We start from the raw sequence: 57,671 nt of genomic DNA, 5'->3' as shown, positions 1-57,671 counted from the left end.
TATCTTTCAGCTTTTTCTAAGCAAAACGACGGCGTAATAGAGGTTGAATTGCTAGCAATATTAGAGCATCAAATCCTAATAAAACTAGAATAACACTGCCAAAACTAAAGCCAATCCAGGGAGTATTCATCACAATACTATTAATTGCCCAATCTCCATGACCGTAAATATAGCGAATTGGTTCGATCGCATAGGTAAGAGGATTTAGACTAGCAATTACCTGCAACCATCCAGCCATAAAGCTTAGAGGAGCAAGAGCCGTACTAGCAAACAACAAAGGTAAGTTAGTCACAAAAATCACCGCAAGTAGTTCAATATGACCTGGTAGGGCAAAAGCCAATCCCAAACTCAAGGCTGTCACTCCCAAAACAATTAGAAATACGATTAAAGCGATCGCACTCAAGCCAACAATTCCTGGCAAACCCGCACCTAAGATCGCACTGGCAAAGATAATTACTGCGGTTTGAATAAAACTCAAGGCAATAATATAAATTGTTGATGCTGCCACAATAGAATAGCGAGAAGACAAGGGCGCGACTAACAAACGATTGAGAAAACCAAATTCGCGATCAAACATGACAGGTAAGCCTGCATTTAATGCTCCCGAAAAAGCGGTAAACACAATCACTCCTGGGGCGAGAAATTTAGCGTAACTCAAGTCACTACCAAATAAACCCGCAGGTGCTTTGCTAAATAATGCACCAAACAAAACCAACCACATAAACGGCTGAATAATTCCCGCAATCAAAGTCGAAGGACGGCGTTGCAGTTGAATAAATAGACGTTGAGTTAGAGCTAATGTTTCCTGAATAAAATCCCCCAAAGAATTACTCGACTCATTATTTTGTCCGCCAACAGCAGGATTGGGTGCTAGGGCTGACTTGATATTTCTGCTAGAAATTGATTGGCTCATAATTATTTATGGTGTAAGAAAGAAAAAATAAAGGAAAAAACCTCAAGGCTAATGACTGGATAATCTTGTTGAATAACTAATAATAATCTTTACTTCATCTGCTGTTTTTTCTCTTTTTTGAGATCTCTAGAGCTAGATGCTGCTATTTGCGCGTCCATAATGGTTTTACCCGTAGCAGCCAGATAGACATCATCAAGACTGGGGCGAGACTGCGCCAAGCTAAAAGTAGGTAAACTGACTTCGGAGAGAGACTGTTCAATTTTGCTCAAAGAGTTTTGACCAGATGTGACAATTAAGTTTAAAGAATTACCTTGTACTGTATTGACAATGACATTTTCCACAAAAGGCAGAGACTCAAGAATATATTTGGCTTTTTCAGCTTCCTCGTAGGGAGTAAATTCGCGAATGCGGAGGGTAATGCGATCGCCTCCTAGCTTATCTTTAAGTTCTGATGGCGTACCTTCAGCAATGACTACACCTTGGTCGATAATAGCCAAGCGATCGGCTAGAGCGTCAATTTCTTCTAGATAGTGGCTGGTAATTAATACTGTTGTTCCTGCCTCCCTGAGGGCTTGTAAAAACTCCCACACTACCATGCGACTTTCGATATCTAGGCCGACTGTCGGCTCGTCTAATACCAAAACTTCTGGCTGGTGTAATAACCCTGCTGCCAAATCTAATCGCTTGCGAATACCTCCTGAGTAAGTGCCTGTTTTCTTGTCGGCATAGTCTTGTAAACCCAGAACTTCAATTAATTGGTTAGTGCGATCGCCAATTGATTTTTTAGGTAAATGGTATAGTGCTGCTTGCAGCTTTAATAATTCCCTTCCCGTCAATACCTTATCTATAGCTACTTCTTGAGCTACATAACCCAGCCTTTGCCTGACAGCTTTGGGAGATGCGATCGCCGATATTCCCCCTACCTCTATTTTGCCGCGATCGGGCTTAGCTAGAGTACACAAACATCTAATGGTTGTTGTTTTTCCTGCACCGTTAGGACCTAGTAAACCGAAGATTTCTCCTGGTTCAACAGTAAAAGATATATCTTTCACTGCTGGGACATCCCCATAACTTTTCCGTAAGTTTTTGATTAAAACGGCAGCAGCCATATTCTTTATCTAAAATTTATGATTCTATATATTTTATTGTAGTAGTTTAGCCCAAGTTATAGATGTTAATTGTTTGCTAAATCAGATCTAAGTTATGGCAGATTCGACTGCGGATTCGCTAGTTAATTCCGTCGGTTTAACCCGTCTGAGATACTCATCCACTACATTGTTGCTTTCGCCTATCATTTTAATTTGTCCTTGTTCGAGCCAAATAGCTTTATGACAGTTTTTACGAATCAATTCCATCGAATGGGAAACTAGCAATACGGTAACGCGATCCTGCCAAAATTCTTCCATTCTTTGACTGCACTTATTTTTAAAAGTAACATCTCCCACGGAGAGTACTTCATCTAGGATCAAGATATCTGGTTTAGTATCTGTAGCGATCGCAAATCCCAAACGAGCAGTCATTCCTGAAGATAACCCCTTCACTGGAACAAGAGCATAATCTTCTAATTCAGCAAATTTTAGGATTAGTTTAGCCTTAGCCTTCATTTCTTCCTGAGAATAGCCCAACATCACTCCGTATAAAATAATATTATCTTTTACAGCTAACTCATGGTCAAAACCCGCACTAAGTTCGATCAAAGGTGCAACTTTGCCCCTAACTCTAACCGTACCAGAAGTAGGGGTGAGGATACCCGAAATCAGCTTGAGGAGGGTAGATTTACCCGAACCATTCGCTCCAATAATGCCAATTTTTTCACCCTTTTCAATAGTCAGGTCGATATTATCTAAAACAATTTTTTTAGCTGGATGACGATATTTGCCTTCTAAAAAAGAGAGGATAGTTCTTTTAAGGTCGTAAGAAAATTCTTCTTGTGTTCTACGCCAAAGAGAAACCCCATCTAATCTAATCGATTCTTCCATCATTTTATATATTATGTTTAAATGTTCCCAGTCAAAAGATGACTTTAAAAGTTATAGCCTATTCCTAAAAGACATTGTCCTAAAGGATACACCTTCGGATATACCCTTGTCATAAAGTATACCTCTGCGCATATGGTATATCGCTCCGTGACCGAAGGGAATCCTAAAAGTACCGCTTGGCATATAGTTTAGGGCATAAGCTTAGAGCTTTTTTAGAGCAAATCCATAAATTGAGAACGCCAACTAGAAAATGCGACTATGCCAATAGTCAAGACGATCGCACCACTAATCAGACTATGACCAATTAATATTAAGTCAGGTAGATTGCCCGAAAGAGTGATCTGGCGAATACTTTCAATAATCGGCAAAATAGGATTTAAAACTAAAAATCTACTAACAGTATCGGGAACAATATCTGGGGGATAAAAAATAGGAGAACCCATCCATAATATAAAAGTTACTAGTTCGTAAAAATAAGAAAGATCGCGAAAAAATACATATAATGCACTCATTAACATTCCTACTCCAGCACAAACTAGAATTAAACCGAAGATCGGTAATATTAAAGCAGCAACATTAATAACATTTTTAGAAATAATTAGAGTTACTATAGCCAGTAAAGGAAAAGCTCCCATTAATAATTGAAAAACATTTGCCCCTATAGTCGACAAAGGAAAAATAAATAATGGCAGACGGATTTTATTTACTATTCCACCATTTTCCACCACGCTAGGTAAGGCTTGGGCTGTAGAAGAAGAAAAGAAATTAATTACTACCAGACCTGTAAAAGCTGCCAAGATATAATTTAAAGCAGAATTATCATAATATTGCGCAAAAGCAGCACCGAAAATTGCTGTATATAAACCAGTCATTGCCATTGGATTTAATAATGACCAGTAAATACCCAAAAGAGAACCTCGATATCTTCTTTTAAGGTTGCGTCGAATCAAAACAGCCAATAGTTCTCGATACCAAGACCATTCCCTCTGTTTTTCTTGATTAGAAACAGTTGTAACCATGTAGTACTTTTATGTATTTTTCAAATCAGGATCTATTGTAATCAAAAGTAGCCCAAAAATTGGTAATAACTAGTTTGACCACTAAGGTTTTAAACCGATAATAGTGCGATGGCGAGGATCGCTGGCAACAGTAGTTTGATAATCAAAACCTGCTTCTTGTAGGGCTGATTCTACATCAAATGTATAGTAATCATCACTCCAAGGTTCGGTACTTTTCATCAAAGTAAATAATACTGGTGGCAAACCTTGAATTACAGGAGACGCAGGGTTATTATCCACCACTCCAATGACACCCCCTGGTTTGAGAATACGCAAAACTTCTCGAAAAATTGCTTCGGTTGCTTGATGGGGTAACTCATGAATCAAAAATTGCAGGGTGACTAGATCCAGAGAATTATCGGCTAAATTAGTAGATTCTCCTAAACCATGCAACCATTGAAATATTTCTTGCTGAGTATCAGTAGTCTTAGCTACTGCCAACATATAAGGAGATAAATCTAAACCAATCGTATTAATCGGGCTATTTTGTTTATTGCTAAAGTAGCGATGCAGTTCGAGGGTAGAAATTCCCACAGAACATCCCAAATCTAGAATATTAGTTATTGTGGCGGGGCAGTATTCTTCTAAAACTTGATAAAAACTATGGCGCAGTCTTTGTTGTGCCTCTTGCCAAGTGAGATCTTCATCTTTCCAGACTCGTAACCCCATAGAATAGGTAGCTGAAGCTGCTTCAAATGCTGCTTGCCAACAAAGGTTGCCCTCGTTATAAGCGTGAAAGGATACTTGATAATAGTCTGGATAAACTAAATCGGTATTAGTTAAAGACTCTAGTAAATCTTTTGCACCAGATTGTTCTAGTTCTTGATAATTTTTGCGCCAAGGAATACCATTTTTCTCTGCCGTTTGAATTAATACTTGTCGCGCTTGCCGTTGCATAATGCTATAGATCGGCTTGGTTTTAATCAGTAGATTGACAAAGCGAGAAAGTAAATCTTCTCCAGCCCAATCTGGTTTTAGTTTATCAGTCGAAAGTGTCACAGTTGTTTGTTATGGATATATCTAGAAGCATTATATTAGCTCTGGGTTATTTGTTAGGGGATAATCATTATCTAGGGTAGTATTTTTGAATATTATGTTTCTGCATATTATGGATCGTCGTATAAAAACAAAGCTAATTTTGCTAGCATCAATAGCCATGATTGGTTTAACTGGTTGTGGAACATGGTCATCAAGAGATTCTACTTCCGATCCTGTTGGGGATTCTCAGGGCAACACAACCCCAGATTCGATCGCGATAAATGGCTTGGAAAACAAAATTAGTTCGGGGGAAAAAACACTCTTCGACGAAGATCCTAATACTCAAAAACAGATGGCTGCTGATGCTTATGCTGATGGAGATTACGATCGCGCGGTGTCTCAGTGGCAAAGTAGCCTCAAACTACAACGCAACGATCCTGAAACTTTGATTTATGCTAACAATGCTCGTATTGGTAATAATCCATCCTATAGCATTGGCGTACCCGTTCCTATCGATGCAGAAATCAATGTAGCCAAAGAAATATTAAGGGGTGCTGCTCAAGCGCAACAGCAAATTAATAGTAGTGGTGGCATCAAAGGCAAGCCCATTAAATTAATAGTAGCCAATGATAGTAACAACCCCGATGTAGCTAAAAAATTAGCCCAGAATTTTAGTGAAAATCCTGAAATCCTGGGTATCGTCGGTCATTTTTCGAGCAATGTAACCTTAGAAGCAGCACAGGTATATCAAAATAAGGGCTTGGTGGTAATCTCCCCTACTAGTAGTTCTACCGCTATCTCTAATGTTGGCAGCTATGTATTTCGTACCGTATCGAGCGATTGTTTTGCAGGGAATGCTTTGGCAGAGTATTTGCTCGACCAAATTAAGGTCAAAGAAGTTGCGGTTTTATATAATTCTGCTAGTAGCTATAGTACTTCTCTGCGAGATGTCTTTAAAAGTAGTTTAGAAAATAAAAACGGTAGGGTAGTTGCCGAGTTTAATTTTAGCCAGCCCAATTTTGATATTGTTGATATTTTGACTCAAATCAAACAAAAGGGTGCAAAAGCAATAGCTATGTTCCCCAATTCATCGGGAATGAACGCTTTAGAAACTTTGGATAAAACCTTTTTGGTTGCTTTAATCAATCAAGGAGAATTACCGTTGCTGGGTGGAGACAGTTTTTATAAACCCCGTACCCTACAACTAGGCAGACAAAACGTCGTAGATATGATTATTGCCGTACCCTGGCATACCAAAAATAATAATTCCCAATTTTCTACTATGGCAAACAAACTTTGGGGAGGAGGAGTCAACTGGCGTACTGTGTTAGCCTACGATGCGACTATGGCTCTGGGGGAAGCAATGAAAAAAGAGCCTACTCGTTCGGGTATTCAGCAAACTCTGATCTCTCCAGAATTTTCAGCCGAAGGAGCAGAAAAAAAGATCGAATTTCTACCTACAGGCGATCGCGCGGCGGAAGTAGAATTAGTTAAAGTGGTAGCTAGTGATAATTCTAGCTTTGGTTACGATTTTGTGACAGTTGCTTCTCCAACTTCTGATTCGGCTGTTGATGCTTGCCAATAGTTTTAAGATTAGAAGTAATAATTCCTTGAATATTTATCAACAAGTGTTAAATGTAGCAATTTCGCAGTACGGAAAATTTGTATAATACTTCAGTTTCTTCTCACTGAAAAAAGTATGAATTTTAGTATGAATTTTAAGCTGCAATTTTCTTTACTTTTATGTTCAATTGTTGGTTTTATTGACAACCCCTTAACTGCTAAATCTGCTTTGGCGCAAGTAACCACTGATGGCACCACAGGAACGACAGTTAATGCTGATGGCAACAACTTTGAAATAAATAACGGAACTACCAACGGCAACAATTTATTTCACAGTTTTCAGGATTTTTCTGTTCCAGGGGGAGGGGAAGCTTTTTTCAATAATGCTTCTGAGATAAGTAATATTTTATCTAGAGTTACGGGAGGAAACATATCCAACATCCAAGGTGCAATTAGAGCTAATAATAGTGCCAATTTATTTTTAATCAATCCTGCGGGTATTGTATTCGGGCAGAATGCTAGTTTAGATATCGGCGGTTCGTTTTATGGCAGTACCGCAGATAGTATCTTATTTGAAGACGGAGAATTTAGCGCGGTAAATAATTTAGACGCACCTATTCTGACTATTAATGCGCCCATTGGCTTAAATCTTAGAAATAATCCCAATCCCATTACCAATCAATCCTTCTTTACAAACAACGATGGCGATTTTGTCGGCTTGGAAGTATCCTCAGGACAAACTATCGGTTTGATTGGAGGCGATGTCAACTTTGAAGCAGGCGAAGCCACAGCACCAGGAGGGTTAATTGCTGTAGGCGGATTGCTCGATGCGGGTACTATATCTATCGAACCAAATGGTAATTTGAGCTTTCCTGAAAATGTAGCTAGAGCCAATGTATCCTTGAGCAACAATGGAATTATTGATGTTAGAGGAACGGGTGGAGGAGATATTTCGATCCATGCCAATAATGTAGAAATGCTGGGGGGAGACTTTGGTGGTAGTGTCCTTCAAGCAGGAATCACGACGGACTCGATTTCTACTGAGGCTCAAGCAGGAGATATTGCGATCGATGCTCGGTCTTTAACCATGACTGGTGGCTCGCAAATTCAAAACTTTGTTGCGGGTGCAAACGAAGACATTCCAGGCGGTCAGGGAAATGCAGGAAACGTGGTAATAGAAATTGAAGGAGATATTGCGATCGCTGGAAGCAATCAAGATGGCAATCTAAGAAGCGCAATTTTTAGCGATGTAGAGTCTGGCGCAACGGGAAATGGAGGAAATATTATTATTAGTGCCAATTCTCTGTCATTAAACGAAGGATCGTTTTTGACTAGTACTACTTCTGGCGTAGGCAATGCAGGAAATATTGCAATTAATGTTGATGGCAATACGGAACTAATCGATAGCAATATTTTTAGTCAAGTAGCTGCTGATGCAGTAGGGGAAGGGGGAACAATTACTGTCAATACAACCAATCTCTCTTTGCTAGATGGTTCACAAATTACAGCAGGAGTATTTGGTACGGGTAATGCAGGTACAGTTACCATCAATGCAGCGGATAATATTACTTTTCAAGGTATAGGTAGTGATGGGCTTGCTAGCGGAATTGTTAATAATGTTGCAGCAAGTGGTATAGGAAATGCTGGGAACATTGACGTTACTACCGCCAATCTCAATTTAGTTGACGGCGGAACTATTCGCAGTAACGTATTGGGACAAGGGAATGGCGGACAGATTAAGATTAATGCTAGCAACGCTATTAATGTTTCTGGTTTTACGGAATTTGATGAAGCTACAACCAGATTTAGTTCGATTGAAAGTAGTACCTTTAGTACCGCAGAGGAAACAAATAATGCAGGTAATATTGACATCACCGCAGGTTCATTATCTTTATCAAATCAAGCCTCTTTAAGTAGTGGCACGTCAGGTAATGGTAGTGCGGGTAGCATTTTGCTAAATATCAATGGAATTACTGAACTAATCGATAGCAATATTTTTAGCCAAGTAGCTCCTGGTGGAGTGGGAGAAGGGGGAACAATTACTGTTAATACAACCAATCTCTCTTTGCTTGAGGGTTCGCAAATCTCATCGGGAGTATTTGGGACTGGTAATGCGGGGATAGTTACCATCAATGCAGCCGATACAATTACTTTTCAGGGTATCAATGAAAATGGATTTCCTAGCGGAATTGTTAACAATGTTGCAGCAAGTGGTATAGGAAATGCTGGGAACATTGACGTTACTACCGCCAATCTCAATTTAGTTAATGGCGGAACAATCGGCAGCAGCGTTATAGGAGAGGGGAACGGAGGTAATATTGTACTCGATATCGGTGGCAATACGGAATTAACAGATAGCAATATTTCTAGCCAAGTAGGTGAGACTGGAACTGGATCGGCTGGAACAATTACCCTTAATACAACCAATCTTTCTTTGCTAGAGGGTTCGCAAATCTCAGCGGGAGTTTTTGGTACGGGTAATGCAGGTACAGTTACCATCAATGCAGCAAATAATATTACTTTTCAAGGTATCAATGAAAATGGATTTGCTAGCGGAATTGTTAACGATGTTGCAGCAAGTGGTATTGGAAATGCTGGGAACATTGACGTTACTACCGCCAATCTCAATTTAGTTGACGGCGGAACTATTCGCAGTAACGTATTGGGACAAGGGAATGGCGGACAGATTAAGATTAATGCTAGCAACGCTATTAATGTTTCTGGTTTTACGGAATTTAATGAAGCTATAACCAGATTTAGTTCGATTGAAAGTAGTACCTTTAGTACCGCAGAGGGAATAAATAATGCAGGAAATATTGACATCACCGCAGGTTCATTATCTTTATCCAATCAAGCATTTTTGAGTAGTGGCACATTAGGCAATGGTAATGCGGGTAGCATTTTGCTAAATGTCAATGGGATTACTGAACTAATCGATAGCAATATTTTTAGTCAAGTAGCTGCTGATGCAGTAGGGGAAGGGGGAACAATTACCCTTAATACAACCAACCTCTCTTTGCTAGAGGGTTCGCAAATTACAGCAGGAGTTTTTGGTAGGGGTAATGCAGGTACAGTTACCATTAATGCAGCAAATAATATTACTTTTCAAGGTATCGATGAAAATGGATTTGCTAGTGGCATTCTTAATAATGTTGCAGCAAGTGGTATAGGAAATGCTGGGAACATTGATGTTACTACCGCCAATCTCAATTTAGTTGATGGAGGAACTATTCTCAGTAACGTATTGGGACAAGGGAATGGCGGACAGATTGCGATTAATGCTAGCAACGCCGTTAATGTTTCGGGATTTACTGTATTCAACGAACAAATTACCAGACTCAGTGAAATCTCAAATAGTACAGCAAATGGTTCAATTGGTGATGCAGGTAATATTGAAATTAGAGCAGCTTCATTATCTTTATCTAATCAAACAGAACTAGACAATAGTATTTTTGGCGAGGGTAATGCAGGCAATATTGTACTCAATATTAGTGGCAATACTGAATTAACCGATAGCAATATTTTTAGTCAAGTAGGTGCTGGTGGAGAGGGAGATGGAGGAACAATTACCCTTAATACAACCAATCTGTCTTTGCTTGAGGGTTCACAAATCTCAGCGGGAGTTTTTGGTACAGGAGATGGGGGAAGTGTCACAATTAACGCTTCAGATACAATTACTTTTCAAGGTATTGATAGCGATGGATTCGCTAGTGGAATTCTCAATAACGTTGCAGCTAGTGGTGTAGGAAATGGAGGTGATATTGAAATTACAACTACTAATCTCAATCTGATCGATGGAGGCAGTATTGCCAGTGATATTTTTGGTTCGGGTAGTGGAGGAGCGATCGCAATTACTGCTAATAATGCGATTAATGTGTCAGGCTTTACTATATTCGACGAACAAACTACCAGAGTAAGTGGGATCACTAGTTCTGTGGGGACAGGAGCAAACGGTAGTGGTGGAAACATCAACATAACAACACCCAATCTGGGTATAGTTGATGGTGCGAGAATTGCTGCTGGTAGTGAAGGATCTGGAGATAGTGGAGATTTAACTTTTAATATAGGCGATCGCTTGACTCTGAGAGAAAATAGCACTATTTCTGTAGAAGCTACTCAAGAAAATGCCAACGGGGGAGATATAACTATTAATGCACCGTCTGGTTTTGTAGTTGCATTCCCCAGTGAAAATGATGGTGATGGTAACGATATTTCCGCTTTTTCTAATGGAGGGGCGGGAGGAAATATTACCATTGAAGCCTTGGGAGTTTTAGGCTTAGAAGAAAGAGATATTGGTGCGGGTAATAATACTAATGATATTGATGCCAGTGGCGATATTGACGACGGCAATGTTGAAATTATTACTCCCAATGCAGATGCTATTGAAGGTTCGACTGAACTATCTGGCATTCCCATTGAATCTGGAGAAACAATCGCTCAGACTTGTTCGACGAATAGAGGTATTGCTAATAGTAATCTGGTAATTGTGGGTAAAGGTGGTGTTGCCAATTCGGCTTCTGATACTTTGACTTCACAAATAATTAGTATTGACGGTCAAACTACAGAAGTTAAATCTCCCAGTCAAGAACAGTTGCAACCCATATCAACTAGTCAGGGTAATATTATTCCCGCCCAAGGAGTAGAAATAACGGAAGACGGAGAGATTATTTTGACTGCATACAAAACTACTCAAAATGCTCGGACTCCTCATATATCGGTTAATTGTAATCAATCCTAATCAGGATATTTTAGGTTAGGTCGTCGATCTAGCCTAGAAACAGCTTGTAGGATGGATTTGAGCTTTCATCCCAATAGCGATAGCCCAAAGAATTGAGAAATGTTTGCCATTCGGACATCTCATTACTAGGTACTTGCATCCCTACTGCAATGCGCCCGTAGTCCGCACCATTATTGCGATAGTGGAATAAACTAATATTCCAGTTGGGACTCATACAGCTAAGAAACTTAATTAATGCCCCTGGACGTTCGGGAAATTCAAAGCGATATAATAATTCATTATGGGCTAAAGGCGATCGCCCTCCCACCATATGACGCAAGTGCATCTTAGCAAGTTCGTCATCGGTTAGATCGATTGTTTGAAATCCTTGGGCTTCAAAATTGCTTTTGATTTCTACTGCATCGGCGCGATTTTGGATCTGTACCCCGACAAAGATATAGGCTTTATTATCGTCAGAAATACGATAGTTAAATTCAGTGAGGTTGCGTTTATTAATGCACTCGCAAAACTTACGAAAACTACCTCTTTCTTCAGGAATAGTGACGGCAAAGATCGCTTCTCTTCTTTCCCCAAATTCTGCCCTTTCCGAAACAAAACGGAGGCGATCGAAATTCATATTTGCCCCACAGGCGATCGCAACTAGAGTTTCATCTTTGATATTTTCTTTTTCCACATAGGCTTTTGCTCCTGCGATCGCTAACGCCCCCGCTGGTTCTAAAATGGAACGAGTATCTTCAAATACATCCTTAATCGCAGCGCAGGTATCGTCTGTATCGACCAAAATAATCTCATCTACATAATCCTGACAGAGACGAAAGGTTTCTGCCCCTACTTCTCTTACCGCTACTCCATCGGCAAATAAACCCACCCTGGGCAAACATACCCGATAGCCAGCCCTGAGAGATTGAGACATAGCATCGGCATCTACGGGTTCTACCCCAATAATCTTGATTTCTGGGCGTAATCGCTTAATATATGCTGAAATTCCTCCAATTAAGCCTCCTCCTCCAATTGCCACGAAAATAGCGTGGATTGGCTTTTGGTATTGTCTTAAAATCTCCATGCCAATCGTACCTTGTCCTGCAATCACATCAGGATCATCAAAAGGATGGATAAAAGTTAAACCTTTTTCAGTACATATTTCTTTAGCATGGGCGCAAGCATCGTCATAGGTATCCCCGTATAAAACGACATTTCCCCCTCTTGCTTTTACGGCATCGATCTTGACTTGAGGTGTCGTTACGGGCATCACAATAATTGCCGTAGTACCTAATTCTTTTGCTGCTAGTGCTACTCCTTGGGCGTGATTTCCTGCGGAAGCTGCAATTACCCCTTGCTGTAGAATATCCTGGGGTAATTGTGCCATTTTGTTATATGCACCCCGTAGTTTAAAAGAGAACACCGACTGCATATCTTCGCGTTTTAGTAGCAGCTTGTTTTGCAGTCTAGTAGAAAGATTGGGTGCATATTCTAGAGGCGATTCTTGCGCCACATCATAAACACGGGCGTTGAGAATCCTCTCTAAGTAATCGGATTTCATTGGCAGGATGCTATTTAAGGGTAGTTCTAAATTCTATCAAATTATGTCTAAGCCTCAGTTTACAGAAAAAGAAATAGACGATTTACACCAGGCTTATCAAGATGCAGTTTACGAGGTTTACTATAACCAGAAAATAATACGGTTATCTATAGATTGCCATAATCGAGAATTAGATTTTATTTTAGAAGAATATAATTGCACTACCTGGGCTTTAATTACGGCATATAATCCCTATTCTCAATCTTTATCAGCAGCAGAAAATAAACAGCGCGATCAAAGTTTGATTGAATTATTGAGATGGCAAAGTTTAGCTTTTTTGGATGCAGTGGGTAAAGATCGAGATGGTGTTTGGCTGCCAGAAAAAAGTGTTTTTATATTGGGTATCGAGGAGGATAAAGCGATCGCAATTGGTCATAGATTTCAGCAAAATGCGATCGTTTTTGGAGAATTAAGCAAGCCACCTCAGCTTATTTGGCTTTAATCAATCGCTGAATTAATAAAGATCGTTAATCTTTGGTTTCGTGAATGTTTATCAAACCATCAGGAGGAGATATTTCGATCTTGTTATTAGAAATATCGACAATGGGTACTATTTCTCTCACAAAGGGAATAAATATTGTTAAGGGCTTGTTTGATTTTGGTCGATATTTTTTGCGCTTGCTACGACGACTTATTTGAGAAAGATCGGTGTCTTGTTTAACTTCTAATTCTGGTTGTTTGTGTAATTGAATCTCTAATAAATCGTTGCCCGCTGAATATAAATCAATTACTACACCGAGGTTTTCTTGGGTTTCTTGGTGATAAACTTCTAAACCAACTAAATCTGAGACATGATATTCATCATTTTTTAGTTTAGGGCGATCGCTTTTATCAACCAAAAGTTCGTAATCACGAAATTCCTCCGCCGTCTCGCGACTTTCCACTCCTTCGAGTTTAATTACATAGAGGTTTTTACCTGCTATATATCTTCCTCCCCTTAACTGCACTTCTTTTACCTGGGAAGTCTTGGGATCTCGCACCCATCGTTTACCAGCTTGAATAAATCGTTCGGGAAAGTCGGAATCTGGATATACTCGCAATTCTCCTTTTAAACCTTGGGGAGAGGTAATTGTCCCCACTTCTAGCCATTCTATTTCTTCACTACTCATTACTTGTTACTCATGTATGGGCGAACAGCCGTTCGTCTCTAATTTATTACTTATACAGTAAGGGTTTGATAAACTTTCTTCGCTACTTTAGCCAACCGTTTCATGGCTTCAGCGATTTCTGCTTCCGTTGCAGTAAGGCTAATTCTAAGACATTGTTGTTTATGTTGCCAATCTTCTTTTAAACCAGGAAAGAAGGTACTTCCAGGTACAGCAATTACCCCTACTTGCTTCAATTCTTGATAAAATTCCCAGTCTGTCATGGGCAAATCTTTGAGCCACAACCACCCGAAAATCGCGCCTTCTCCTTGGTGGAGATACCAAGGAATATCTTTGGGCATTGCTGCGTCTAAAGTGTCTTCCAATACTTTTATTTTGCGTTGATAGTGAGGGCGAATAACATTCACGGCAATATCTGCTAGTTTACCAGATGCGATCGCTCTTGCTGCGATCGCCTGTCCGTATCTAGAGGAATGAATGCAAGCATTGGTTTGAAATGATTCTAATATTTCAATTAATTTGCGATCGCCAATGGCAATACCTATTCTTTCCCCTGGTAATCCTGCTTTGGATAAACTCATGCAGTGAATGATATTATCGCCAAACTGGGGATTCATATCGGTGAAGTTTAGCGCGGGGAAAGGCGGCGCATAGGCGGAATCAACTAATACGGGGACATCATGACTAGCAGCTAAATTTGCTATTTTATTGACTTCATCATCGCTAATTACGTTTCCCGTAGGATTACAAGGGCGAGAAAAGATTACACAGCCTGTTTGTTGATTGATTTGTAATTGACTAAAATCAGGGCGATATTTAAAGCGATGCTTATCCTCATTTAGATCTAAAGTAGGCTTATAAGCAACCAAAGCTTCTGGAGTCAGACTAACTCCGCCGTAGCCAGTATAATCGGGAGAAAGGGGCAATACTACCTGTCTCAACTCTCCCGATGGGGTATAACCACCAAAAGCATTGGCAGCATAGAGATATAGTGCCTGAGAGCCTCCTGTAATCAAAATATTGCGATCGCTTAACTCCAAGTCATAACGGGTATTAAAATCTTTAATTACCGCCTCTATCAAGGGCGTATAACCTTGAGAAGAGCCATAACGACAGACAACTTCGCCATATTCATCGCTATCGAGTAATTCTTGAGTACAATTACGCCATAATTGTTCTACTTCGGGTAAAATCACGGGATTTCCCGCACTGAGATTGATAAATTCTTTCCCTCCACTATTTCTCAAGGTTTCTATAATGTCTTTCATAATTGCTCTAACTCCCGTTAGCTGAGACATTTGCAAACCAAATTGAGATAAAGCAGGATTCATAACTAGCTACCCGAAATAGATCGATAAAAAGAACTGTATCGCTCATTCTAACTTGAGGTGGAATGATTCAAGGTGGCTATTTCTTCATAGATAATATAAATTTTGTAATTAATCTAAAAACCAATCGTAATTTATACTAGGTAGATAAAATGAAGACAGTCGTTATTACTGGAGCAAATAGTGGCTTGGGATATGCTTGCGCCCAAGAAATTTCCCGAGATGAGAATTGGTATATTATTCTGGCTTGTCGTAATCTAGATAAAGCCAACCAAGCAGTAATTACGATTAAAGAAGCGACGAAATGCGATCGCATTGAAGCAATGGAGTTGGATTTAGCCGATCTCGCTTCTATAAGAACTTTTGCCACTGAATTATCCCATCGCGATTTACCTCCTTTGAATGCCGTAATTTGCAATGCAGGAGTGCAGTTTATTCAAAGACAAACCTATACTAAAAATGGTTTTGATACTACCTTTGGCGTGAATCATCTAGGGCATTTTTTATTAATCAATCTACTTTTATCTCAACTAGCTAAACCTGGGAGAATTGTTCTGGTTAGTAGTGATACCCATGATTCTAGTAAGACAACAGGAATGCCTAAACCTTATTTTCGCGATCCACAATTAATGGCATACCCTCAAAAAGATCCTGCGCTCAAAAATAAAAACATAGGCGAAATTGGACGAATTGCTTATACTACCTCTAAGCTCTGTAATATTCTCTGTGCCTACGAATTAGATCGCCGTCTTCAACAGCAAGAAATACCGTCAATTACTGTTAATGTATTTAATCCAGGTTTAATGCCAAGATTAAGTGACAGGTGGGTAAATCAATGGTATGCTATATGTACCAATAGTTACGACATACTACATGATTTAAGATGACATTCAGTTTAGATAGTGCTTGCTTCTATTACAGGGTAAGTACTAGTAACCAAAGTGAGAGGGCATCTACGTTATCTCATTATCAATCAAGAGCTAGAAAGATAGGCTTTAAGGATGAACAAATTTTTTATGATATTGGTAGTGGTACTACGGCAGAAAGGAGTAGCTACAAAAAAGTAAAAGAGATGGCTATCAAAGGTCAAATTAATGCCATCTTCTTACCTAACGACCTCTCAAGGCTAACTCGTAATTTGGTGGAGTTCCAAGTGATTAAGGCACTACTATTAGAGACAGGGGTTAAGCTATATAACCTATCCTTTGATGAGTATAAATTTGAGAGTCCAGAGGAAGGCTTACAAGGTAATTTACAGATTAGCTTTTATCAATATGAAGCGGAAAGGAATAAGAGAAGGGCTATTGATGGAGCTAAGTATATTAGAGAGAATCACATACCTCAAAGAGCAATCTTTCCTTATGAAAAGGATGGTAATAAGCTAGTACCCAATCATGACTTTTACATGGATACTAAAACCTCATTCTGGCAGATAGCCAATGATATTGTAGATACTTATATTGTGACTCATTCTCATAGAGGTACTATTCATCAAATGTTAGAGAAATATGGTACTACAGATACTAAGGTAAGACACTTAAAATACCCTACTGAAGCATCGGGTATAAGGAGATTTTTGAGGAGGCAGGAAATCAGAGGTAATCTACATTACAAAGTTACTGACGAGATTATCTATGGTACACATGACCCTTTGGTCTTCGGTAGTAGGTTAATTACCCTAGATAAGCTGCTTAATAGACCCGTAAAAGGTTGGAATCCTAATAAGAAGAGACGTAATCTTTGGAAAAATATTATGTTTTGTGGTGAATGCAAGTCAGAGATGAGAGTCCAGTCAAACTGTGGTAAGTATCGTTATGTTCTATGCTCTAATGCTAATCCAAAAGCAGCTAAGGTAATTACTCGTAGGAAACTACGGCAAGAAATATGTCGTTGTTCACAGGTTGGATATTCTGGATTAACGCCTGATGACCTGGAGTTCCAGACTATAGAAGCCCTGACCAGGAGAGCAAGGGTTATTGCTAATAAAGTATATGACGACCCTGTTATCGTTACTCCTAAAGAAGTTCCTGATTTGCAGAGGCAGATTGAGACATTAAAGAATACTGCTATGACAGTACCAGGATTAGAGGGTGTTATTAGAGAAAAGGAACAGGAATTACAGAAGTTGCTCTATCTGGATAATACTAAGGATATTTTGGAGACTCAAGCACAGAGAGAAAAACTAGCTGAATTTGGTCAAACAATGGAATTTTGGCAGCGCGCTAGTTTTGACCAAAAGTTAAGGTTATTTGCTGAGTTCATCTCTAGGATTGATATCAGAGATGGTGTTCCTACCTTTACCTTTAAGGTGTGACAAGATATTGACATTCCCATTGAGATAGGATACAAAAAATAAACATCAAACTATCGAGATGACTGAAGTACCTATCCATAGAACCCTTACGTTAGAAGAAATACAGGAAGCTTATCAGAAATACCAAGAACTACTTAAGTCAAATACCAGTAAGGCATCCTTTGAGGTACTGACGAAGAAATATCCAGTCAGTAGTAGAACGTTAAGAAGATACTGGAACACTGTAGTAAAAGGATTAATGATAGATGGCAAGCTTGAGAAAAAGTACAGGAATTACTCCTTAAGGCATTCTTTCATCACTAGGTTAGTTAGAAGTGGGGAGGACATAGCAACCATTGCCAGGATTAGCGGTAATTCAACAGAGACTATTGTTAACTTCTATTTATCAGCAAAGAAAAACGGGTTTGATATTCCAGAGTTATAAATCCTTAGTCTTCTCAATTAACTGAGGATAAGCTAGCGCACATCTAATTAAATATTGGCTAACACTTAATCCATAGCTATCTGCCAGTCTTCTTATCCTCACTTCTTCATCCCTTGTCGGTCTAGCACACAATCTAGGCTTGTTACTCGGCATTTTCAAAACTCAGTAGCACCACCCAAATAGTATCTTTGAAATTATCTATTGACAAGGTGACACCCCTAAGCTATAATGATAATATAAGCAAATCACAACTCTTCAAGACATTTGCATACATAGCTCTCCCTCAATAACCCTTCACTATTGAGAAAATGCAAACTAAATTAATTCCAGACCCCAAACAAGTAGCTGTTAAATATGGCGTTAAGCCTGAACAAGTAACTCACTACAAGGTCTTTCGCCACGTGTTTCTAGTCAAAATCCAAGGTCTTGGTTGTAGATTTGTGTCTTTCAAGATGGCAATGAAATCTGCACCTATGCCAAAAATAAAACCTGCTAAACCAGTACTCCGAGCTAATAAATTTCAAGCGGGTTTGGTATATAGAATTCTAAGAACTCATAAGAATCCCACCTCTAGCTATATGGGTCAAAGGCTTATAAGAGTTCTAGGTGAAGATATTGCTACTGGTGAAAAAGACTGGTTCTCTACTTGGAAAACAGATAATGCTCAAGTAGGAGAGCTATGGAGGCAATCATCAGACCCTCAAGCATTAGTCAGACTATCTCGTGACAAGGACTTACAGGAACAAGTATTAGCTATGGGGATTAAGTAAACCAGTAAGAATTTACATCACTATTTATGGATGTTCCAAATAATTGAAATTAATTGTTGACATTAGCACTACATAGTGACATAATAGAGATATAAGCAGCAAAGGCAGCACTACACAGCCGAACTGCAACTTAACCAAACCACTTCACTACAATCAAAGGTTTACATCATGTCAATTACTCTACAAACAATCCAATCCACTTCACTTTCTGACCTAAAAGCATTTGCATTCGCAAACGATATTCTTATCGAAGGAGACAAGCGCAAGAAGCTATCATACATTAATTCCATTACTGACTACCTAGTAGAGTGTGGTGAGCAAGAAGTAATGGCTCAAGAGGCTGATATTACTATTGAAGAACTTGAAGCCTCACAAGCACAAATAGAGCAAATTGCACCTACTGTAGAAGCTGTAGGAATCGCGTCAAGCGATGACGCTGTAGAGACTACTGGTAGAGTAATTCCCAGTGCTGCTACTCCTATAACTATGCTGTATCCTTTAGCTGTAGTTATTATCGCTAGTGTAATGGCTTCAGGGTGGCTTCTAGTAAGGCTAGGAGTGGTTATTAAGAGCTTGGTTGTATTTACCCTTCCCTATATTGACCAAGGCTTTACGACGATTCTCAAAGGGCTAGTATGGTTAACTGAGTTACTGTGGGGTTCAGACTTTGATGAGTATTCAGACAGCTATTTAGAAATCAAGCATCTGTTGAGGAATTAGAAGTTAGTGAGGGGCTATGTATTAATTTCCTAGCCTCAAAGTTAGATGTTTTTACTGGTTACATTAATACTACTAATAACTATAATTATTATATAGCAAGCACTTCACAAGCTAAACAACATGAGACTTCAGAACATCAAGCGAGCTTATTTCTACAACGTCACCACAGATAGAGTAGGGGATAGAACACTTTTTAGGAGTGAATCACTGAATCACTATTAGCAAGAGCTAAGGGAGTAAGCCTAGAACTTCATATGTAACGTCTTGAAAAACTACAGCTAGAGATTAGGAATAAGCGTTAAAGTGCCTATCTCCCAACTCCTCAAGATGACCGAAATGCTCAAGTCGTTAAACTGCGCTCCTAAGAACGGAGGTACTTCAATTATGAAAAAAGTTGAGACAGCTAGTTTAGCTATTTCTTCTAGAGTAAAACTCATGTCAGAAGTGAATTATTCTGAAGAACAGCTATTAAAACTAGCAAAACAAAAAGGTTAATAAAACCTACTACTTAGACTAGAGAGTTTAGGTGGTTCAGGTGGTTCATTTTTTATTAATGAGCGTGAATATTTGAGTTTTAATGAGCATTATCTATCAAGGTGGTGCTTTTCTTGTGCCTATGGTGATATCTGCAATCAGAACTAACAAATGATTCTTCACAGAATAATTATCTGTTCGCCTCTCCGAAGCTATACAGAATAGACTGATTATTTATCAACTGGTTAAATTTACATCGGTGGATAGACCCCCCTACCCTCGTACAGTTTTACTCTAATCTGCTCCTTCTGCAAATTACTCCTAAAAATGCAAATTTAATATTTTCCTAATCAGAAAGCGGTTAGTTAAATTAATGGGGACTCAGAATATAAAAATTGACCCTCTGAACCTAAATTGAGTGTCCCTTAACGCCCACCATATATAGAAAGTAGGCGTAGCAAGGACTTAGGAGGATGAATTACTTTGATGTGTTAATTAGAACAGAGCGGTCAATCAGGGCATTGGCAATAGAAATGGGTATGCCTTGGACAACGCTAAGGGATAGGCTAACCAGGAATATTCCGCCTAGTAAGTACAGAAATAAAGTACCAGTAGAAACGGTAATTAAAGCAGACAAATTACTGAGAGAAGGTTTTTCAGTTAGAGAAGTGGGGAAGCTATTAGAAGTACCAAAAAGCAGTCTACATAGACAAGTAAGTATATATAGAAAAACGTTAGTTTGATTAATAGGAGTTTGTTAAATGAAGAAAACAATTAAGGAAAAATTACTAGACCAAGCATTTCTATCAGAAGTGTTTGAGATGAGAAGCAAAGCCATCAACCCTTATGATATGGCTAAGACGTTAGATATCACCATTACCGATTTACGGGATGTGTTAATAAGTCAAGAGTATAAGGATTTCTCTAAAGACTGGTTCGATACCATCAGAGATAGCTCTAGAATTTCTAGAAGTAAAGTAATAAAAATGGTGAATCAGTATGAGACTCAGGCTCTAAGAGTCTTGTTTGAGTTAGCAGATTCAGCAGAAAAATCACATGAACGGATTTCAGCAGCCAAAGCAGCACTAGCGCATTGTCAAGCAGTAACTCAAGCCCAAGCCACCTCAGAATATCAGGAAGCTATTACCCGTCTTGAATCACTTGTACGTAGAGGTGATTCACATGCCTAGTTTAGCTCAACAATCCAGGCTGGTTAAACTACTTCGAGAAAAAGAAGCATTACTCAATAAGACTTCTGATGGTTTGAAGCGTCTCCCTGACACATTTCTAGGGTTCTGTGATTTAGTTTATATTAAAGCAGGTTCTAGCAAAGTTAAGTTCTCAGAGGTGATTTTTGACTACCAGATAGAGCTTACTGATTACTTGCTTCAGGATTCTCTCAGAGGCGCGGTAATTAACAAGGGTAGACAATTAGCCATCACCACGCTTACAAGCATAATACTGGCTTATCTAGCCTGTACTAAGAATGGATTTGTTGGGGCTTGGATTAGCCTTAGTCAACGCGATGCTTCAAAAGTGGCTCAGGACATCAGGGACATTCTCACTGACATCGAAAACGCTGGATACATTAGATTAGAAAGTCAGTCCTTACTCAACATAAGAGTTCAGAATGGTGGTCAGCTAATCTTCAGACCTTCTTCTGTCGATGCCTTACGTGGGTATTCGGTAGATATTCTAGTAGGTGATGAAATAGCCTTTAATCCTAATATGGAGGCTATCTATGCTGCTGCTGCTCCTACCCTGACAACTACTAATGGTAGGTTCTGGGCTATCTCTACACCAAATACTAAGGAAGACTGGCATTGTAAGCTACTCCAGCAACATACACCAGAAGACCCTGAAGAGTTAAGTACAAGGATAGTCAATCAGCAAGAAACACCATTTATAACATTTTTCAACAACAACACAGGATGGGGTTCGGTGTATCTCCATTGGAGGGCTAACCCTAGATGCCTAAAAGTAGAGCAAGAATCTGAACTAGGGTTTCTTGGCACTATGAAACAACAACTTAGTTTAGATGATGAGACTATCCAAAGAGAATTTAATTTGTCTTTTACAAGTAGCTCGGAAGTCTTCTTTAAAGCTGATGTTCTAAACAGTATGCTGATTGATGAATTACCATCTGATATTGATTATGGGCTAAAATTCTATGGTCTAGATTGCTCAGGTTTAACGGGCAATGATTACATGGTACTGACGATTGTTAGCCAATGCTATAACGCAATAACCAACAATACTTATTATGTCCTTCACGATATGTTGAGGATGAACAAAGGTACTCTAGAGCTTGCCATGTTCTCCATTGGTGAAGTGATAGGACTACATGAAGAACCCTTTTACATTGGGATTGAGAAGAACTCTATGGGTTGTATCTATCTTGATGAAATTATCCGTAATAACCTAGTACCTGAGACTGAGGGCATCAACACCACTCGTAACAACAAGGTAGAGCTTCTATCAAGGATTCGATTCTTAGCCGAGACTGGTAAATTGAAAGTATGGTCGGGAATGAAAGGTTATAAGCAATTCACCAGAGAATTTCTGAACTTTAAGATAGATGGTAGCTCTAGTGTTAATGACGACATCCCCATGAGCCTTGCTATGTTATGCCAAGGGATTTCCAAGTACGGACTTTGATGTACTGATGCATGCTATTAATATTTATTGCACCAAGCAACAACCTTGCAACAAAAACTTATCGGGGTTTGCGGTAACGGTCTAATGCTCGAAATGAACGTAGGTGCTTGGCAGGCATACTACCAGGTCTGTTAATTTCTTCGTAAATAGTTACCTTTGAAACATTTTTCTTCTTCTTTCTAGCCTTAGCTCCATTTAGCCTAGCCTGGCGAATACTGTTCCGATGTATCATGAGTTTAATTAAATACTTAAATAAGTTTGTCCTGATGTGTTCATAGAAGGTTTGAGTGTTAAAACCAACGAGGTTGTTTCTTAAGCATTTCCCCATAAGCAGCATTATTGTTCATTCTGGAAATGAACCAAGGAAGAATATGACTTAAGCCTATTAGTGCTTTAAATTGAAAACCTTCTAGCTTAATGAAAGCAGTTATTTTGGCTCTATCTGCTTTCGATAACTCACACTTTTGAAGTAGATACTCTAATTTATTCCTACCAGCTAGTGTGTACCATTCATTTTTCTCCTGAAGTGCCAGTACCTTATCCCTGAATGCACCATTGTTTTTTTGGATAATATGTTTAGCAGTCTCGCGGTTAGAGATTAGTAGTATTCCGTCTTGAAAATAATCTCTCTTGAGAATCCTAGCCACAAGCCGACTCTTAAAGTTAGATACGATGGTATCTTCCAATGAATCATTGATTATATGGATATTTCCCAATCTTACCTTGTAATCAATGATTCTTCCTGAGTATTCCTTTTCTAGTTCTAAGGCAACGTCTATTACGGTATTACTCAGTAAGGAATTATGGCAAAAAAGATAGTTGCTGGTTTCAATTTGAGTTAACATTAGATACTACTCCTATAGCGATTAAAATCCTCTAGGACATCAATATCATCATCAATTAAGTTGAATCTAAGCCATTTCTTGTCAAATCTTAGTGACAACCATTTTCTACTCTTTTTTTGAAATTGGTTTATTAGGCGATAATCAAAACTATTGCCTGTGTTCATTCCAAACAGGAAAAATTTCCAGCTTCTATCAGGTTGCAAGATGTTCAGCATGAGGATATGGCTGAATGTAGTTCCCTGACTCCCAGAGTTTTCAACCATGCCAGTCACCACCATAGGTCTATCCTGCTCTTCGGGAGTACCCTGGATACAACGCTCTAACAAATTAGAAAATGGAGTTACCCTAGTGTCAGCTACGTAGATAGCACTACTTCTCATCTCTAGCGAACTCCACATCGTAAAGTTTAGTACCATTTTCTAATTGACGAACAATAATTTTCATAGGGTCATAGTCTTTAGATAAGTCTAAATCTTTTCTAATTAACTCTCTAATGTAACTACTTAAAGTTAATCCCTTTTCTTCACCTTTTTTACGTGCCATTACCTTTAACCAAGTCTCCAAATAAATAGTTATTGGTAATGCTTTCCTTCTTCTTTTACTCATTGTGACAGTCCATTTCTTATAGTCACTTAAGAAATGAGCGTCTAACAATCTCGTTTGATGATTGACATGATTAATTCAAGTACATCTTCTGTGGCATACTCCTCGATGACATAACCACCATGAGGCAAATTCTTTATGGTTAGGTCATTTGGGTTGAATGTATTGATAGTAGTAGGTTTATCTATTGTATTTATTGACATTTGATATCTCCAATTATTACTACTTTTTTTTTGGGTGTTCATTCTAGGAATCACCCAATGAGAGCTATCCTAGAATTTTTAGTGATGACGTTCTAGAGTTGCAGTGTTTATGTAAATAACAGTCATTACCTATACTCTTTCTACAAAGTCTCCAAGTTCTTTACCTCACTTCCCCCCTGTGTTTTGCATCACGGTTATGGACTCCACAAGGTTCTTACCATAGGAATAACCAATAAGGGGCGGGTGTGAAGTCACTAAGGATGTAGTTCAACAAGAGCAAAATAGAGACTTAACAAGCAAATGAGCTAAAGAAATGAATAAAAAATTAAAAACAAATTTACTCGCATCCTTCGGTATTGTAGCAATGTCAGGCGCAGCAATAGCTTACGGAATTAACGCTGCAAATAAAAGCTCAGAAGAGTACAGACAACAAGCACGTCAATTGGCTTCCCAAAGAACAGAAGAAACAAAAGAAGAAGCAATAATAAGAGATATTGAACGAGTAGCCAAAGTAGTCGAGGAAAGTGAAAGAGCAAGAGAGCAAGCAAAAGCAGATAAAGCTGCTGAGAGAAAAAGAATTCGCCAAGAAATAAAAGCTAAAGAGGCATCAAAAAGGGAAGAGAAAAGGAAGAGAGCTAAGTACAATCGCGTAACTCTGGAGATATCCACGAAGATACACACAGACCTCGCTTGGAAAGCTACAGGACTCCTATTACTAAAGGAGAAAGGTTATAACCAATACTACCTAAAAAAAGCATCAGAACAAGGAGCTAGAGCAGTAGATGCTTGTGAAGTTGGAATGTCAGGTGAAAATTGTCTTAGAGAATACGAGCTTTTTTACAAGTATCAGCAAGATGCTATGAGCAATAGGTAATTTTCATCACTAATCTTAAATCTAGTGGATGTCTTTAGTACTCTTCTAACTCCGCTACAAATAATCTTCTTCTGTCAAACCATTAGCTTCTCCTCTTCCTACTCAAAAAACACTCAATATAAAAGGTGTCCAACTTAGTGCCTATCTTTTATCTTAAAAGTTGGACACCCTCAAACCCTATCTATTAAAGGATTTTATGTTAAGTGTCCAAGTGTCCAGGTACATTCTTAAACAAAATATATTTAGTATATATTAAGAGAGAGTAGTAGAAATGGTAGTGTAAGAAGTAGCTGTAGTGGCTGAGAAATAGTTTGTTTGCGAAAAACTAGACAAAAGTTGGGCAGCAATCGCTACGAAGCATACTGTGCAATAGTTACAGCCTGCCATTAAGTGTCCACCTTTTTTTTTAACCTGGACACTTAAAAAACACAAAAACTCTAAAAAGCTTACACCATAAGTATTTTAGCGATTATTTAAAACAAAAAAGTGTCCAAGTAAAAGGTGGACACTTTAGGCAATACTCTTAAATTAGGAGTTAGGTGATATTAGCTTCTGGTTTAACATAGACCCAGGTTCTAACCCCATTTTTGGTTATTCTTTTTTTGTCCCAACCAAGTTCCTTGAAAAACTTACCAACTTTTACTTGGTTCATTTTATCGAAGGGTCGCTGGCAGGCAATTAAATCAATAAACTCAGTAGTAGAAATAGCCCTGGTACTGGATAACATCTCAGCATAGGTAGCTAAGTTATCATCAACTACTTTATACTGTTCATTACGTTCTTTACGAACCCTAGCACCCTCTTCAGACTCAGAGTAATACCACTTTTCACCTTGTAAATAGGCAAGGGTAGCCATAGCCCAAACTGTCTCACGGTATTTCTTTACATACTCAATATCAATAGTTTTATCTATGGTTACTACATTGTATCTACGGTTTTCTGAATCAATGAAGAGTACGTCATCATTGGAAGTGCCTACTAAAACCCAGTGTCTAGGACGGTTTATGGACTGTTTCTCATAGGGAGCGCGGTAATTATCATGAGTCTTTGAAATGAAAGACTTGGTATCGTGTGCCTCTCTAGTACGAGTAACTCTCTCAATCTCGTCTATTTCATGAATCCATCCTCTATAAAGACCCTCAATAGCATCCTTAGAGACTACATCATTACCAGTTTTTACAGTATAAAAGTCATCAAAAGCCAGGGTCTTGAAGAATGTAGACTTTAATAACCCTTGTTTGTTACTTCTAATAATAAATACATCGTCACTTTTACATCCTGGGTCTAGTGTTCTAGCAACAGCAGAAATCAAGAATTTCTTAGCAAAGTCAATATCCCAGTTGTCAGTTGAATTGAAAACATTTTTGAGGAATTCTTCTAGTGAAGTAAGAGTAGGCAGTGGTTTAAAAATTTCCCCTAAAGAAATTGAGTCTGGTTTATCCTTAGTGATACCAGTATCAAAAAGTCTAGCGTCTGTATTGACGAGAAAAGTGTTCTTATTAGAACCAATGTAGTTTTGAACAACTCTATTGTAGTACTTGCTGAGTTTTTCTCGGAATCTAGTAGGAAAAGAACTCATAAAATCCATATCGCCCAATTTTTCCTCACCTAGAAAAGAAAGCACACAGTGGAAAAGTTTTTCTTCCACAGGGTTGTATCTATTCTCGTGGGCTTCACCAGCAACAAATCTAGCAAATTTATTCTGAGAAATAAATAAGTCTGTTTTATCCTCAAAAAGCTTTAAAGCAACAGGAATTTCCAGTGGTTCACCTAAAATTTCATTACAGCCAGTGAGAATGTTATGTCTAATTGGCTCTAGGTCATTTTCAAGAATTAGTTTGTTAAGTTCAGGCTCATCCAGAGAAAAAATTTCATTTGAATTCATTCCAAGTAAATTTTTCATTATTAGGTTTTGACCACCGCTACCTTGTTCATGAAAAAATTTTTGTATGTCAGCATCTCCAGGGTAATTATCACCGCTATCCTTATCAGAAGTATAAAAACCTTCCTTATTCTGTGACGACTCTCTCTCCCACATATCTTTTAGGTGTTCTTCAGTCCAAGGGTCGTTGGGGTTAAAGTTCTCAAAAGAGTTCATGTATTCTAAGGCAAGAGCATAACCATCTTCTTCGGAGTACGCAGTAGCTTGAACATTACCAACAATTTCACATACTAGTTGATAGAGACTAGTATTCTGCTCACCGTCTTTTACACTACGTCTACCTTGCCACATCTCATAGTAAGTACCCTTCAAGGCTTTCTTAGCAAACTCCTCAATGTCACCGTTGTTAATTTGAAATTGTGGCTTCCCTTTTCTCTTATTTGTTCGACTAGAAGAAGAAGAAGTGGAAGAAGACCTTGTTCTACTTTTAGAAGAAGTGGTTTTCTTGCTTTTGCTCTGAGGAATAAACTCTCTAAGCTCTTCATAACTATAAGACTTGTCAGAGTACTGGTAAATACTGCTTATGTTCTCAGTTCCTTTGTAGTGGAAGCCAGGCAACCGCATCACTCGGCAAATATCTTTTATGGCATCGTCAGAGTAACCAATATGGTCTATCAAATCACGCTGTAAAGGCTTCCAGTCTTTTTTAGGTAGAGGTCTATCTAATCGGTAGTAAAAGTGTAAGGACTTACCACCCGTATGCAAGGTAACAGAAGGCTCACGTCCTCCCATTGACTTAAGAGCATAAGAATACTGCTTATCCAATGGAATAGTTTCACCATTTTCGTCTTTATCTATTTCAAAGTAGAAACATTTTCCAAAATTAATCTCTCGTGCTTTGTTCCCTTGTCCATTAACTACAAAAAATATGTCATAACCAAGCAACTGGTATTTATGGAGTTCCCTAAGTAGTGGGAATCCCATACTACCTAAGTTGTTATTTAGGTTAAGTGCTGTGTATTTTTTACCCGTTTTTTCATTAATAGCACCTTCACCACCAGTATTGTTGTAAATTGCTCTAGCAAAGAACTCGACAAACCTAGCATCTTCATCAGGTTCTAAGTCTTCACCTGTAGAATACCCAATTAGGTCTAGGAATTTTAGGCATTCTTGTTCTAAATCTTTGACATCAGGAGTATATGTACCAAGAGGTGGTTTAGTAGCTGGTTTAAATCTAACAACACTATCGGTGGCGTTATTATTAGTACGCTCAACACTACCAGTAGTGTTAATATTCTCTTTTTCTTGTGCTACAATAGTTGTAGTATTTATCATTTACGTCATCTACTTCTGCGAGTAGTTTTAAATTTATTGGTAGCCTTAGACTGTGGTGGGTCTAGGGCTATTGTGTTTTTTGGCTTGATAGCAAATGAAGTAGCCAACTTCAACTAATTTTTTGGCACTACCTATCAGAGTGCTGGATGAGTTTAGAGACATATCCAGGTCAATGAAGTCAAGAATCACCTTTCTGTAATTTAGTGATGTATTCGTCTAAAGCTGTTCTCAGTAGTAGGCTGAAATTACCGTTAAATGATTCGTCAACTATTTTCTGGATGGGTTTTAGGTCAGAGTTTTTAATTCTGCAACCAACAGCTTTTGTGTCTCTATTACGGGTAGGTCTTTTTAGTTCTATGGCTAACATTTGTTCACTCCTTGGGTTTACTATTAGAAGAATGGGCGAATAATAAGGTGAGATAGAATAAAAAAACAATTAAAATAAGTAAAACTTATCGTTGCAAAGTGAGCACACCAAATTTTCTAAAAATGAGAGTTGCAATGGTTCTCATGAATAGAGATGTGGAGTACCGAGGCGCGTTGCTAAAGAAGTCGAGCAAGCTCTCCTGGTACATCAATTTGTTATTTAAGAAAGTATTTGTTGATTATTGATTCAACTAAATTAGATTACAGTTATAGCACAAAAGTTTTCACATTGTTTTGGGAATCCTAAAAGGGTAAATAATGTGAGGAATTTCATATGAAAATGAACAGAGTATTAGCAGTTACTACAGCAACTACTTGCTTGGTTCTGAGTTTTTCTGGGTACACTCATAGATACAGTAACAGGTGGTTTTGAAGATAACCCAGATATAGACTTGGATACTGGTTTCGGAGGTAGTTTTTTCTCTCGCACTGGACAATAAAATATGTACAGGATAACATAGATGTATAGCCACAACATACATTAGTTTGTCCATATGACTTTTGCTTTCTTCATTATCAAGTGCATCTTAATCAAGAAGAGCTATGCTCGACTTCCAGGTGTACCGATAAATTTGGATATAGGTATTGACTATAAGAGATATTTTAAATGATTTAATAAGACAGCATGAAGAAGAACTGAAGAAACAAAAAAAATAATATTAATTTCAACGGAAGCCATCTCTATAACGGAGGTGGTTTTTTAGTAAATTATTTTTACCCACATGAAGCGTAAAGCCAGGATCGGGTTTGGCTCAAGATTATACTATTACAGCAAAATTTGTCTGGCATAATATTTTACCGATACTTTCTCGTTTTGTTCCTAATGTTAATACGATAGAGAATGCAGGACAAGCTTTAGCAAGATTGGTACTAGATCCTGAACTTGAAAATACCACAGGCAAGTATTTTAGCTCCATGAAAATGATTGATTCTTCTCAAGAATCTTACAATGCAACCGAAGCACAACAACTATGGAATGGTAGCGTTCAATTAACTCAACTACAGCCCGACGAAACTATCTTAAATATATAGTAATAAAAAACAAGTAATAAGTAATATATTTGATTGGCGATCGCTTTATCTCATTAAATATATTTTAAAAAAATTATTTTGATTAAGTTAGAAGAAATATCAATATTCATCTGGCAATTTTTTATTAATTGAACTGTATATTAATATACCAAAAAACTTAATAGGTTTAAGACGAACCAAACTAATTCATATTAAATAGATCGACTTTTTTATTTTCTTCTCATAATTAATTCCAGAAAAACTAATTTTCTCATAATCGGTCAATAAGTTAATCTCTCTTTTCCAAGGCAATAAAACAATGACTTCAGTTATTTCAGCCATTGAGAGTCATGTTAAATCGGTTTTAATTTAATTTGATTACTAATTAAGTTTTGTAACGATATTTGGGGATCGTTAATTATTGTTGCTGCCTCTTGACGCTTTTGTTAGGGTATAACTGAAATTAAAAAAGAGGTTTTATTACAAGTTTATCTTCAATTGCGATCGATTTAATTACTGTTACAACAAGAAACTATTGAACAGAAAAAAGCTTTTTATTACTAGTTTGATGAATGCTCAAAATACTATCAAATATAAGTTTTGATTACTGTTCTTTAGGATAAGGATCGAATCAATTTTAAATTTGTAGAATCATGAAGATTTTATTTTGAAATCGACCTTATGTAAACTTTATCGTGAGAGTAAAATACATGGATATAAAAGGAAAAACCGCATTAATTACAGGTGCTTCTCGTGGAATTGGGAAAGCAATTTCAATTGAATTAGCCAATCAAGGAATTAAACATCTAATCTTAGTAGCTAGAGATCGCCAGAAACTCGCTGAAGTCGCCACAGAAATTGAAACTATAGGCACCAAAGTTACTACTTTGTCTCTAGATTTAACGCAGCTATCTTCGATTGATATTGTAATTGCTCAGACATGGTGCAACCATAGACCAATTCATTTGCTAGTAAACTGTGCGGGAATTGCTCACCAGTCGTCGTTTTTAAATGTTCGAGCTGACAAGTTTGAAGAAGAGATTTCTCTCAATATTTTAGGAATGATGAACATAACTCGCTTACTAGCCAAACGGATGGCAAGCCAAAAAGAAGGAACAATTGTTAATGTTTCTAGTTTAATGGGTAAAGTAGCTGCTCCTACCATGTCTACCTATTCTGCAACTAAATTTGCGATCGTTGGTTTTACTCAGGCTTTGCGGAGTGAATTAGCGCAACACAACATTAAAGTTATTGCCTTGCTACCAACCTTAACTGATACGGAGATGGCTCGCAATCTCAAACTATTTCGTTGGGTAATACCAGTAACACCCGAAAAAGTTGCTCAAACTTTGGTGGCGGGATTATACAAAAACAAGAGCGAGATTTTAGTAGGATGGCAAAGTTATCTTGCTGTATTGTGCCAGCGTATTTTTCCCTGGCTATTACAAAAAATTATGTTCTTGTCTTCACCCGAAGTCTCTTCTCCAAGAATAGCTCAACAAAAGAAACTGAAAACAGAAATAGTGTAACGGTTTATACGATCCGATCTCAAGATTATCTCAGCACTCTCTCAACTGATTTTTAAATTTTTAGGATATGCTGGTGGAGAAATAGCTGGCAAGAAATTATCATAAACTCAAAGTTCAGCTATTTAAGGGGTTAATGCTCCTGAAAACATACTTGTCAGACAGAGCTTCATAGGTATTTTGAATGAGCTATTGCCTAAATCCATCCTGTCCTAAACCAGTTAATCACCCCAAGTCAAAATTGTGTAAGGCTTGTGGAAATAAACTGCTACTACACGGTCGCTATCATTTAGTAAAAGGTCTTGGCAAAGGCGGTTTTGGAGCTACTTTTCTGGCAGCCGACCTTGCTTTACCTGGAAAACCTTTGTGCGTAATTAAGCAATTACGTCCTAATACAGACAATCCCAACTTTTTGTCGATGGCAAGGGAATTATTTGAAAGAGAAGCAAAAACTCTGGGAAGAGTGGGAAATCATCCCCAAATACCCAGGTTATTAGACTATTTTGAAGATCGCGAACAGTTTTATTTGATTCAAGAATTTGTTAAAGGCAATAATCTTCAACAAGAAGTCAAAAAAGAAGGGGTTCTCAACGAAGCCAAAGCCAGACAGGTACTCAAAGAAGTCTTAATCATCTTGAGAGATATTCACGCTCAAAAAGTGATTCACCGAGATATCAAACCTGCCAATATTATCCGTCGTGAAATTGACGACAAACTCGTATTAATTGACTTCGGAGTGGTGAAAAATCAAGTCAATTCGATTGGTGCTGGAGGCTCTAACCAAACAGCCTTTACAGCCTTTGCGGTAGGTACTCCTGGTTTTGCACCTCCCGAGCAACTGGCAATGCGTCCTGTATATGCTAGTGATGTTTATGCTCTTGGTGTTACCTGTATGTATTTGATGACGGGAAAAGCACCAAAAAATATGGATTGCGACCCCATTACAGGAGATATTGATTGGTTTAAATATGCCAAGGTAAGCGATAGCTTTGCTGAAATACTTACTACTATGTTAGAAGTAGCAGTCAAAAGTCGCTATAAGACTGCGGAGGAGGCTCTAAGAGCATTGGATCTAGAGAATCATGTTGATAGCCTATCAGAAAGTATGCTCAGTTTCCCTAACACTAGCGAACCTCCTAACACCTCTATTTCTGGTAGAAGTCGCGGGGGTAATTCTCGTCGTAATATCTCGTCTAGTTCTAGAACATCTCATACTTCTGTTCAAAGTAATTCTACTTCCAGATATTCTCGAAATAGTTCTTCTAGAACTAGTGTTGGCAACAATAATCATACTTCTGCGAGTAAAGTTTCTAACGCCCCTGCTAAACCAGTCAAGATAACTGCGGAAGAGATTTTAAATGCTTATGCTTCTGGTAGAAAAGATTTTGGCTTAAAAGATATTAGTCTGCAAGATCTGCAAAAAGCCGATCTATCTGACTCTAAGTTTCATAATTCAAAATTGGTCAGAACTAATTTACAGGGTGCAGATTTAAGTAGAACTGATTTTGCTCATTGTGATATGCGCCAAGCAATGCTTCGTAATGCCGATATGAGTAAATCGTTTTTTAAATCTTGCAATTTAGAAGGTGTCGATTTGCGTGGAACAAATTTGAATAACTCTAATTTTAAAAATACTAAGCTCAAAGGTGCTAATTTATGCGGCGCAAATCTAAAAGATACTAATTTAACCAAAGAGCAAATAGAAGAAGTTAAAACGAATTGGATGACTATTATGCCTAGTGGTAAACGAGGATTTTGGTAACTAATAATGAGTAATCAATGATTACTCATTATTTATTGATTCAATTAATTAGTTAAAATTAGCCAATTCCAGGGATGAATTTTAATTTTTTAGTGGCTTTATCCGCAACCTGTGAATAGCTCAATTCCCCACAAAGAATCTTACCCATCAATTGACCCGCAGCAGGTCGTTTAACTCCCATTTTATAGGCAATTTTGGGAGCTTTGAAAAATAAACCAGCTAAAAAGTCAGCTTTGGCTAGGTTGTCACCCCACGTTTGATTGACATTTTTACTATAGTTAGCTAGAGCGGAAGCATCCCCTGCGATCGCATTACTTACTGCTGTTGCTGCCTGAACTCCCGTATATAAAGCGGGGCGAATACCTTCTCCAATCAAAGGATCGACCATCCCTGCTGCTTCTCCCACCAAAAGAGCGCGATCGCTATGCAACGGAGTATTTTCCTGCCACAAATTCAAGGGATGTTCGCTATATTCTCCTCGGTTGGGGTCTAAGTTGAATAGTTCGGCATATTTATAAAGCTCTTTTTTCAACTCGTCTGCTTTTCCTTTGGCATTACGGACGTAAGCAGCACTAAAAGAAAAACCGTCTGCTTTAGGAAAACACCACATAAAACCATTTTTTAACGAACCAAAATCAAAAAAAGCAGTAACCTTACGGCGATCGCTGACTTCTCCAGGCACTTGTAAACTTGCTGCTGGGGTCAATTGAGGCGTGGCAAATCCGAGCAACTTTGCCATCATGCTGTTTGCACCATCGGCTGCAATTAAATATTTGCTTTCAAATTGACCGTTGCTAGTACTAACCTGCCAAATATCTCCTGCTAATTTTGCGTCCTGTACTGCTACACCAGATTTAAACTCAGCCCCTTGACTAACCGCTTGTTCGAGGAGAAAGTTATCAAACTTATCTCGTTGCACCATCCACATGGGGGTAACGCCTTTAAGTTCGACTTCGGCTGGATCGCTCATTTTAAAAGTATATTTAACCTGAGAAACATGATTTTCTACTACAGTCGAAAAATCACAATCGAACCACTCGGCGATCGCAGGAGAAACACCACCACCACAGGACTTCCGACGAGGAAAATCCGCTTTATCTAATACTAAAACTGAGTGTCCTTTCTTGGCTAAATGATAAGCGGAACTACTTCCCCCAGGACCAGCACCCACGATAATACAGTCAAACATAGAGTAATACCTTGTTTTATAAAGATTGCTTCTAAACCTTTAACACATTAATTCAAGCCAAACAAATACGTCAATTATCAATATTTTTACTTGTCTGGTTGCAGTCCCGAACCCACAGGTGCAATAGAATTAAGCTTTAATTCGGGCATATCTTGCTCGACTTGACGCAGATTCCATTCATTTTTAAAGAGTAATACTGGTCTCCCCCAGTTATCTTTGACTGAAATAGAATTAAAAATGCGACCAGCTTTTTCTAGTGCATCCCAGCCTCCGTGTACCCAACGAGCGACACTATAGGGTAGGGGTTCAATTCTAGTTTCGACATTGTATTCGTTCTGCAAGCGGAATTGCACCACTTCAATTTGTAGTTGTCCTACTGCTGCCAGAATAGGGTCGCGTTTGAAATCATCGGTAGAATACATGACTTGAATTGCCCCTTCTTCTCTCAATTCGGTAATTCCTTTTTGAAATTGTTTGAATTTAGATGGGTTAGGATTTTTGAGATAAGCAAAGATTTCAGGAGAAAAACAAGGAATACCTTCGTATTCTAGCTTTTTACCATTATAAATCGTATCGCCGATCGCAAATACCCCTGGATTGTTTAAACCAATAATATCTCCAGGGAAGGCTTCATCGAGAGATTCTCTACCTTGAGCAAAGAGTTTTTGAGGACGAGACAGACGCACTGTCTTACCCGTACGAGCGTGTTGGACAGTCATGTCTTTTTCAAACTTACCAGTACAAACTCGGATGAATGCCACGCGATCGCGATGTTTGGGATCCATATTTGCCTGAAGCTTGAAGACAAAACCCGTAAATTCTTCATAGGTAGGCTCGATTATGCCTAAAGATGAATTATGAGATTCGGGCATCTGGGCGTATTCTAGAAAGGCTTTGAGGAATAGCTCTACCCCAAAATTAGTCATAGCACTACCAAAGAAAATCGGAGTCATTTTCCCTGCGTGGACTCGTTCTAAGTCAAATTCTGCCCCGATCTCATCTAAAATTTCCAATTCTTCTTTTAACTGGTGATAAAGCTCGGAATCTAAGTATTCTTCCAAGCGCGGATCGTCCAGTTCGATGACAGTATCCCCTGCTGCTTTACTACCGTGAGAGCGACGTTCAAATAAATGAACTTTGCCTTGGCGACGATCAAATACACCTTTAAAGCGATCGCCCATACCTATAGGCCAATTTACCGCGTAAGTCTGCAAACCTAATTCTTGTTCTATTTCATCAATTAGTTCAAAAGCATCTCTACCAGGACGATCTAGTTTATTGACAAAGGTAAATATAGGCAGCGATCGCAACTGACATACTTCAAACAATTTGCGAGTTTGGGGTTCTAAACCTTTTGCCGCATCAATCAACATCACCGAATTATCGGCAGCAGCCAGGGTTCGATAGGTATCTTCACTAAAGTCTTGGTGTCCAGGGGTATCTAGTAAATTGATTTGAAATTGATTATAAATAAATTGCAACACCGTGGATGTAATCGAAATACCCCTTTGCTGCTCCATTTCCATCCAGTCAGAAGTTGCTTTGCGCTGTTCTCGACGGGCTTTTACTGCCCCTGCTTCATGAATTGCACCCCCGTAAAGTAGGAGTTTTTCTGTCAGGGTGGTTTTTCCCGCATCAGGGTGGGAAATAATAGCAAAATTACGACGACTGGCTACAGCTTGTTCGATTTCAGTCTGAAGTTCTACGGGCATGAAATAGTTATTTGGCAACAATTGTTGTGTTTATTATATCTCCGACCCGATAGATATCGCCGAACCTTAATTAGTTTGATTCTTTAGTTTGATTTTAAACCAAATAACCGACGATCATTCCTGCTAACAAAATAAAGCCCAACCAAACATTTTGTCCTAAAACTTTGCCATAGACAGAACGAGGAATCTTAGGTTGACGCAATTTTAAATATTGCCATCCCCAACCAACAGTGGCTAAGGCAAGGCTAACCCAAAAAGCCCAACTCAAGGCTAACTCAAGACCAAGATAAGTCATTAAGCCTGCCGTAATAACATAAAAAATTGCGATCGCACCAGGGGTATATTTACCAAAAAAGATCGCGCTAGAATTAATCCCAACCTTAAGATCGTCTTCTCGATCGCTTAGGGCATAACCCGTATCAAAACCCATCGTCCACGCAACTGTCGCCCCCCACAGTATCCAGGTTGCTGGTTCGATTTCTCCCGTTACCGCCGTCCAACTAATCAAAACAGCAAAACCCCAAGCCAAAGATAATACCAATTGAGGTACGGGAAAAACTCGCTTGGCTAAAGGATATAAAACAATAAACGGAACGGCAACAACACAGAGAATAAAACTTAACGGCTTGAGATAAAAAGCTAATATAGCAGCGCACAATAAAGCGATCGCAAAAATTATAATTCCCACTTTCACCGACAGGGCGCGGGATGCCAAAGGACGAGTCTTGGTACGGGCTACTTGAGGATCGATATCTTTATCCCAGAGATCGTTCACCACGCAACCTGCTGCACTAGTCGCCAAAGTCCCCAAAATTATTACCCCAACCAAAGGCAAGGGCGGTGTTCCCTTGGCAGCTAAAAATACTGCCCATAATGCAGGAATCATTAAAATCAATCTTCCTGCGGGTTTGTCCCAACGCAAGAGACGGATTACTTTTTGCCACGTCGCTTCCCTCGTAGCTGGCTGATCTTGGGTCATATTAAAATTGCTTAATTTATCTTAAAATTACTGTTACTAAAATTAACAAATATATAAAAATTCTCCGAGTAAATCTTGAGTTTACTTAAATCCATGAGAATATAAAAATATCTTAAATAGAGCAATAAATCGAAGTTATCTTTCGATACTGCTTTTGACAATTAATTTTATCCGTAAATCTGCTCCTCAAGAGAGTTAAATACAGACAGTTGCCATGAACAAACAGATTATTGCAGCGATCGATATCGGCACTAACTCCATTCACATGGTAATCGTCCAAATAGAGCCAACTCTGCCAGCTTTTACGGTAATTGCCAAAGAAAAAGATACAGTTCGCTTGGGCGATCGCGATCCAGAGACAGGACAACTAACCTCAGAAGCGATTAAACGTTCTCTCGATACTCTTCGCCGTTGTCGAGATTTAGCAATCAGTTTGGGAGCAAAGCGAATAATTGCTGTTGCCACTAGTGCCACCAGAGAAGCCCCCAATGGAGAAGCATTTTTACGCCAAATCGAGGCAGAATTGGGTATTGTTGTCAATTTGATTTCTGGTCAAGAAGAAGCTCGTCGAATTTATCTCGGCGTATTGTCTGGTATGGACTTTAACGATAGTCCTCACATCATTATTGATATTGGTGGAGGCTCGACCGAACTCATTTTGGCAGACATTCATGAAGCACGTTTTTTGAGCAGTACCAAAATAGGTGCAGTTCGTTTGGCTAAAGAATTTGTTACCACAGATCCTATTAGCGACAAAGAATTAAAGATATTACAAGCTTATGTCCGAGGAATGTTAGAACGTCCTGTCGATGAGATTTGGCGTAATCTTCAGCTAAATGAAGTTCCTCAAATAATCGGGACGTCTGGCACAATTGAAACCATAGCGGCAATTCATGCCAAAGACGAACTAGGAGAAGTTCCCGATCCCCTCAATGGTTACGAAATCAGTCGCAAGGATATTGAAAAGATCGTCAAAAAACTGGCGAAAATGAGCTATAAACAAAGACTCGATCTTTCGGGGCTTTCTGAAAAACGCGCTGAAATTATTGTTCCAGGGGCGATAATTTTGTTAGAAGCCATGACTATGCTCAAAGTAGACTCGATCGCCATCTGCGAGAGAGCTTTACGAGAGGGCATGATTGTCGATTGGATGCTGACTCGCGGCTTAATTAACAGCCGTTTGCGCTATCAAAATGAAGTCAAAAACCGTAACGTACTTAAAATTGCTCATAAATATCATGTAGACCTAGAATATAGCCAAAGAGTAGCTAAATTTGCCTTAGAAATATTCGATCGGTTGCAGGGAGATCTACACGACTGGGGCGCACCAGAAAAAGAATTATTATGGTCGGCAGCTATTTTACACAATTGTGGTGTTTATATCAGCCATTCTTCCCATCACAAGCATTCCTATTATTTGATCCGCAATGCTGAATTACTCGGGTTTACCGAATTAGAATTAGAATTAATTGCCAATCTTGCTCGCTATCATCGTAAAAGCAAGCCCAAGAAAAAACACGAACCCTATCGCGATCTACCCCACAAACAATATCAACTAATGGTCAGACAGTTGAGTGCTATTCTTAGATTAGCTGTCGCCTTAGACCGTCGCAACAAAGGCGCGATCGCAGGTATAAAATGCGATTATGACCATCGCGATCGTAAACTTTATTTCCAATTACAACCAAGTGAAGTAGGGGATAAATGTTCCTTAGAATTATGGAATCTTAGTTATAAGAAAGAAGCATTTGAAGAAGAATTTAATCTGGAATTAATTGCCTCTGTGGCTGAGAATCAGGTGTCTGCTATGAGTTACTAGTTATCGATTACAGAGAATGTCACCATGAGCAATAATTACTTTTCCCAACAAGATCTCAAGCAGCTATTTCCTTTTGGCGACATTCTGGATTTAGAAGCTTCGGGGACTCAATCGTTAGAAGCTTGGTTTTTGGGGCATAATGCCGAAAATTTGGCTGAATTTGAAGGTCTAATTCTAGAAGCAGTTAGAGATCAGGCATTTTGGCGCAGAAATTTTTATCCAGGCGATCCGACACAAATAGACGAACAAGTAAAACGACAGCCTGAATATATTCAAACCATAGACACCCTCAAAGAAAGTTATCGATCGCTCCTGGCATTTTTAAAAAAATCAGTCCCCTTTTTTAGTATGCGCTATCAAGGGCATATGAACTGGGAGGTAACTATGCCCGCGATGTTGGGTTATTTTGCAGCCATGCTGTATAACCCCAATAATGTGGCATTTGAAGCATCTACCGCCACCACTATTTTAGAAATGTTAGTCGGAGACGATATCTGCAAAATGCTCGGCTATACTATGCCTGATTGGGCAGAAATAGAACGAGGTGCCTTGCGTCCTTGGGGACATCTTACCTGTGGTGGTACGGTAGCTAATATAGAGGCAATTTGGTCGGCACGCAATCTCAAGTTTTATCCTCTCGCACTTCAAGCCGTATTGAAAAACGAACCCGAATTTATCACGGCTAAATATATTGAAGTACCTCTGGTAACGGGAAAAAGCCAGATGTTGATTGAATTAGATACTTGGTCGTTACTTAACCTCAAAGGTGATGAGATCCTAGCACTGCCAACCCGCTTGCAAACAGAATATCAAATCGAAGCAGAAGCAGTTAGTCAGGCGATCGCGAAATATTCCCTACAAAATCTGGGCATTCAAGAATTTTCTCGTCGTTTTTTGGCGAATGTGACCCATTCCCCTGTTTTAATCGTTCCTGGGACAAAACACTACTCTTTTGCTAAGACTACGGCATTACTAGGTATCGGCTCGTCTAACATCATTGATGTTCCTGTAGATAAAGATGCTCGTATGGATGCCCAGCAGCTAGATTTGATTTTGCAAGATTGTTTGGCAAAAAAACAACCTGTATATACTGTAGTGGCGGTTATGGGCAGCACCGAAGAAAGTGCCGTCGATCCTTTAGAAGAAATTTTAGCATTGCGGTCAAAATATCGGGAATTGGGTTTAGAATTTACGGTTCATGGAGATGCTGCTTGGGGTGGTTACTTCGCTTCTCTGCTGCGGGAAGACGAACCAGGTACGGTAACAATAAATCCTCCTAGCAAGACCAGTTATGCGATCGCCATGAGCAAATACGTAACTCGGCAATTTGAAGTTTTGGGTCAAGCCGACTCCATCACCGTTGACCCTCACAAATCTGGCTATATTCCCTATCCTGCGGGGGCATTATGCTATCGTAATTCCGCAATGCGAAATCTAGTCACCTTTGCTGCACCAGTAGTGTTTCACGGTGGTACAGAACCCTCCATCGGCATTTATGGGATAGAAGGCTCAAAACCAGGTGCTGCTGCTGCTGCGGTCTATCTCAGCCACAAAGTAATTCGTCCCACCAAAAGTGGCTATGGCAAAATTCACGGACACGCTTTATTTAGCTGTAAAAAACTCTACGCCAGATTGATCTCCATGGCGCGTCCTAAAGACTGGTTTATCGTCGTTCCCGTACCAAGATTGCCCGCAGAAATCAATGGTGGGGATATTCAAAAACAGCTTGGCTTTATTCGCGATCGCATTGATGGCAAAACTAACGAAGAACTCTTCGCCGACTCCGAGGCAATGAACTTCCTAGCAGAACTCGGTCCCGATCAAAATATTCTTACCTATGCTTTTAACTTCCGCAAACCCAACGGTTTCTTAAATACCAATTTGGCTCTAGCCAACCGACTTAATAAAGCAATCTACGATATGCTCAGTATCAATCTTGGGGATGATATTTATGGTTATAGTCTAATTGTCAGCACTACCGATTTTACCAAAGCTGATTATGGTGAAGAATTTATTGAAAACTATAAGCAACGTTTGGGAGTTGGTGGATCTCCTGGAGATACAATTACCGTCTTGCGTTCTACCGTAATGAATCCCTGGCTAACAGAGACAGCCAAAGGCTCGTTCCTCAATGTCATCGAACAAGAATTGCGTCAAGTAGTAGCCAAAGCCTTATTCCGAGATTCTTTATTACAAATTTTTGAAGAATTTGATGTCAACCAAGATGGCGTACTAGAAATTGATGAAATTAAAACCAAATTCCAAGAATGGGGTTATGACGATCGAGAAATCGAAAACTTCTGGAAAATGAGCGATATCAACCGCGATAATAGTATTTCTGTCCCTGAATTTCTCAATAGTTTTTCCCAATTTGTTGTTCTATCTTCCCGCGGGAAAAAATCTTAAGCAAAGTTGGGAGTTGTAATTTTGAAACCACTTTTGCAATGTTAATTCAGCAAAATTAGATAATGTCTCAAAATTTTTACAATTGTATATTAACTGCTTATTGTTTGCCATCAATTTGGTATTATTCTTGTATCAAAACAAGTTTTTTAAAAAACTATCTCAACAGCGACAGGAAATATCAGAATAATGTCTTATAGATTAATTACTCCCCAAGATATATTAAACAAAGCTTTATTAGAGGCACGAAAACAATTAAGCAGCTTCATTTCCGACCCTAATTTTAACGATAGGATCGATTTGGCGTTTGGTTTGTCTGACCCACAGCAAAGCAATAATGCTAGGGAAATTATCGGTCAGTGGTTGGCGGGAGAAAATATCTTACCAGGAATAGAAATTATCTCCAGTAGTTCGATTAATGGTGCATTGGGTGCATATTCTGCCGACAACAATACTATTTATCTGTCCCAAGAATTTTTGAGTCAAAACCAAAACAATCGCGATCGAGTTACCAGTGTAATCTTAGAAGAACTAGGACACGCATTTTCCCAGCAACTAAATCCTGAAGATGTACCAGGAGACGAAGGGGCAATTTTTAGCTTGCTAGTTAGAAATGAGAATATATCCTCTGAAACTTTGACACGGTTGCAAACAGAAGATGATACGGTTACTGTTAACCTTAACGATCGCAACATTCAAATCGAACAAGCAGAAGCAGGAATAAACCCTGCTTTCGATTTAATTGGGCTAACAGATTTACGCAACGATCCCAATTTTGCCGACATTGACGGTACGGGTTTTGATGTCGTTGTTATCGATACTGGTTTAGATCGCACCCATCCTTTACTAGATGATAATTATAGATTTGGATTCGATTATATAGACGGCGATGACAATCCTAACGATCTCAACGATCATGGAACTCATGTATCGGGTACGATTGGAGCGGAAGACGAAAATATTGGAGTTGCTCCTGACGTTGGTTTAATTGGGCTAAGGGCGGGTGATGCTAATGGAGCATTTTCTGTCGGAGCGGTTATCAATGCCTTAGAGTGGGTATTAAATGAGGTAAATAATCCCGACTCAGAATTTAATATCGCCTCCGTTAATTTGTCTTTTGGAGGTAACGAGTTTTTTACCGCACCCAATCAACCTAACTCGCTCGTCGATGTCGAACGCCGTCGTCTAATTCAAGATATAGAAGCAGCAGGAGTAGTGGTAGTTGCAGCAGCAGGGAACGACTATATTGGCAAGACAGACAGTGAAGGAAATCTTTTTGATGTCGGAGGAAACTTACTCGACCCCAATCAAGAGCCAAACGTAAGTGCGCCAGCAATTTATAGCACGATATCCGTGGGAGCGGTTTGGCAAAATAATATCGATCCTGTTAATTTTTATAGCAATTTCCAAGTTCCAGGGGCAGATAGAATTGCTATTTTTAGCCAACGTCTTAATGTAGATAATTTTTTGTTTGCTCCTGGAGCTTATATTACCAGCACTGTACCTCAAAAACCCAATGGTGAATTATTAAACACCTCTGCGGGTACTAGTCAAGCATCTCCTCATGTTGCAGGGGCGGTAGCTTTATTACAGGAGATCGCTGCTGGTTTTGGCGTTCGACTTAGTTCCGCACAAGTAAGGGATTATCTAATTAATAACGCAGATATCATCGCCGATGGAGATGACGAAGAAGATGGTGTTATCAACACTAATGTATCCTATCCTCGAATTAACATACATAATTCGGCGATCGCTTTAAGGGAAGATTTGGAAAATGCTAATTTCACCCCCGCTCCTCCTACAGACCCCAATAATGCTCCCAATGATATTATCGATGGTGCGATCGACGTAACTTTAGGCAACGATCGAGAACCCCTAATATTTCCTGGGGTATTAGGAACAGATCGCAACGAGCCAGTAGCTTCGGCGGATGTAGATTTATATCGTCTTATCCTCCCCGATAATGGCACGCTCAATATTGATATTGATACTCCTTTTGCTGATTTTCCTGACTCTTATATCAGGCTTTTTAATGAGAATGGCGAAGAATTGTTTTTCACTACCAACAACGAGCTTGTAGCTAGCGATGACGACCTCGCACCAGGGGAAACAAGCGCAACATTAAATTCTACTGGCGAAGCTGTTGTTCTCGATGACGAAAATATAACCAATGTAGTTGATGGTTTCTTTGATGATGATGGCAACTATCAAAAAGGAAATTACGGACATGCAACAGATAGTTATCTCAGTTTTTTAGGGGGACGAGGACAAATATATTATATTGGCGTATCAGACTTTTCCAACCAGCAATATAACCCCCTCATCCTTGATAACCGTCCTGCACCTTTATCCACTGATGGCGGTTCTTACGAGCTAATTGCTACTTTTCTCAACGAGGATGTTGATGGCAGTATTGATAGCTTAATAACCAGCCCTGCTTTACCGACAGATAGCTTGACAGGTTTCATCGGTAATGATGGCGCAACAGCAGTAGGAGATAAAGATGTTGATTTTTATCGTGTCAATTCTCTCACCCCAGGAATTTTAGAAATTGATATCGATTCTGTGTCAGAAGCATCTATTATCGATCCTGTAGATTCGGTAATAGTATTATTTGACGAGCAGGGCAATCAAATAAGCCTCAATGACGATACCGATACTACAGATTCTAGACTGCGTTTTCAAGTAGAGGCAAACACAAATTATTATGCTGGGATAACTGGGTTTGGCAATCAAGACTTCAATCCCCTAGCATCAGGTAGTGGTTCGGGAGGAGATACGGGAGAATATGTTCTCAACAGCCGTTTGTTGCCTTTAGATACAGTATCGAGTATTAGCAACAATACCATCGACAGCGATTTGGTCCGCAATGTAGCTTTAGGCGAGACAATTGCAGCAAACATCGGTGAGGATGATGGTTATATTGTTGGTGGTGCAGATATAGACCTTTATCGTTTTGTTCCTACCAATAATGGTACTGTTAACATTCGCGTTAGTACCAGCGAAGAATTTAGTGCGGATACGGTTTTACGTTTCTTCGATCAAGATGGAAATGAGATTGCTTTCAATGATGATGAAAGTTCTTTGATTAGAGGTAGTTTTCTCGAAGTTGAAGTTCTGGCTAATACTGAATACTATATCGGAATTAACGGTTATAGTTTAGAGGCTGGTAATTACGATCCTTTCACTGGAGAAGGTGCAGCCCCAGGTAGTCAGGGAGACTATAACCTTTCTGTTGGCGATATTACTGGTACAAATTTGGATCTAATCGATGATGATTCAGAATTTTCTGTATATCGCTTTTTCCGAAACGATGTAGGAGTACATTTTTACACGGCAAATCCCGCAGAAAGAGATATTGTTGGAGAACTAGATAATTTTAGTTTTGAAGGTGTATCTTATCAGTCAGTTGACCCAGCAGCTAGTTCTTCTGAAGTAACGCCAGTTTATCGTTTTCTCAATCAAGATACTGGAGTTCATCTCTATACTACTTCGGAAACAGAAAGGGATATTGTTAGGGAATTAGATAATTTTAGTTTTGAAGGAGAAGTATTTTCTGCTTATAGTCTAGAGACTGGCACAAGTATTGAAGGAGCAATCCCTATTTTTCGATTTTTTAATACCAGTACTGGAGCGCATTTTTATACTCCCTCAGTTGCTGAAAGAGATAATGTCGAAGATAATTTACCAGATTTTCAATCGGAAGGAATTGCTTACTATGCTTTTCCCACCGACGTGGTACAAAGTTAATCGGATGTCATGGAAATTATGCTACTCCGAGCTGTTGTTTTCTTATCTATAGATAGTAAAACCAGAGCTTACACTCTATTCTCTCGATGTAAGCTCTGGAAATGTTCGAGAAGTATCTTTTAATATAGTAGGTGTTAGTGATAACCGAAGCATCAGTCATTTGACTTAACTAAATCAGTCAAATTGGATGAAAATCGGCTATATGACTTAGATTATGTTTGTAATTCAAACAATCATAAAGCGATCGCTTTTGAAAAAGCTGCCTCAATAGCTCAAAATTAATATAAGTAACAAGTAACTAAAAAAAGATCAATATCTATGTTTGATGCTTTAGCCGACAAGTTAGATGATGCGTGGAAAAAACTGCGCGGTCAAGACAAAATATCCAAAGCTAATATTCAAGACACTCTCAAAGAAGTACGTCGCGCTCTTCTATCGGCGGATGTCAATCTTCAGGTAGTCAAAGCCTTCATTGCTGATGTAGAAAAAAAAGCCCTAGGGGAAGGGGTTATTTCTGGGGTTAACCCAGGACAACAGTTTATCAAAATTGTTTACGACGAACTCGTCAAGGTGATGGGGGAGAGCAACGTCCCTCTAGCTAATGCAAACGAGCCTCCTACCGTGATTTTGATGGCGGGTTTGCAGGGTACGGGGAAAACTACTGCTACTGCTAAATTAGCTCTGTATCTACGCAAACAAGAACGCTCTTGTTTAATGGTGGGAACGGACATATATCGCCCCGCTGCCATCGATCAGTTGTTAACTTTAGGCAATCAGATCGACGTTCCTGTCTTTGAAATGGGAACAGATGCCGATCCTGTAGAAATAGCCAGACAGGGTATTGCCAAAGCCAAAGAGCTTGGTGTTGATACGGTTATTGTGGATACTGCTGGGCGACTCCAGATCGATGATGACATGATGGGGGAATTATCTCGCATCAAAGATACGATCGAGCCAGACGATACCCTCTTGGTAGTAGATGCCATGACGGGTCAAGAAGCAGCCAATTTGACTTATGCTTTCCACGAACAAATTGGCATTACAGGGGCGATTTTAACTAAATTGGATGGAGATAGTCGTGGTGGTGCAGCCCTCTCTGTCAGGCAAATATCGGGGCAACCAATTAAATTTGTCGGAGTAGGAGAAAAAGTCGAGGCTTTAGAACCTTTTTATCCCGATCGCTTAGCATCTCGTATCCTGAATATGGGAGATGTTCTAACTTTAGTTGAAAAAGCTCAAGAAGAATTTGATTTGGCTGATGTCGAAAAGATGCAGTCGAAGATTATGGAGGCAAAGTTTGATTTTAATGATTTTATCAAACAAATGCGCCTACTCAAAAATATGGGATCTTTAGGAGGAGTCCTCAAATTAATCCCTGGTATGGGTAAAATTAGCGGTGCAGATTTAGCCAAGGGAGAAACTCAGCTAAAACGTACCGAGTCAATGATCAACTCCATGACCAAAGCCGAGAAAGCCGACCCCGATTTATTAGCACAATCTCCCAGTCGCCGTCGTCGAGTAGCTAAAGGTTCGGGTTTTGAAGAAAAAGATATATCCAAACTAGTCAAAGACTTTACCAAAATGCGTTCCATGATGCAGAATATGGGACAAGGAATGCCTGGAATGGGCATGCCTGGTATGGGAATGCCTGGTATGGGTGGTGGTATGCCTGGAATGGGCATGCCTGGTATGGGAATGCCTGGTATGGCTCAAGGTAGAAGGAAAAAGAAGAAAAAGAAGAAAAAAGGCTTTGGTTCGTTGTAGGATAATAGATTGTCTAAAGCAACCTATAGGTAAAACTAGATAGATAGATTACAATCGAAAAGGACAAATTGAAATAACCAATGATTAAATTACGTTTAAAACGCTTCGGCAAAAAGAGAGAAGTCAGCTACCGTATTGTAGCGATCGAAAGTAAGACTCGCAGAGATGGTCGTCCTATTGAAGAATTAGGTTTCTACAATCCCAGAACAGACGAAACTAGACTAGACGTACCAGCTATTGTTAAAAGGCTACAACAAGGCGCGCAGCCCAGCCAAACTGTAAGAAGTATTCTTAACAAAGCTCAAGTTTTTGAACAAGTAAATGCCAAATAAGACCCAATTGTCTGGCGATCAAGTAGCGGACAGACCCAATTATGAAGAGTTAGTACGCTTCTTGATCGAACCTTTTTTGAACGATCCTCAATCCCTATGCGTGCATTCTGAAGTTAATCAGAATCAGAATAAAATTTGGTTGCGAGTTGCTTTTGACAAAAGCGATCGCGGTAAAGTGTTTGGTCGTGGTGGTCGCAATATTCAAGCTATCCGCACCGCCATTCAGACCGCAGCAATATCCCACAATGAATCGGTTTTCCTTGATATCTACAGCGATGAACCCCCTAAATCTGATGATGGCGATCGCCGTGGTAGATCTTCGGGAAATTCAGGAAATTCTCAAAGAAGAAAAAGCCCTGCCAAACCCGCACCAAAAATAGCCAAAAAGTGAACGTCTTCCCCAGAGGCGATCAAAATTAGCTAGTTGAATTAGCTGTTAGCTGCGAGCTAATAGCTATTAGCCATTGGTGAAAGTTAAGCTTAAAAGCCAGTTGTCAATATCAAGAGGAAAAGGAGATAAATTAAGAGGAGCTTTAGCTCGTTTCGGACGAAGACATTGGCATTGATTTAACCCAGTTTTTCAGATTAAAAGTATCATGAGATGGGGATGTGAAGCAGAAACTACAAAGCAATCGTTCTGTAATCTATAAAACATCACATCGTTTTAAGAGATAGGAGAAGCAGATTTCTGTTGTTCTTGCTGAGGTAAGTCAGGACTCAAGTTATTACTTTCTCGCACGATTAAAACCGAGCAAGGAGCATGGTGGGTTACATAGTTACTGACGCTACCCAGAAACATTTCTTTAACACCCGTCAATCCCCTACTACCGATTAAAATTAAATCCGCAGACCAATCATCAGCAGTTTTGCAAATATTATGCCCAGGATTGCCGAAGTCTTGACTATATTCAGCTTCAACTCCTGCGGTTTTAGCTTCTTCTGTCAGCGATCGCAATGTATCTAATCCTTTTTGTTTGAATTTCTCCCACTGCTGCTGATAAATTGTGACCAGGGATTCGTCCATTAAATCGTACTCGTAACCAGAATAAATAAAAGGATTAGGATAATTGTCTTTATCAGAAGAAATGATGTTTAACAGCATTAATTTTCCTCCAGTGATTTGTGCCAGAGACAAAGCCCTGTTGTAGATAGTTTTATCTTCATCAGTGATATCTATTGCCACTAAAATTTTGTTTAACATAATTGTTCTCTTGGAAATTAAGTAAGCCGATTCATAATTCGGTTGTCTATGTCTTTTTTTATAAAGAAACAATTTGAGGAAATTGTGACAAGGCAGATTCTCGTAAACTTCCTGTTTTTATTTTGAAGATCGCACAAACTCGATCGCAAATCTAATAACTTGTTTTAATTACTGGTTTGGATTGCTAATTCTATTGCTGCTTTCATACTGCTAGCATTGGCAATACCTTGTCCTGCAATGTCGAAAGCCGTTCCGTGGTCTGGAGAAGTACGAATAAAAGGCAGTCCAATCGTGGTATTTATGGCGCGATCAAATGCCATCAACTTAACGGGTATCAATCCCTGGTCGTGATACAAAGCCAAATACGCATCAGCAGTGGTGGGTGGGGTTTGATAGTTACCATACCAAGCTATTCCTGGGTTGACCCACATTGTATCGGGGGGAATTAGTCCAGTTAGTTTGGCTTGAGGATAATTAGCTTTGGCTTGCTCCAGCCAATTTAACATCCAATCTTGTTCTTCTGTGCCTAGTTGTCCCGCTTCTCCACTATGAGGATTTAAACCCGCGATCGCAATATGAGGCTCGGTAATACCAAAATTTTCCGCCAAGCATTCAATTAACAAATCTAACTTCAAAGACATCAACTCTGGTGTCAAAGTTCGAGCAACATCTTTTAAAGGAATATGGGTAGTGGCGAGCAAGCTACGCAAAATCCAGCCTGTATGGGGAGATTCTCCCACAAACATCATCCCGAATCGATCTACTCCCGCCCTTAGTGCTAAGACTTCTGTTTGACCAGGGTATTCGTGTCCTGCTGCTTTCCACAATGATTTGGCAATGGGTGCGGTGATAATCCCCTGAAACTTCTCTTCTAGGGTTAAAGCGATCGCTTTTTCTAAACAAGCAAAACTAAAGCTGCCACTAATTCTATCTCCTTGTCCTAAAACTACTTCTCCTTCAATGGGAATATCTAACACATTTATCGTTCTCGGATTGATTAAATTCTCTTCGGTTAGTTGAGTTTGTTGCAATAGATGTTCGTAAGTAAATTGCAACAGTTGGCGGTTGCCAACTACCGTAATTTGACACTTTTGGGCTAAAGACTTATCCGTCAAAGCCTTGAGGATAATTTCCGATCCAATTCCCGCAGGATCGCCCATGGTGATAGCTAAAGAGGGACTGCTAGACATGAAAAACTGGGTTTTAAAATAATTTCGTTATGGATGGTATGACTTGATGATTTAAAATACCTATTATTGATTATGGTTGAAAATTAGAAATTTAAACAGCTTGAGGCTTTAAATAGAACTAATCTCATCTTATTAAAAAAATATCTAGTAAAAAAACGGGAGAAAAAAACATGAGTGCAGAAAGTATGTTGTTCAATGGAGCAATTCTATGTATTACTTTGATTCTGGGCGGACTTAGCCTTGGCTTTCTAATTCTCAAAATTCAAGGTGGAGAACCTGAGTAAGCAGTTATCAATTATCAGTTATCAGAAAATTGATTATTGTTAGTTGATTATGGATCGAGCGATCGCTTTTTTAGGGCGATCGCTTTTTTATGTAGTAAGGTGAAATTAATTTCATAAATTTGGTTTTTGATAAAAATAATGAAAATAGCAATCACAGGTGCAACAGGACTAGTTGGAAATCGTTTAGTAGAAAAATTGAATCAAGAAGGACACCAAATATTAGTTTTTACTCGTAACCCCAACAAAGCACAAAAGATTTTTCCCGCTTCCTTATACTCCAATCTCGAAATAGTTCAATATACTCCCCAAGAGTCGGGAGAATGGCAAAAAAGCGTTTCTGGATGTGATGGAGTAGTAAATCTTGCAGGAGAGCCAATCGCGGAAAGATGGAGTCCTCAACAGAAAACAGCCATCATGGAAAGTCGCCAAATAGGGACGAGAAAACTAGTAGAAGCGATCGCCATGGCAGAATCAAAGCCCAAAGTATTTGTTAGTGGTTCGGCAGTCGGCTACTATGGCACTAGCGAAACCAACGTCTTTCGAGAAAATAGCAAGCCTGGTAATGATTTTCTCGCTCAAGTCTGCCAAAACTGGGAAGCAGAAGCCCAAAAAGTTACCGACTCGGGAGTAAGATTAGTTATTCTGCGCATTGGTATTGTGTTAGCTAACGGTGGCGCATTGGGTAAAATGTTAGGCCCATTCAAAATGTTTGCAGGAGGGCCAATTGGTAGCGGCAAACAGTGGTTTTCTTGGATACACCGCGATGATTTAGTCAATTTGATTTATCGAGGGTTACAAGATTATAATATTTCTGGAGTCTATAATGCTACTGCTCCCCATCCCGTACGTATGGAAACATTATGTAAAACTTTGGGAAATGTCATGAATCGTCCTTCTTGGTTGCCAGTTCCCGATTTTGTCTTAGAAATTTTATTGGGCGACGGTGCGGTAGTTGTTTTGGAAGGACAACAAGTATTGCCTGAAAACACTAAAGGAATTGGCTTCGATTATCAGTATGCCGAACTTCATACAGCATTAGAAGATATTGTTAATTAAGTTTTTGGATAAGTTTTTGGAGCTTAATTATTCACAGCCCCCAAAATTTTCAACGTCTCAATAGTAGATTCCGTCAACCCACTAACATTATTAAGATTCATATTTTCATAAGGATTTTTTCCTCTTAAAGTCTTGAGGCATTGACCAGTTTCAAGATTCCAAATCCTGATTGTTTCATCTTCACTACTACTAGCCAAAGAAAGATTGTCAGAACTAAAGGCTATGGAATTAATTAAAGCTGTATGACCTGACAAAGTTTTTAAACATTTTCCAGTACTAACCTGCCATAGCCTAATATTATGCTCTCCATTAAAGCTTGCTATGATCTGACCATCAACACTAAACGCAACTAGTTGAGAATATCCTATGTTCTCTCTGATAGTGTTGATACATCTGGCTGTTTTTAAATTCCAAATCTTTATGGTTTGGTCTGAGCTAGTACTAGCCAAAGTATTATTGTCAGGACTAAATGCCACTGAGATAACCCAGCTTGCATGGTCTTCTAAAGTTTCGAGACATTTGCCAGTGGATACATCCCATAATTTCACGGTCTTATCAAAAGAAGCACTAGCCAAGATTTTGCCGTTGTTGCTAAAAGCAATTGACCAGATTTCAGCTTGGTGTCCTTGCAATGTTTTTAACATCTGAGTAGTTTTTACGTCCCACAATTTGATTGTTCGATCGTCACTGCCACTTGCCAAAATTCGATCGTCCGCACCAAATGCCACTGATTTTACAGCAGCTTCATGTCCGTAAAATGTCTTGATTGGTTTTCCAGTGCTAGCATTCCATAACTTTATGGTTTTGTCCCCGCTACCGCTTGCCAAGACATTATATTTCTGACTAAATGCTATAGAAAAAACCCAGTTAGCGTGTCCGCGTAAAGTTTTTACAACTCTTTCTGTTTCAATATCCCACAGTCTTATTTGTCGATCTTGTCTTCCACTAATCAAACTTTTGCCATCAGGGCTAAAAACTACAGAAAGATCCTGATTGCTATATCCTTGCCAGGTTTTAATACATTGATAGGTGTTAACATTCCATAGTTTTACCGACTGATCATAACTGCCGCTGGCTAATATATCGCCTGAGGAATCAAAAGCAAGAGAATTAACTATATTGGAATGATCCTGAAAAACTTTGAGACATTCCCCTGTATTTATATCCCACAATCTGACTTTGTGACCCATGCTACTGCTGGCAAGTAGATTACCTTGAGGAGCAAAAATTACGGACATAACTATATTATAGTGACCTTCAAGCAGATCTAGACATCCACCTGTCTCCAAGTTCCACAATCTAATAGTACGGTCGTTACTGCTGCTAGCAAGAATTTGACCATTAGGACTTAGGCTAACAGAACGCACTCCATCTTCATGACCTTTAAATGTTCTTTTACACTCACCTGTTTCAATATTCCAAAGTTTAATAGTGGTATCGTGACTTCCACTTAGTAACTCTTTTCCATCTAAACTAAAGACAACAGAAAGTACATAATCAGTATGTTCTTGAAAAACTTTAATACATTTGCCTGTAGCAACGTCCCATAATCTTGCTTTATTATCGTCACAGCCAGTAGCCAAAGTTTTGCCGTCTGGACTAAAAGCGACCGACCAAACTTCGTGTTCGTGTTCTTCTAAACTATGTAGGCATTGACCTGTATTGACATCCCAAAGTTTTGCCGTACAGTCGCAACTTCCACTAGCTAAAGTTTTGCCGTCTGGACTAAAGTCTAAAGAAACCACCCAGCCACTGTGTCCTGTAAAATGACGAATTGGTTGACCATCGGATACTCGTCGCAAGATAATATCGCCTTTGGTATCTCCCGCAGCTAGATATTGTCCGTCGGGACTAAAAGCAACCGACCAAATACCGCCAAAATTTTCGGCAAAAACCGATTTAGATAAATCTGCATTTTGAAAATTGACATTATGTAATTTTACTTGACGCAGATCTGCTTGCCAAACGCACAAGTTAGAAAAGTCAGATTTAGTCAAGTCAGTTTTCATCTGACACAGCAAATTGATAATATTTCCTGCGGCATATCCTTTCTTTAAAGGAGATGTTTGTTGGAGAGTTGACAAGATTTGATTGAGACAGTTTGCTATATCTGATTTGCTATTAAAAAAAGTTAAGAGTTCATCGATCGCAGGCTGAAGAATAAGTCGATGTTGATTTTCTTTGATATATTCTTTTGCATTTGCTTTAATCAAGCTATGATTTTCCAGTATCTCAAATTTTTGAGAGACAATCTCTCGAAAACTTAGTTCGATCAAACGACTAGTGATATATTCCATCACCACTGGTTGTTGAGTAAAACCATTCGTATTGCTCTCAATCAGGGAGCGTCTGGACAATGATTCTAAAGCTTCTAATAATTTGACTGAGGATCTTTTAACGACAAAATCTGCTTGTAATTCCTTGATGGAAACGGGTTCACGAGAGATCGCCAACCAATACATGGTTTCTCGTTCGAGATGGGATAGTCGCTCGAATTGCTGCTCTAAGATATCTTGAATATCGCCAAATACGGCTTTTTCTTGAGCTAAAAATTCAGCAATATTGTCTTCAAAGAGATCTTTAATTGTTGTTGCTACTACTTTTAATGCTAGAGGATTTCCCCCATAGCGATCGCTCAAAATCTTCAATTCTGATTCGGGTGCATCAAGACCTTTGAGTTTAAAAATTTCTAGAATTCCTTCTTTTAATCCTTGTAATAACAGCGATCGCACTGCTAGTCTTTCTCCTTCTAAAGCCGCTATTTCTTTCGGTTTTTCCCTTGTAGTTAAGATTAAGCAACTATTATGGTTGGTCGACCCAACTCTAGTCAAAAACTCCCCATATTCTTCATATCCCTGACGATATTGTCCCGCGCGGACTTTACTATCTAAAACTGATTCGGCATTATCCAGTACAATCAGGCAACGTTTGGTGCATAAATAATCGATCAACTTTGTTATTCGTTCGCTAATTGTTTTAGGAAGATGACCTGCGGTTTCTTGTCCTGGGGATAAAAATTCAATTAAGCTCGCTAAAATTGCAGCGATGGGGGGAGCATCTCGCAGAGATTTCCAGATAATACAGTCAAATCGATCTTTGATTTGTCGAGCCAATTCCACTGATAGAGTTGTTTTGCCAATACCACCCATGCCTTGAATTGCCACCAATCGACAACGATCTTCAATTAGCCAAGTCGTTAAAGTCTCTAATTCAGTAGTACGTCCTAAAAAAAGATCTACAGATACTGCTTCTCCCCAATCTTGACGAATATCTGGATTGAATTTGGTATATTGTTGACGATTGAGTTTTAATCCAAAAGCAAAAAAAAACTTTTCTAAGGATCTCTTATCAACTTTTTCCTCGCGAGCTAAGATTCTTTTGATTGTATTGATATCTAAATTAGTTAGCTCGCTAATTCTCTCATAGGTATATCTTTCGCCAAAATTCTTGTCCCGTTCCCAACTTACTCTTGCTATTTCGAGTTCTTCTAATCCTTGAGGGGTGAGAAGAACTCCACGGTTTCTTTTTTGCTTGGGGCGGTTCATAATTAAAGAAGCTTATTGAAGTTCTCAATAGCCATGAAATGCAATGGTTTTGCTTTTGAATTGTAATTTAGACTTCATAATCAAACCAAAATTACTAAAATAACTTATTATTTAGATGAGTATTAAGTATTAAGTTGTGTAAAAGCAATACAATCCTCTTCACTATCAATTAAATTACAGGCGCGATGTGTAGCGTCTTAACAGAATATGAAATTACCTATTGTTGCTGTTATTGGTAGACCCAATGTTGGGAAATCTACCTTCGTTAATCGTTTGGCGGGAGACAAGCAAGCGATCGTTTACGACCAACCAGGAATTACTCGCGATCGCACTTACCGCCCTGCATTTTGGCAAGATCGAGATTTTCAAATTGTCGATACGGGCGGGCTCGTATTTGACGATGAAACAGAATTTTTACCCCTTATTCGTCAGCAAGCTATGGCTGCACTAGTAGAAGCTAGCGTGGCAATTTTTTTGGTAGACGGACAATTTGGCTTGACAGAAGGCGATCGCGAAATTGCTGAATGGCTTCGCCGTCAATCTGTTCCCGTGCTTTTAGCAGTGAATAAATGTGAGTCTGTCGATCTGGGAATGGCTCAAGCTGCGGAGTTTTGGGAATTGGGATTGGGCAACCCCTATGCTATTTCAGCCATACACGGTAGCGGTACGGGGGAACTACTAGATGATCTCATTACTCACCTACCCCCTGCCGATCTATTAATCGAAGATGATGAAACCAAAGTAGCTATTATTGGTCGTCCTAACGTGGGTAAATCTAGTTTGCTCAACGCCCTATTAGGGGAAAATCGTTCGATTGTCAGTCCGATTTCTGGCACGACTCGCGATGCGATCGATACCACTATACAACGGGGAGATAAAACCTATCGTCTGATCGATACTGCGGGAATTCGCCGTAAAAAGAATGTGAACTATGGTGCGGAATTCTTCAGCATTAATCGATCTTTTAAAGCAATTCGCCGTTCGGATGTGGTGTTATTTGTGATCGATGTCCTCGATGGCGTTACCGAACAAGATCTAAAACTAGCAGGAAGAATCATCGACGAAGGTAGGGCGGTTATCCTCGTCATTAATAAATGGGATGCGGTGGAGAAAGACACGGGGACAATTAACGAGTATAAAAAAGAAATTATGGCACGCCTCTACTTTATGGAATGGGCGCAAATAATTTTTGTTAGTGCTATGACTGGGCAGCGCGTATCTAAGATACTTAACATGGTAGATATTGCAGCAGAATCTCATCGCCGTCGCGTTACTACTTCTGTGATTAATGAGGTATTGGAAGAGGCTGTTAGCTGGCATTCTCCGCCAACTTCTCGTCAAGGGAAACAAGGTAGAATCTATTATGGTACTCAAGTAACTTCTCAACCCCCGACTATCGCCCTTTTTGTTAACGATCCTAAGCGTTTTAACGATAACTATCGTCGTTATATAGATCGCCAGTTTAGAGATCAATTAGGATTTACTGGAACGCCAGTAAAACTTGTTTGGCGCGGGAAGAAAATGCGCGAACTCGAACGAGGAGCGAACAAAGCTACTAAGGTTAAGTAATTTTTTCTTGAATTAAGCAGGGAGTAAATTAGCACTCCCTCTGAATCTCTTATCTTTGGTTAACTCACGAATAGCTAAATAAGCTATCTCTGACTAATCTCTATTTACTGTCAGAGTTGAAAAGTATACCCTGGTTGTTTTACAAAGTCTATTGATGTTGTTGAAGGTTGACTAATTAGTACTAAAACTATTCATTTTTTTGAACTGTTTTGCTTGTTCTTGCATTCTTTGATAAATGCGATCGCATACCAACTCGCACAGCTCAAAAGTTAAAGGATCGCTGACTTCATAATAAACACTTACTCCTTGAGGCTTGCGAGCTAAAATCCCTGCCTGAGTTAAAAGTTTCAAGTGTTTTGAAAGGTTAGCCTGTCCTAAACCTGTTGCAGCACCGATTTCGCTAACGTTTTTTGTCCCCGATTTGAGGCAAATGACAATTTGCAGCCTACTAATCTCCGAAAGAACTTTAAAATATTCTGCTACTGGAGTAAGAAACTCCATGTTATTGGATTCTTGTGGCATAGCCTATATTTGATATTCATTAATCTTGACAAAATAATTTAATTAAATTTTATCAGTAGTGACATTATATAGCTATACAGTTAATTGACTAATTAATCTTACGAGGAGCGAAGCGTAAGTTTGTTTATTAGAGCGATCGCAACTCTAGCAGAATCATCTTCAAAATAGCCTATAAATTTGCTAAACTATTATGTACATTAATGCGTACATAAGTTTATGTTTTCCTACGAAATTACTAATCCTACTGATGCTAGAAAAGGATTTTTTAAGTTACTAGAACAAGTCGCTCAAAACCATCAGGTGTATATTGTTAATCGACGAGATGGCGAAAATGTAGCTTTAATTTCCGAATCAGATTTAACCAGCCTAATCGAAACTGTATATCTTTTACGTTCTCCTGCAAATGGTAATCGTCTCTTAAATGCGATCGCAGAATCTCAAACTGGGAAGATTAAGCCTCAATCAGTCGCAGAGTTAAAGCAAGAATTAGGAATAGATGGCGAAGAAGAAACAGTCTAAAAAGAGTAAAGACGAGCCATTGCCATTGCAGCCTGTTGTTATCCATCGTGTTCCTGGTTTCAGTTCCCAATTTAAAGAAGATTTAGGCTGGTGGTTTAAACAAGATACAAAAAAAGCCTATAAAATTCTGGACTTAGTAACGGTAGTAATGCAATATCCTTTTAAGGGGATTGGTAAACCCGAACCTCTCAAGTATATGGATGGAAATATTTGGTCGAGAAGAATTGATTTAGAACATCGATTTATTTATATAGTTGGTAAAAGCCAAATAGACTTTATATTTTGTAGATTTCATTACGAATAAAGCAGCAAAAATCAAAAGCTCTCGTAACTCCATCTGAATTATATTTAATATCTTTTTTAGTTTGTAGGGTGAGCAAAATATAAATACTAGAGTAATTCAACATTTCATAAATACTTTATTACCCACCAAATTTATTTATTGTAATTGCTTAAGATCGCTATCGAGTAGTGGGTATAAGATTGCACTTTATTAATTGATTACAGTGAGTGTAATTGAATAAAGTGCGATCGCCCTACCTACAATCAATCTTCTAAAATAAGAATACGATAATTAAGAAGTATAAAATTATTATGGTTGCTTCTTCGCAAAAGTCCTATTTAACCCCAGAAGAATATCTACAGCTAGAAAGCAACAGTGACATCAAACATGAATATTTTAATGGTGAAATATTCGCTATGGCTGGTGCAACGGATAAGCTTAGACGCACCTAGTTTAGGTTATAATCAGGGAAAAAAAAGAGCGAT

47 protein-coding genes and 2 pseudogenes are annotated in these 57,671 nt (G+C 39.0%); 27 read left to right on the top strand and 22 right to left on the bottom strand.

All coding sequences use genetic code 11. The features are described from left to right. Positions 1 to 16 precede the first annotated feature (16 nt). The 5 genes from I4641_RS09530 to I4641_RS09510 form a co-directional block, all read right to left on the bottom strand. Positions 17 to 913, bottom strand: a complete 897-nt coding sequence (locus I4641_RS09530; protein ID WP_229640265.1) for an ABC transporter permease — start codon at positions 911 to 913, stop codon at positions 17 to 19. Between the two features lie 89 nt (positions 914 to 1,002). Further along, positions 1,003 to 2,022 (bottom strand): ABC transporter ATP-binding protein, encoded by a 1,020-nt coding sequence (locus I4641_RS09525; protein ID WP_229640264.1) that lies wholly within the window; start codon positions 2,020 to 2,022, stop codon positions 1,003 to 1,005. Positions 2,023 to 2,109: 87 nt separating this feature from the next. Continuing rightward, positions 2,110 to 2,892 (bottom strand): ABC transporter ATP-binding protein, encoded by a 783-nt coding sequence (locus tag I4641_RS09520; RefSeq protein WP_369426756.1) that lies wholly within the window; start codon positions 2,890 to 2,892, stop codon positions 2,110 to 2,112. Between the two features lie 212 nt (positions 2,893 to 3,104). Further along, on the bottom strand, positions 3,105 to 3,911 hold the full coding sequence (locus I4641_RS09515) for an ABC transporter permease (RefSeq protein ID WP_229640261.1): 807 nt from the start codon (positions 3,909 to 3,911) through the stop codon (positions 3,105 to 3,107). Between the two features lie 81 nt (positions 3,912 to 3,992). Then, a complete protein-coding gene (locus I4641_RS09510) occupies positions 3,993 to 4,949 on the bottom strand; it encodes a class I SAM-dependent methyltransferase (protein WP_229640260.1) in 957 nt (318 codons plus the stop codon). A gap of 139 nt (positions 4,950 to 5,088) precedes the next feature. Between I4641_RS09510 and I4641_RS09505 the strand changes: the two genes are divergently transcribed. Together I4641_RS09505 and I4641_RS09500 are read left to right on the top strand one after the other, a co-directional pair. After that, complete coding sequence (locus I4641_RS09505; RefSeq protein ID WP_229640259.1) at positions 5,089 to 6,513, top strand: ABC transporter substrate-binding protein; 1,425 nt, start codon at positions 5,089 to 5,091, stop codon at positions 6,511 to 6,513. Between the two features lie 126 nt (positions 6,514 to 6,639). Further along, entirely contained in the window at positions 6,640 to 11,229 is a 4,590-nt protein-coding gene (locus I4641_RS09500) for a beta strand repeat-containing protein (RefSeq protein ID WP_229640258.1), read from the top strand. 28 nt (positions 11,230 to 11,257) lie between these two features. Here I4641_RS09500 and ilvA read toward each other — a convergent pair whose 3' ends face one another. Beyond that, positions 11,258 to 12,769, bottom strand: coding sequence for a threonine ammonia-lyase, biosynthetic (ilvA, locus tag I4641_RS09495; protein ID WP_229640256.1), 1,512 nt, complete (start codon positions 12,767 to 12,769; stop codon positions 11,258 to 11,260). A gap of 43 nt (positions 12,770 to 12,812) precedes the next feature. Here ilvA and I4641_RS09490 point away from each other — a divergent pair, with 43 nt between their 5' ends. Next, the gene (locus I4641_RS09490; RefSeq protein WP_229640255.1) at positions 12,813 to 13,250 is read left to right on the top strand and encodes a DUF3293 domain-containing protein; all 438 of its coding nucleotides are present in this window, start codon (positions 12,813 to 12,815) and stop codon (positions 13,248 to 13,250) included. A gap of 25 nt (positions 13,251 to 13,275) precedes the next feature. Here I4641_RS09490 and rimM read toward each other — a convergent pair whose 3' ends face one another. Both rimM and I4641_RS09480 read right to left on the bottom strand, forming a co-directional pair. Next, positions 13,276 to 13,917: a ribosome maturation factor RimM gene (gene rimM, locus I4641_RS09485; protein WP_229640254.1), complete on the bottom strand. Its 642-nt coding sequence runs from the start codon at positions 13,915 to 13,917 to the stop codon at positions 13,276 to 13,278. Between the two features lie 50 nt (positions 13,918 to 13,967). After that, positions 13,968 to 15,245: a valine--pyruvate transaminase gene (locus tag I4641_RS09480; RefSeq protein ID WP_229640253.1), complete on the bottom strand. Its 1,278-nt coding sequence runs from the start codon at positions 15,243 to 15,245 to the stop codon at positions 13,968 to 13,970. Positions 15,246 to 15,394: 149 nt separating this feature from the next. Between I4641_RS09480 and I4641_RS09475 the strand changes: the two genes are divergently transcribed. From I4641_RS09475 to I4641_RS09465, 3 genes and pseudogenes are all read left to right on the top strand, one after another. Then, positions 15,395 to 16,129, top strand: coding sequence for an SDR family NAD(P)-dependent oxidoreductase (locus I4641_RS09475; protein WP_229640252.1), 735 nt, complete (start codon positions 15,395 to 15,397; stop codon positions 16,127 to 16,129). Beyond that, on the top strand, positions 16,126 to 17,556 hold the full coding sequence (locus I4641_RS09470; protein ID WP_229640251.1) for a recombinase family protein: 1,431 nt from the start codon (positions 16,126 to 16,128) through the stop codon (positions 17,554 to 17,556). The genes I4641_RS09475 and I4641_RS09470 overlap by 4 nt, the downstream gene beginning before the upstream one ends. Before the next feature lie 43 nt (positions 17,557 to 17,599). After that, positions 17,600 to 17,980 (top strand): annotated as a pseudogene (locus I4641_RS09465) (tyrosine-type recombinase/integrase); the annotation flags it as partial. Here I4641_RS09465 and I4641_RS24420 read toward each other — a convergent pair. Further along, positions 17,975 to 18,133: a plasmid mobilization protein gene (locus I4641_RS24420; RefSeq protein WP_439655336.1), complete on the bottom strand. Its 159-nt coding sequence runs from the start codon at positions 18,131 to 18,133 to the stop codon at positions 17,975 to 17,977. The pseudogene I4641_RS09465 and the gene I4641_RS24420 sit on opposite strands and share 6 nt — an antisense overlap. A gap of 155 nt (positions 18,134 to 18,288) precedes the next feature. Here I4641_RS24420 and I4641_RS09460 point away from each other — a divergent pair, with 155 nt between their 5' ends. The 5 genes from I4641_RS09460 to I4641_RS09440 all read left to right on the top strand — a co-directional run bounded on the left by I4641_RS09460 (position 18,289) and on the right by I4641_RS09440 (position 22,602). Beyond that, on the top strand, positions 18,289 to 18,750 hold the full coding sequence (locus I4641_RS09460; protein ID WP_229640248.1) for a hypothetical protein: 462 nt from the start codon (positions 18,289 to 18,291) through the stop codon (positions 18,748 to 18,750). A 327-nt stretch (positions 18,751 to 19,077) separates the two neighbouring features. Continuing rightward, positions 19,078 to 19,470 carry a hypothetical protein gene (locus tag I4641_RS09455; protein ID WP_229640247.1) on the top strand — a complete coding sequence of 131 codons (393 nt, stop codon included), beginning with the start codon at positions 19,078 to 19,080 and terminating at the stop codon, positions 19,468 to 19,470. Positions 19,471 to 19,773: 303 nt separating this feature from the next. Beyond that, positions 19,774 to 19,965 carry a hypothetical protein gene (locus I4641_RS09450; protein WP_229640246.1) on the top strand — a complete coding sequence of 64 codons (192 nt, stop codon included), beginning with the start codon at positions 19,774 to 19,776 and terminating at the stop codon, positions 19,963 to 19,965. A 740-nt stretch (positions 19,966 to 20,705) separates the two neighbouring features. After that, positions 20,706 to 21,134 carry a hypothetical protein gene (locus tag I4641_RS09445; protein ID WP_229640245.1) on the top strand — a complete coding sequence of 143 codons (429 nt, stop codon included), beginning with the start codon at positions 20,706 to 20,708 and terminating at the stop codon, positions 21,132 to 21,134. Further along, positions 21,127 to 22,602 (top strand): terminase large subunit domain-containing protein, encoded by a 1,476-nt coding sequence (locus I4641_RS09440; protein WP_229640244.1) that lies wholly within the window; start codon positions 21,127 to 21,129, stop codon positions 22,600 to 22,602. The genes I4641_RS09445 and I4641_RS09440 overlap by 8 nt, the downstream gene beginning before the upstream one ends. A 58-nt stretch (positions 22,603 to 22,660) precedes the next feature. Here I4641_RS09440 and I4641_RS09435 read toward each other — a convergent pair whose 3' ends face one another. The 4 genes from I4641_RS09435 to I4641_RS09420 form a co-directional block, all read right to left on the bottom strand. Then, positions 22,661 to 22,834, bottom strand: a complete 174-nt coding sequence (locus tag I4641_RS09435) for a hypothetical protein (protein WP_229640243.1) — start codon at positions 22,832 to 22,834, stop codon at positions 22,661 to 22,663. Positions 22,835 to 22,892: 58 nt separating this feature from the next. Beyond that, entirely contained in the window at positions 22,893 to 23,447 is a 555-nt protein-coding gene (locus I4641_RS09430) for a hypothetical protein (protein WP_229640242.1), read from the bottom strand. A gap of 369 nt (positions 23,448 to 23,816) precedes the next feature. After that, positions 23,817 to 24,053, bottom strand: coding sequence for a hypothetical protein (locus I4641_RS09425; protein ID WP_229640240.1), 237 nt, complete (start codon positions 24,051 to 24,053; stop codon positions 23,817 to 23,819). Between the two features lie 41 nt (positions 24,054 to 24,094). After that, positions 24,095 to 24,253, bottom strand: coding sequence for a hypothetical protein (locus I4641_RS09420; RefSeq protein WP_229640238.1), 159 nt, complete (start codon positions 24,251 to 24,253; stop codon positions 24,095 to 24,097). A gap of 313 nt (positions 24,254 to 24,566) precedes the next feature. On the opposite strand from I4641_RS09420, the gene I4641_RS09415 reads away from it, so the two are divergent. Beyond that, positions 24,567 to 25,127 (top strand): hypothetical protein, encoded by a 561-nt coding sequence (locus I4641_RS09415; protein WP_229640237.1) that lies wholly within the window; start codon positions 24,567 to 24,569, stop codon positions 25,125 to 25,127. A gap of 535 nt (positions 25,128 to 25,662) precedes the next feature. On the opposite strand, the gene I4641_RS09410 is transcribed toward I4641_RS09415, so the two are convergent. Both I4641_RS09410 and I4641_RS09405 read right to left on the bottom strand, forming a co-directional pair. Beyond that, entirely contained in the window at positions 25,663 to 28,344 is a 2,682-nt protein-coding gene (locus I4641_RS09410) for a VapE domain-containing protein (RefSeq protein ID WP_229640236.1), read from the bottom strand. A 178-nt stretch (positions 28,345 to 28,522) separates the two neighbouring features. Further along, positions 28,523 to 28,711 carry a hypothetical protein gene (locus I4641_RS09405; protein ID WP_229640235.1) on the bottom strand — a complete coding sequence of 63 codons (189 nt, stop codon included), beginning with the start codon at positions 28,709 to 28,711 and terminating at the stop codon, positions 28,523 to 28,525. 806 nt (positions 28,712 to 29,517) lie between these two features. Between I4641_RS09405 and I4641_RS09400 the strand changes: the two genes are divergently transcribed. The 3 genes from I4641_RS09400 (at position 29,518) to I4641_RS09390 (ending at position 33,069) form a co-directional block, all read left to right on the top strand. Beyond that, complete coding sequence (locus I4641_RS09400) at positions 29,518 to 29,802, top strand: Rossmann-fold NAD(P)-binding domain-containing protein (RefSeq protein WP_229640234.1); 285 nt, start codon at positions 29,518 to 29,520, stop codon at positions 29,800 to 29,802. Positions 29,803 to 30,491: 689 nt separating this feature from the next. Further along, complete coding sequence (locus I4641_RS09395) at positions 30,492 to 31,310, top strand: SDR family NAD(P)-dependent oxidoreductase (RefSeq protein WP_229640232.1); 819 nt, start codon at positions 30,492 to 30,494, stop codon at positions 31,308 to 31,310. A 181-nt stretch (positions 31,311 to 31,491) separates the two neighbouring features. Continuing rightward, on the top strand, positions 31,492 to 33,069 hold the full coding sequence (locus tag I4641_RS09390; protein WP_229640231.1) for a serine/threonine-protein kinase: 1,578 nt from the start codon (positions 31,492 to 31,494) through the stop codon (positions 33,067 to 33,069). Positions 33,070 to 33,127: 58 nt separating this feature from the next. Here the strand turns inward: I4641_RS09390 and I4641_RS09385 are convergent, their stop codons facing one another. From I4641_RS09385 to I4641_RS09375, 3 genes are all read right to left on the bottom strand, one after another. After that, positions 33,128 to 34,258, bottom strand: coding sequence for a geranylgeranyl reductase family protein (locus I4641_RS09385; protein WP_229640229.1), 1,131 nt, complete (start codon positions 34,256 to 34,258; stop codon positions 33,128 to 33,130). Between the two features lie 86 nt (positions 34,259 to 34,344). Further along, positions 34,345 to 35,970 (bottom strand): peptide chain release factor 3, encoded by a 1,626-nt coding sequence (prfC, locus tag I4641_RS09380; RefSeq protein WP_229640289.1) that lies wholly within the window; start codon positions 35,968 to 35,970, stop codon positions 34,345 to 34,347. A 94-nt stretch (positions 35,971 to 36,064) separates the two neighbouring features. Then, positions 36,065 to 36,949, bottom strand: coding sequence for a 4-hydroxybenzoate solanesyltransferase (locus tag I4641_RS09375; protein WP_229640228.1), 885 nt, complete (start codon positions 36,947 to 36,949; stop codon positions 36,065 to 36,067). 214 nt (positions 36,950 to 37,163) lie between these two features. On the opposite strand from I4641_RS09375, the gene I4641_RS09370 reads away from it, so the two are divergent. From I4641_RS09370 to I4641_RS09345, 6 genes are all read left to right on the top strand, one after another. Next, the gene (locus tag I4641_RS09370; RefSeq protein ID WP_229640225.1) at positions 37,164 to 38,768 is read left to right on the top strand and encodes a Ppx/GppA phosphatase family protein; all 1,605 of its coding nucleotides are present in this window, start codon (positions 37,164 to 37,166) and stop codon (positions 38,766 to 38,768) included. A gap of 24 nt (positions 38,769 to 38,792) precedes the next feature. After that, a complete protein-coding gene (locus I4641_RS09365; protein WP_229640224.1) occupies positions 38,793 to 41,174 on the top strand; it encodes a pyridoxal-dependent decarboxylase in 2,382 nt (793 codons plus the stop codon). A 186-nt stretch (positions 41,175 to 41,360) separates the two neighbouring features. Then, a complete protein-coding gene (locus tag I4641_RS09360) occupies positions 41,361 to 44,921 on the top strand; it encodes a S8 family serine peptidase (RefSeq protein WP_229640223.1) in 3,561 nt (1,186 codons plus the stop codon). Between the two features lie 318 nt (positions 44,922 to 45,239). Continuing rightward, on the top strand, positions 45,240 to 46,685 hold the full coding sequence (gene ffh, locus I4641_RS09355) for a signal recognition particle protein (protein WP_229640222.1): 1,446 nt from the start codon (positions 45,240 to 45,242) through the stop codon (positions 46,683 to 46,685). 80 nt (positions 46,686 to 46,765) lie between these two features. Continuing rightward, complete coding sequence (gene rpsP, locus I4641_RS09350; RefSeq protein ID WP_229640221.1) at positions 46,766 to 47,017, top strand: 30S ribosomal protein S16; 252 nt, start codon at positions 46,766 to 46,768, stop codon at positions 47,015 to 47,017. Continuing rightward, positions 47,007 to 47,408, top strand: coding sequence for a KH domain-containing protein (locus I4641_RS09345; protein ID WP_229640220.1), 402 nt, complete (start codon positions 47,007 to 47,009; stop codon positions 47,406 to 47,408). Before rpsP ends, I4641_RS09345 begins: the two co-directional genes overlap by 11 nt. A gap of 273 nt (positions 47,409 to 47,681) precedes the next feature. Here I4641_RS09345 and I4641_RS09340 read toward each other — a convergent pair whose 3' ends face one another. Next, positions 47,682 to 48,218 (bottom strand): universal stress protein, encoded by a 537-nt coding sequence (locus I4641_RS09340; RefSeq protein ID WP_229640219.1) that lies wholly within the window; start codon positions 48,216 to 48,218, stop codon positions 47,682 to 47,684. A 164-nt stretch (positions 48,219 to 48,382) separates the two neighbouring features. Continuing rightward, the gene (gene pdxA / locus I4641_RS09335; protein WP_229640218.1) at positions 48,383 to 49,408 is read right to left on the bottom strand and encodes a 4-hydroxythreonine-4-phosphate dehydrogenase PdxA; all 1,026 of its coding nucleotides are present in this window, start codon (positions 49,406 to 49,408) and stop codon (positions 48,383 to 48,385) included. 170 nt (positions 49,409 to 49,578) lie between these two features. Between pdxA and petM the strand changes: the two genes are divergently transcribed. Both petM and thyD read left to right on the top strand, forming a co-directional pair. Next, entirely contained in the window at positions 49,579 to 49,692 is a 114-nt protein-coding gene (gene petM, locus I4641_RS09330) for a cytochrome b6-f complex subunit PetM (RefSeq protein ID WP_096718259.1), read from the top strand. Between the two features lie 138 nt (positions 49,693 to 49,830). After that, the gene (gene thyD, locus I4641_RS09325; RefSeq protein ID WP_229640217.1) at positions 49,831 to 50,748 is read left to right on the top strand and encodes a thylakoid membrane protein ThyD; all 918 of its coding nucleotides are present in this window, start codon (positions 49,831 to 49,833) and stop codon (positions 50,746 to 50,748) included. Positions 50,749 to 50,771: 23 nt separating this feature from the next. Here the strand turns inward: thyD and I4641_RS09320 are convergent, their stop codons facing one another. After that, a complete protein-coding gene (locus tag I4641_RS09320) occupies positions 50,772 to 54,293 on the bottom strand; it encodes a WD40 domain-containing protein (protein ID WP_229640216.1) in 3,522 nt (1,173 codons plus the stop codon). A 207-nt stretch (positions 54,294 to 54,500) separates the two neighbouring features. Between I4641_RS09320 and der the strand changes: the two genes are divergently transcribed. Next, the gene (der, locus tag I4641_RS09315) at positions 54,501 to 55,862 is read left to right on the top strand and encodes a ribosome biogenesis GTPase Der (RefSeq protein ID WP_263858195.1); all 1,362 of its coding nucleotides are present in this window, start codon (positions 54,501 to 54,503) and stop codon (positions 55,860 to 55,862) included. Between the two features lie 171 nt (positions 55,863 to 56,033). Here der and I4641_RS09310 read toward each other — a convergent pair whose 3' ends face one another. Continuing rightward, on the bottom strand, positions 56,034 to 56,384 hold the full coding sequence (locus I4641_RS09310; RefSeq protein ID WP_229640215.1) for an ArsR/SmtB family transcription factor: 351 nt from the start codon (positions 56,382 to 56,384) through the stop codon (positions 56,034 to 56,036). A gap of 216 nt (positions 56,385 to 56,600) precedes the next feature. Between I4641_RS09310 and I4641_RS09305 the strand changes: the two genes are divergently transcribed. The 3 genes and pseudogenes from I4641_RS09305 to I4641_RS09295 form a co-directional block, all read left to right on the top strand. Beyond that, positions 56,601 to 56,903: a type II toxin-antitoxin system Phd/YefM family antitoxin gene (locus I4641_RS09305; RefSeq protein WP_229640214.1), complete on the top strand. Its 303-nt coding sequence runs from the start codon at positions 56,601 to 56,603 to the stop codon at positions 56,901 to 56,903. Further along, the gene (locus I4641_RS09300) at positions 56,881 to 57,207 is read left to right on the top strand and encodes a Txe/YoeB family addiction module toxin (protein WP_229640213.1); all 327 of its coding nucleotides are present in this window, start codon (positions 56,881 to 56,883) and stop codon (positions 57,205 to 57,207) included. The genes I4641_RS09305 and I4641_RS09300 overlap by 23 nt, the downstream gene beginning before the upstream one ends. A 290-nt stretch (positions 57,208 to 57,497) precedes the next feature. Then, a pseudogene (locus I4641_RS09295) lies at positions 57,498 to 57,620 on the top strand (Uma2 family endonuclease); the annotation flags it as partial. Positions 57,621 to 57,671: the final 51 nt, after the last annotated feature.

Origin of the sequence: Waterburya agarophytonicola KI4 (genome assembly GCF_020640915.1) — a bacterium.
GTDB classification, from domain to species: Bacteria; Cyanobacteriota; Cyanobacteriia; order Cyanobacteriales; family Xenococcaceae; genus Waterburya; species Waterburya agarophytonicola.
The sequence above is the reverse complement of the archived record's forward strand: the minus strand, read 5'-3'. Positions and strand labels throughout refer to the sequence as shown.

Bases quoted from the DNA above. Each gene is read 5' to 3' on its own strand.
- rimM (WP_229640254.1), bottom strand. From the start codon at position 13,917: ATGAGTAGTGAAGAAATAGAATGGCTAGAAGTGGGGACAATTACCTCT.
- I4641_RS09440 (WP_229640244.1), top strand. From the start codon at position 21,127: ATGCCTAGTTTAGCTCAACAATCCAGGCTGGTTAAACTACTTCGAGAA.
- thyD (WP_229640217.1), top strand. From the start codon at position 49,831: ATGAAAATAGCAATCACAGGTGCAACAGGACTAGTTGGAAATCGTTTA.
- I4641_RS09300 (WP_229640213.1), top strand. From the start codon at position 56,881: ATGGCGAAGAAGAAACAGTCTAAAAAGAGTAAAGACGAGCCATTGCCA.
- I4641_RS09515 (WP_229640261.1), bottom strand. From the start codon at position 3,911: ATGGTTACAACTGTTTCTAATCAAGAAAAACAGAGGGAATGGTCTTGG.
- I4641_RS09445 (WP_229640245.1), top strand. From the start codon at position 20,706: ATGAAGAAAACAATTAAGGAAAAATTACTAGACCAAGCATTTCTATCA.
- I4641_RS24420 (WP_439655336.1), bottom strand. From the start codon at position 18,133: ATGCCGAGTAACAAGCCTAGATTGTGTGCTAGACCGACAAGGGATGAA.
- I4641_RS09530 (WP_229640265.1), bottom strand. From the start codon at position 913: ATGAGCCAATCAATTTCTAGCAGAAATATCAAGTCAGCCCTAGCACCC.
- I4641_RS09360 (WP_229640223.1), top strand. From the start codon at position 41,361: ATGTCTTATAGATTAATTACTCCCCAAGATATATTAAACAAAGCTTTA.
- I4641_RS09520 (WP_369426756.1), bottom strand. From the start codon at position 2,892: ATGGAAGAATCGATTAGATTAGATGGGGTTTCTCTTTGGCGTAGAACA.
- ffh (WP_229640222.1), top strand. From the start codon at position 45,240: ATGTTTGATGCTTTAGCCGACAAGTTAGATGATGCGTGGAAAAAACTG.
- I4641_RS09430 (WP_229640242.1), bottom strand. From the start codon at position 23,447: ATGTTAACTCAAATTGAAACCAGCAACTATCTTTTTTGCCATAATTCC.
- I4641_RS09480 (WP_229640253.1), bottom strand. From the start codon at position 15,245: ATGAATCCTGCTTTATCTCAATTTGGTTTGCAAATGTCTCAGCTAACG.
- I4641_RS09475 (WP_229640252.1), top strand. From the start codon at position 15,395: ATGAAGACAGTCGTTATTACTGGAGCAAATAGTGGCTTGGGATATGCT.
- I4641_RS09310 (WP_229640215.1), bottom strand. From the start codon at position 56,384: ATGCCACAAGAATCCAATAACATGGAGTTTCTTACTCCAGTAGCAGAA.
- I4641_RS09365 (WP_229640224.1), top strand. From the start codon at position 38,793: ATGAGCAATAATTACTTTTCCCAACAAGATCTCAAGCAGCTATTTCCT.
- rpsP (WP_229640221.1), top strand. From the start codon at position 46,766: ATGATTAAATTACGTTTAAAACGCTTCGGCAAAAAGAGAGAAGTCAGC.
- I4641_RS09415 (WP_229640237.1), top strand. From the start codon at position 24,567: ATGAATAAAAAATTAAAAACAAATTTACTCGCATCCTTCGGTATTGTA.
- prfC (WP_229640289.1), bottom strand. From the start codon at position 35,970: ATGCCCGTAGAACTTCAGACTGAAATCGAACAAGCTGTAGCCAGTCGT.
- I4641_RS09410 (WP_229640236.1), bottom strand. From the start codon at position 28,344: ATGATAAATACTACAACTATTGTAGCACAAGAAAAAGAGAATATTAAC.
- I4641_RS09470 (WP_229640251.1), top strand. From the start codon at position 16,126: ATGACATTCAGTTTAGATAGTGCTTGCTTCTATTACAGGGTAAGTACT.
- I4641_RS09390 (WP_229640231.1), top strand. From the start codon at position 31,492: ATGAGCTATTGCCTAAATCCATCCTGTCCTAAACCAGTTAATCACCCC.
- I4641_RS09345 (WP_229640220.1), top strand. From the start codon at position 47,007: ATGCCAAATAAGACCCAATTGTCTGGCGATCAAGTAGCGGACAGACCC.
- I4641_RS09405 (WP_229640235.1), bottom strand. From the start codon at position 28,711: ATGTTAGCCATAGAACTAAAAAGACCTACCCGTAATAGAGACACAAAA.
- I4641_RS09425 (WP_229640240.1), bottom strand. From the start codon at position 24,053: ATGAGTAAAAGAAGAAGGAAAGCATTACCAATAACTATTTATTTGGAG.
- I4641_RS09420 (WP_229640238.1), bottom strand. From the start codon at position 24,253: ATGTCAATAAATACAATAGATAAACCTACTACTATCAATACATTCAAC.
- I4641_RS09320 (WP_229640216.1), bottom strand. From the start codon at position 54,293: ATGAACCGCCCCAAGCAAAAAAGAAACCGTGGAGTTCTTCTCACCCCT.
- I4641_RS09395 (WP_229640232.1), top strand. From the start codon at position 30,492: ATGGATATAAAAGGAAAAACCGCATTAATTACAGGTGCTTCTCGTGGA.
- I4641_RS09525 (WP_229640264.1), bottom strand. From the start codon at position 2,022: ATGGCTGCTGCCGTTTTAATCAAAAACTTACGGAAAAGTTATGGGGAT.
- petM (WP_096718259.1), top strand. From the start codon at position 49,579: ATGAGTGCAGAAAGTATGTTGTTCAATGGAGCAATTCTATGTATTACT.
- I4641_RS09435 (WP_229640243.1), bottom strand. From the start codon at position 22,834: ATGATACATCGGAACAGTATTCGCCAGGCTAGGCTAAATGGAGCTAAG.
- I4641_RS09455 (WP_229640247.1), top strand. From the start codon at position 19,078: ATGGCTCAAGAGGCTGATATTACTATTGAAGAACTTGAAGCCTCACAA.
- I4641_RS09460 (WP_229640248.1), top strand. From the start codon at position 18,289: ATGCAAACTAAATTAATTCCAGACCCCAAACAAGTAGCTGTTAAATAT.
- I4641_RS09370 (WP_229640225.1), top strand. From the start codon at position 37,164: ATGAACAAACAGATTATTGCAGCGATCGATATCGGCACTAACTCCATT.
- ilvA (WP_229640256.1), bottom strand. From the start codon at position 12,769: ATGAAATCCGATTACTTAGAGAGGATTCTCAACGCCCGTGTTTATGAT.
- I4641_RS09385 (WP_229640229.1), bottom strand. From the start codon at position 34,258: ATGTTTGACTGTATTATCGTGGGTGCTGGTCCTGGGGGAAGTAGTTCC.
- pdxA (WP_229640218.1), bottom strand. From the start codon at position 49,408: ATGTCTAGCAGTCCCTCTTTAGCTATCACCATGGGCGATCCTGCGGGA.
- der (WP_263858195.1), top strand. From the start codon at position 54,501: ATGAAATTACCTATTGTTGCTGTTATTGGTAGACCCAATGTTGGGAAA.
- I4641_RS09375 (WP_229640228.1), bottom strand. From the start codon at position 36,949: ATGACCCAAGATCAGCCAGCTACGAGGGAAGCGACGTGGCAAAAAGTA.
- I4641_RS09305 (WP_229640214.1), top strand. From the start codon at position 56,601: ATGTTTTCCTACGAAATTACTAATCCTACTGATGCTAGAAAAGGATTT.
- I4641_RS09490 (WP_229640255.1), top strand. From the start codon at position 12,813: ATGTCTAAGCCTCAGTTTACAGAAAAAGAAATAGACGATTTACACCAG.
- I4641_RS09500 (WP_229640258.1), top strand. From the start codon at position 6,640: ATGAATTTTAAGCTGCAATTTTCTTTACTTTTATGTTCAATTGTTGGT.
- I4641_RS09340 (WP_229640219.1), bottom strand. From the start codon at position 48,218: ATGTTAAACAAAATTTTAGTGGCAATAGATATCACTGATGAAGATAAA.